The sequence below is a fragment of the Gordonia sp. AC31 genome (assembly GCF_031844505.1).
GTDB classification, from domain to species: Bacteria; Actinomycetota; Actinomycetes; order Mycobacteriales; family Mycobacteriaceae; genus Gordonia; species Gordonia hongkongensis.
This window is the reverse complement of the sequence record NZ_JAUZVK010000023.1, coordinates 1-55,446: the sequence shown is the minus strand read 5'-3', so window position 1 is coordinate 55,446 and position 55,446 is coordinate 1. Positions and strand designations below refer to the sequence as shown.

41 protein-coding genes and 4 pseudogenes are annotated in these 55,446 nt (G+C 65.2%); 22 read left to right on the top strand and 23 right to left on the bottom strand.

The window, feature by feature from the left end:
• The 3 genes and pseudogenes from Q9R39_RS20760 to Q9R39_RS20750 form a co-directional block, all read right to left on the bottom strand.
• Positions 1-151: pseudogene (locus Q9R39_RS20760) on the bottom strand (IS110 family transposase); the annotation flags it as partial.
• Between the two features lie 502 nt (positions 152-653).
• Positions 654-1,487 carry an aldo/keto reductase gene (locus Q9R39_RS20755; RefSeq protein ID WP_311278093.1) on the bottom strand — a complete coding sequence of 278 codons (834 nt, stop codon included), beginning with the start codon at positions 1,485-1,487 and terminating at the stop codon, positions 654-656.
• Between the two features lie 115 nt (positions 1,488-1,602).
• Entirely contained in the window at positions 1,603-5,043 is a 3,441-nt protein-coding gene (locus tag Q9R39_RS20750; protein ID WP_311278092.1) for a protein kinase domain-containing protein, read from the bottom strand.
• Positions 5,044-5,260: 217 nt separating this feature from the next.
• Here Q9R39_RS20750 and Q9R39_RS20745 point away from each other — a divergent pair, with 217 nt between their 5' ends.
• The 10 genes and pseudogenes from Q9R39_RS20745 (at position 5,261) to Q9R39_RS20700 (ending at position 18,237) form a co-directional block, all read left to right on the top strand.
• Positions 5,261-5,464: a cold-shock protein gene (locus Q9R39_RS20745; RefSeq protein WP_058252822.1), complete on the top strand. Its 204-nt coding sequence runs from the start codon at positions 5,261-5,263 to the stop codon at positions 5,462-5,464.
• A 201-nt stretch (positions 5,465-5,665) separates the two neighbouring features.
• Entirely contained in the window at positions 5,666-8,011 is a 2,346-nt protein-coding gene (locus Q9R39_RS20740; RefSeq protein WP_205334003.1) for a glycerol-3-phosphate 1-O-acyltransferase, read from the top strand.
• A complete protein-coding gene (locus tag Q9R39_RS20735; RefSeq protein WP_311278091.1) occupies positions 8,008-9,501 on the top strand; it encodes an HAD-IB family hydrolase in 1,494 nt (497 codons plus the stop codon). The genes Q9R39_RS20740 and Q9R39_RS20735 overlap by 4 nt, the downstream gene beginning before the upstream one ends.
• Positions 9,498-10,952, top strand: coding sequence for a wax ester/triacylglycerol synthase domain-containing protein (locus Q9R39_RS20730; RefSeq protein ID WP_226511873.1), 1,455 nt, complete (start codon positions 9,498-9,500; stop codon positions 10,950-10,952). The genes Q9R39_RS20735 and Q9R39_RS20730 overlap by 4 nt, the downstream gene beginning before the upstream one ends.
• 69 nt (positions 10,953-11,021) lie before the next feature.
• On the top strand, positions 11,022-11,255 hold the full coding sequence (locus Q9R39_RS20725) for a type II toxin-antitoxin system Phd/YefM family antitoxin (RefSeq protein ID WP_065629468.1): 234 nt from the start codon (positions 11,022-11,024) through the stop codon (positions 11,253-11,255).
• Complete coding sequence (locus Q9R39_RS20720) at positions 11,252-11,650, top strand: type II toxin-antitoxin system VapC family toxin (protein ID WP_065629469.1); 399 nt, start codon at positions 11,252-11,254, stop codon at positions 11,648-11,650. Before Q9R39_RS20725 ends, Q9R39_RS20720 begins: the two co-directional genes overlap by 4 nt.
• Before the next feature lie 37 nt (positions 11,651-11,687).
• Entirely contained in the window at positions 11,688-13,130 is a 1,443-nt protein-coding gene (locus tag Q9R39_RS20715; RefSeq protein WP_311278090.1) for a DUF3375 domain-containing protein, read from the top strand.
• A complete protein-coding gene (locus tag Q9R39_RS20710; protein ID WP_269554723.1) occupies positions 13,127-13,705 on the top strand; it encodes a DUF4194 domain-containing protein in 579 nt (192 codons plus the stop codon). Before Q9R39_RS20715 ends, Q9R39_RS20710 begins: the two co-directional genes overlap by 4 nt.
• A pseudogene (locus Q9R39_RS20705) lies at positions 13,698-17,095 on the top strand (ATP-binding protein). Before Q9R39_RS20710 ends, Q9R39_RS20705 begins: the two are co-directional and overlap by 8 nt.
• On the top strand, positions 17,092-18,237 hold the full coding sequence (locus Q9R39_RS20700) for a Wadjet anti-phage system protein JetD domain-containing protein (protein ID WP_311278089.1): 1,146 nt from the start codon (positions 17,092-17,094) through the stop codon (positions 18,235-18,237). Before Q9R39_RS20705 ends, Q9R39_RS20700 begins: the two are co-directional and overlap by 4 nt.
• Before the next feature lie 14 nt (positions 18,238-18,251).
• Here the strand turns inward: Q9R39_RS20700 and Q9R39_RS20695 are convergent, their stop codons facing one another.
• Positions 18,252-19,001, bottom strand: a complete 750-nt coding sequence (locus Q9R39_RS20695; protein ID WP_137810243.1) for a FadR/GntR family transcriptional regulator — start codon at positions 18,999-19,001, stop codon at positions 18,252-18,254.
• A gap of 235 nt (positions 19,002-19,236) precedes the next feature.
• Here Q9R39_RS20695 and Q9R39_RS20690 point away from each other — a divergent pair, with 235 nt between their 5' ends.
• The gene (locus Q9R39_RS20690; RefSeq protein ID WP_058252827.1) at positions 19,237-20,010 is read left to right on the top strand and encodes an enoyl-CoA hydratase-related protein; all 774 of its coding nucleotides are present in this window, start codon (positions 19,237-19,239) and stop codon (positions 20,008-20,010) included.
• 45 nt (positions 20,011-20,055) lie between these two features.
• Here Q9R39_RS20690 and Q9R39_RS20685 read toward each other — a convergent pair whose 3' ends face one another.
• On the bottom strand, positions 20,056-23,445 hold the full coding sequence (locus Q9R39_RS20685) for a pyruvate carboxylase (RefSeq protein WP_311278088.1): 3,390 nt from the start codon (positions 23,443-23,445) through the stop codon (positions 20,056-20,058).
• Between the two features lie 249 nt (positions 23,446-23,694).
• Between Q9R39_RS20685 and Q9R39_RS20680 the strand changes: the two genes are divergently transcribed.
• The 3 genes and pseudogenes from Q9R39_RS20680 to Q9R39_RS20670 all read left to right on the top strand — a co-directional run.
• Positions 23,695-25,449: a PEP-utilizing enzyme gene (locus Q9R39_RS20680; protein ID WP_311278087.1), complete on the top strand. Its 1,755-nt coding sequence runs from the start codon at positions 23,695-23,697 to the stop codon at positions 25,447-25,449.
• Positions 25,449-26,447, top strand: a complete 999-nt coding sequence (locus tag Q9R39_RS20675; RefSeq protein WP_223259033.1) for a TIGR03619 family F420-dependent LLM class oxidoreductase — start codon at positions 25,449-25,451, stop codon at positions 26,445-26,447. The genes Q9R39_RS20680 and Q9R39_RS20675 overlap by 1 nt, the downstream gene beginning before the upstream one ends.
• A pseudogene (locus Q9R39_RS20670) lies at positions 26,444-26,707 on the top strand (alcohol dehydrogenase catalytic domain-containing protein); the annotation flags it as partial. The gene Q9R39_RS20675 and the pseudogene Q9R39_RS20670, both read left to right, overlap by 4 nt.
• Here the strand turns inward: Q9R39_RS20670 and Q9R39_RS20665 are convergent.
• The gene (locus Q9R39_RS20665; RefSeq protein ID WP_065629475.1) at positions 26,700-26,894 is read right to left on the bottom strand and encodes a hypothetical protein; all 195 of its coding nucleotides are present in this window, start codon (positions 26,892-26,894) and stop codon (positions 26,700-26,702) included. The pseudogene Q9R39_RS20670 and the gene Q9R39_RS20665 overlap by 8 nt on opposite strands.
• Positions 26,891-28,633 (bottom strand): PEP-utilizing enzyme, encoded by a 1,743-nt coding sequence (locus Q9R39_RS20660; RefSeq protein WP_311278086.1) that lies wholly within the window; start codon positions 28,631-28,633, stop codon positions 26,891-26,893. Before Q9R39_RS20660 ends, Q9R39_RS20665 begins: the two co-directional genes overlap by 4 nt.
• Positions 28,634-28,792: 159 nt before the next feature.
• Here Q9R39_RS20660 and Q9R39_RS20655 point away from each other — a divergent pair, with 159 nt between their 5' ends.
• Positions 28,793-29,569 (top strand): SDR family NAD(P)-dependent oxidoreductase, encoded by a 777-nt coding sequence (locus Q9R39_RS20655; protein WP_311278085.1) that lies wholly within the window; start codon positions 28,793-28,795, stop codon positions 29,567-29,569.
• A 476-nt stretch (positions 29,570-30,045) separates the two neighbouring features.
• Here Q9R39_RS20655 and Q9R39_RS20650 read toward each other — a convergent pair whose 3' ends face one another.
• From Q9R39_RS20650 to Q9R39_RS20630, 5 genes are all read right to left on the bottom strand, one after another.
• Positions 30,046-30,816: a ThuA domain-containing protein gene (locus Q9R39_RS20650; RefSeq protein ID WP_311278084.1), complete on the bottom strand. Its 771-nt coding sequence runs from the start codon at positions 30,814-30,816 to the stop codon at positions 30,046-30,048.
• Positions 30,817-30,832: 16 nt separating this feature from the next.
• Entirely contained in the window at positions 30,833-32,233 is a 1,401-nt protein-coding gene (gene lpdA / locus Q9R39_RS20645) for a dihydrolipoyl dehydrogenase (RefSeq protein WP_311278083.1), read from the bottom strand.
• A gap of 1 nt (position 32,234) precedes the next feature.
• A complete protein-coding gene (locus tag Q9R39_RS20640) occupies positions 32,235-32,996 on the bottom strand; it encodes an SDR family NAD(P)-dependent oxidoreductase (protein WP_058252853.1) in 762 nt (253 codons plus the stop codon).
• Between the two features lie 62 nt (positions 32,997-33,058).
• A complete protein-coding gene (locus tag Q9R39_RS20635) occupies positions 33,059-33,766 on the bottom strand; it encodes a histidine phosphatase family protein (protein ID WP_311278082.1) in 708 nt (235 codons plus the stop codon).
• Between the two features lie 104 nt (positions 33,767-33,870).
• Entirely contained in the window at positions 33,871-34,578 is a 708-nt protein-coding gene (locus tag Q9R39_RS20630; RefSeq protein WP_223259032.1) for a TetR/AcrR family transcriptional regulator, read from the bottom strand.
• Between the two features lie 90 nt (positions 34,579-34,668).
• Between Q9R39_RS20630 and Q9R39_RS20625 the strand changes: the two genes are divergently transcribed.
• The 6 genes from Q9R39_RS20625 (at position 34,669) to Q9R39_RS20600 (ending at position 39,987) form a co-directional block, all read left to right on the top strand.
• Positions 34,669-35,538 carry a TetR/AcrR family transcriptional regulator gene (locus tag Q9R39_RS20625; RefSeq protein WP_083229472.1) on the top strand — a complete coding sequence of 290 codons (870 nt, stop codon included), beginning with the start codon at positions 34,669-34,671 and terminating at the stop codon, positions 35,536-35,538.
• 67 nt (positions 35,539-35,605) lie between these two features.
• Positions 35,606-36,352 carry a ThuA domain-containing protein gene (locus tag Q9R39_RS20620; protein ID WP_311278081.1) on the top strand — a complete coding sequence of 249 codons (747 nt, stop codon included), beginning with the start codon at positions 35,606-35,608 and terminating at the stop codon, positions 36,350-36,352.
• Positions 36,353-36,462: 110 nt separating this feature from the next.
• Entirely contained in the window at positions 36,463-36,768 is a 306-nt protein-coding gene (locus Q9R39_RS20615; RefSeq protein ID WP_058252858.1) for a hypothetical protein, read from the top strand.
• Positions 36,765-38,159, top strand: coding sequence for an aromatic ring-hydroxylating dioxygenase subunit alpha (locus tag Q9R39_RS20610; protein ID WP_311278080.1), 1,395 nt, complete (start codon positions 36,765-36,767; stop codon positions 38,157-38,159). Before Q9R39_RS20615 ends, Q9R39_RS20610 begins: the two co-directional genes overlap by 4 nt.
• A gap of 242 nt (positions 38,160-38,401) precedes the next feature.
• The gene (locus Q9R39_RS20605) at positions 38,402-38,590 is read left to right on the top strand and encodes a hypothetical protein (RefSeq protein ID WP_311278079.1); all 189 of its coding nucleotides are present in this window, start codon (positions 38,402-38,404) and stop codon (positions 38,588-38,590) included.
• A gap of 29 nt (positions 38,591-38,619) precedes the next feature.
• A complete protein-coding gene (locus tag Q9R39_RS20600) occupies positions 38,620-39,987 on the top strand; it encodes an MFS transporter (protein ID WP_311278078.1) in 1,368 nt (455 codons plus the stop codon).
• 40 nt (positions 39,988-40,027) lie between these two features.
• Here the strand turns inward: Q9R39_RS20600 and Q9R39_RS20595 are convergent, their stop codons facing one another.
• Positions 40,028-41,542 carry a class I adenylate-forming enzyme family protein gene (locus Q9R39_RS20595; RefSeq protein WP_311278077.1) on the bottom strand — a complete coding sequence of 505 codons (1,515 nt, stop codon included), beginning with the start codon at positions 41,540-41,542 and terminating at the stop codon, positions 40,028-40,030.
• Between the two features lie 17 nt (positions 41,543-41,559).
• The gene (locus Q9R39_RS20590) at positions 41,560-41,874 is read right to left on the bottom strand and encodes a hypothetical protein (protein ID WP_311278076.1); all 315 of its coding nucleotides are present in this window, start codon (positions 41,872-41,874) and stop codon (positions 41,560-41,562) included.
• 220 nt (positions 41,875-42,094) lie between these two features.
• Here Q9R39_RS20590 and Q9R39_RS20585 point away from each other — a divergent pair, with 220 nt between their 5' ends.
• Positions 42,095-42,955 carry an LLM class F420-dependent oxidoreductase gene (locus Q9R39_RS20585; RefSeq protein ID WP_311278075.1) on the top strand — a complete coding sequence of 287 codons (861 nt, stop codon included), beginning with the start codon at positions 42,095-42,097 and terminating at the stop codon, positions 42,953-42,955.
• A gap of 11 nt (positions 42,956-42,966) precedes the next feature.
• Here Q9R39_RS20585 and Q9R39_RS20580 read toward each other — a convergent pair whose 3' ends face one another.
• The 9 genes and pseudogenes from Q9R39_RS20580 to Q9R39_RS20540 all read right to left on the bottom strand — a co-directional run bounded on the left by Q9R39_RS20580 (position 42,967) and on the right by Q9R39_RS20540 (position 55,363).
• On the bottom strand, positions 42,967-44,247 hold the full coding sequence (locus Q9R39_RS20580) for an MFS transporter (protein ID WP_311278074.1): 1,281 nt from the start codon (positions 44,245-44,247) through the stop codon (positions 42,967-42,969).
• Between the two features lie 103 nt (positions 44,248-44,350).
• Positions 44,351-45,148: a helicase-associated domain-containing protein gene (locus tag Q9R39_RS20575; RefSeq protein WP_311278073.1), complete on the bottom strand. Its 798-nt coding sequence runs from the start codon at positions 45,146-45,148 to the stop codon at positions 44,351-44,353.
• A gap of 42 nt (positions 45,149-45,190) precedes the next feature.
• Positions 45,191-46,636 (bottom strand): IS1634 family transposase, encoded by a 1,446-nt coding sequence (locus tag Q9R39_RS20570; protein WP_311278072.1) that lies wholly within the window; start codon positions 46,634-46,636, stop codon positions 45,191-45,193.
• 148 nt (positions 46,637-46,784) lie between these two features.
• Positions 46,785-47,066 (bottom strand): hypothetical protein, encoded by a 282-nt coding sequence (locus Q9R39_RS20565; protein ID WP_311278071.1) that lies wholly within the window; start codon positions 47,064-47,066, stop codon positions 46,785-46,787.
• Positions 47,067-47,744: 678 nt separating this feature from the next.
• Complete coding sequence (locus Q9R39_RS20560; protein WP_311278070.1) at positions 47,745-49,202, bottom strand: hypothetical protein; 1,458 nt, start codon at positions 49,200-49,202, stop codon at positions 47,745-47,747.
• A gap of 8 nt (positions 49,203-49,210) precedes the next feature.
• Complete coding sequence (locus tag Q9R39_RS20555) at positions 49,211-50,167, bottom strand: radical SAM protein (RefSeq protein WP_311278069.1); 957 nt, start codon at positions 50,165-50,167, stop codon at positions 49,211-49,213.
• Positions 50,160-51,245 carry an AIR synthase related protein gene (locus Q9R39_RS20550; RefSeq protein WP_311278068.1) on the bottom strand — a complete coding sequence of 362 codons (1,086 nt, stop codon included), beginning with the start codon at positions 51,243-51,245 and terminating at the stop codon, positions 50,160-50,162. Before Q9R39_RS20550 ends, Q9R39_RS20555 begins: the two co-directional genes overlap by 8 nt.
• 252 nt (positions 51,246-51,497) lie before the next feature.
• Positions 51,498-51,729 (bottom strand): annotated as a pseudogene (locus Q9R39_RS20545) (DDE-type integrase/transposase/recombinase); the annotation flags it as partial.
• Positions 51,730-52,138: 409 nt separating this feature from the next.
• Positions 52,139-55,363, bottom strand: a complete 3,225-nt coding sequence (locus Q9R39_RS20540; protein ID WP_311278067.1) for a DEAD/DEAH box helicase family protein — start codon at positions 55,361-55,363, stop codon at positions 52,139-52,141.
• Positions 55,364-55,446 lie beyond the last annotated feature (83 nt).

Here is a 55,446-nt window from a genome sequence, read left to right as displayed (position 1 = left end):
AGTCCCGCAGCCGCAGAATGTCGCCGGTCATCGACGACCAGGTCGTGGTCTCCTGCAGGGTCTTTCGGCCCGGACTAGCCGCTCGGACACAGACTTTCACATCCTTTTTGGAGACATCCATCCCGGCGCATCGGGCATGCAGCACTTCCATCTCGGTCTCCTTTTCGAGTCCTCGAAAAGTGGGCTGCGGACGGGGCGAACAAAATGCAGGAGTCTAATCCGCGTGCTCGTAGCAACAATCCACGATTCCCGTGGCAGGCCCCGCGCCTCACACTGAGGTACTGGCTCTTCGGCACAAGGGAGGAATTCAAGGTCACCGCATCCCACCCCTCCACTATCAACCCCCCACGCGCCGGTGACCAGCACGAACTCTTCGACCCCCACGACGGCCGCCAGGCCGCAGATACTGAGGTGCGACGAGCGATAGCGCCGCCACCCCCCGCTCCCTGAGGTGCGAGGAGCGATAGCGACGAGCCACGAAGGGCCTGGTGAGGCACCTTGCGAGGCCCTTCGAGGCTCGCTTCGCTCGCACCTCAGGGGGCAGAAGGGTCACCGCTCGCACCTCAGGGAACAGAAGAGGTCACCGCTCGCACTTCAGGGAGCAGAAGGGTCACCGCTCGCACCTCAGGGGAGCACAGTCGAGAGGGGGTTAATCACTCCGGCACGTAGTTGAAGGTGTCCGGATCGGGACCGATGCGTTCGTCGCTGTTGAGGCGGTCGATCTGGGCGACCTCGTCGTCGGACAGTTCGAAGTCGAACAGTGCGAAGTTCTCCTCGACGCGCGAGCGGGTCACCGACTTCGGGAAGACGATGTCGCCGCGCTGGATGTGCCACCGCAGGGTGACCTGCGCGGGCGAGCGGTCCTTGGACTTGGCGATCTCGGTGATGACCGGGTCGTCGGCCACCTTGCCCTGCGCGATCGGGGACCATGCCTCGGTGGCGATACCGTGCTCGGAGTTGAACGCCCGCAACGGGTTCTGCGACAGATACGGGTGCACCTCGATTTGGTTCACCGCGGGTACGACGTCGGTCTCGTCGAAGAGACGCTGTAGATGCGCCTGCTGGAAGTTCGACACGCCGATCGCGCGCGCCTTGCCGTCGGCGTAGGCCTTCTCGAGCGCCTTCCAGGTCTGGACGTAATCGCCCACCTCCGGCAGTGGCCAGTGGATCAGGAAGAGGTCGATCTGCTCGACGCCGAGGTCGGCGAGGGTTCCGTCGAGCGCCTTCAGGGCGTCGTCGTAGTCGTGGAAGCCGTTGTTCAGCTTGCTGGTGATGAAGATGTCCTCGCGCGGAATGCCCGAATCGCGGACCGCTTCGCCGACGCCCTTCTCGTTGCCGTACATCTCCGCGGTGTCGATGTGGCGGTATCCGACCTCGAATGCGGTCAGAGTTGCTTCACGCGTGTCCTCCGGCGGAACCTGGAAGACTCCGAAACCCAACTGCGGGATGGTGATTCCGTTGTTCAGTGTGATGTTCGGGACTGCCATGAGCACTTGTCCTCTCTCTAGGGGTCGTCTACCTCTGCCCCGCACCCGCGCGGCGGGCGGTCTGGGGCCACGTTGTGGTTCAAGGCCACCGGCCCATCCGGGTATTCCCGGCCGGTCACGAACGGGTGCCGCCGGCGCCGAGCAACCGCTCGAGGAAATCCGGCGACAACGCTGCCGGCGCGGGACGGTCACCGGCACGAACACCGCGGGCGACGTCGTCGACGAGCCGGGTGAAGTCGTCGCCGCCATCCAGCGGGAACCGAACCATGCCCGACGCTGCGCACTGCGCCAGGACAGCCAGGGTCTGTGCACGTGCCTCGTCCGGCCGCCCGGCCGCGTCGAGACACATCGCCAGGAGTCGTCGCGCCCGCAGAATCGCTCGGTGGCGGCCGCTGCCGACCAACCTGTTCACCCACTCCTGCGCCCATCGACAGGCGACGTCAGGGGCTTCGGCGGACTCGCCGGCGTCGAGCATCAACCGGATCGCGGTCTCGGCATGGAGTTGCGCGACGATCGCCGCGATGCCGCGTGTCGGCACCTCGGCGTCGGCGTCGACACGCGCAGACACCCCTCGACGAGCCGGCAGGTGCCTCACCACCTGCTCGTTCTCGGCGACGGCACGCAGCCGCGGGGTGTCGAGCCGCTCGGCGATGTCCACGGCTTCGTCGAGGTAGGACCCCGCGACCGCCCGGTCACCGTGGCACAACGCCACGCGCGCCCCGACGAGATGCCGAGCCTCGATCATGTCGACGACGCCTTCGGCGGCCCCGATGAAGAAGCTCTCGTCGAGCAGCCGTTCGGCTTCGTACAGATCACCGCGCTCGTACCGGACCGCCGCGAGAAGGGCGCTGGCGAGTTGCGCACCCTGCGACTGGGTCGACGAACCCTGTTCGCGCGACAACCGCAGTCCCGTACGGAAGCATGCTTCGGCACGATCGAGGTCGAGCTGTTCGACGTAGGCGAGCCCGTCGAGTCCGTAGCCGTACATGACCGCGTACGGACCGGTGTTGCGTCGGTGTGCCGGGATCGCGCGTTGTTGCCAGCGGTGAGCCTCGTCGAAGTCGAATCGCAAGGTGGCGCCGAGGGTCCCGACATTGTGGATGGCCGACACGAGGAACGGCGGCAACCCGTCGAGGTCGTCGGCCAGGCGCGCCACCAGTTCGTCGAGCCCGTCGAGCCGGTCGGAGATGGCGCGCACGCACGCCTCGGCGATGTCGGCCTCACGGCGAATTCCCAGGGCAGCATCTGACCTCGCCAGTCGCTCGAGTGCGACCCGCGCCCGTTCGAGGGAGGCTTCGGCGAGCGCGGCGCGGTGCAGGAGGAGGTTCGCCCACGCGAGTTGCATCTGCAGGATCGGGTTGGCCGCCACCGTCACAGGCGGCAACTTCTCCATCAATGTGATCAGGGTGGTCATTCGCGAGTGTTCGATGAGTGACCGGCCGTCGGTCTCGACGAGTTCGATGGCACGGTCCGCATCACCGGCGGCGAGCGCATGGTCGACAGCCTCGGTCAGCATTCCGTGCCCCGCGAACCACTCCGACGCCCTGCGGTGCAGTTGCGGAATGAGTTGCGGTTCATCGCGTTCCAGCCTGCGCCGGAGAAACTTGGCGAACAGGGAGTGGAATCGGAACCACTGTCCGGCCTGATCGACCCGGGTGAGGAACAGGTCACGGAGCTCGATCTCCTCGAGCATGGCCTGTCCTCGCTCCTCGCCGCTCAGCGTGGTCGCGAGATCGGCGCAGATCCGTTCCGGCAGCGAGACGGTGAGCAGGAAGTGCAGGACCTCCGGTTCCAGCACGCCCAGGACGTTCTCGGCGAGGAAGTCACCGATGGCATGGTGCCGGCCGGAGATGTCACCGATCAGCTCGCCGGGACGCCCGGATCGGCGCAGCGACACACACGCCAGTTGCAGCGCCGCGACCCAACCGTCGGTCGATGACCACAGTTCGGCGACCTCGTCGCCCCGCAGGTCCAGACCGGCGACATCAAGGAGGAACCGCCCGGCTTCCGCCTCGTCGAAACACAGTGCTTCCATGTCGATCTCGATGATCTCGTCGTGGACGTGCAGGCGACTGACCGGGAGGCCCCTCCGGGTGCGGCTGGTCACGATCACCTGCAGGTGATGACAACCGTGTTCGAGTAGATAGTCCATCACTCCGATGACCGCCGGGTCCGTCACCCGGTGCCAGTCGTCGACGATGAGCGCGATGCGCCGGCCGTGCTCGTGAACCTCGTTGATCAGCGATGTCAGCACGTACTCCTCGGCACGATCGCCGTGTTCCTCGACCGCCGCCGCGAGGTCGCCGACGGCGTCCGGGGCCGCCCGGCGCAGTGCCTCGACGAGGTCGGCGAGAAACCGTGCGACGTCGTTGTCGGTGTCGTCGACCGTCAGCCACGCCACCGGCACGCCGTCGACGGCGAGTTCCTCGGCCCACTGCGCCGCGACCGTGGTCTTTCCGTAGCCGGTGGGTGCGTGGATGAGCGTGAGACGGCGCAGCTTCCCGTCGCGCAGTGTCTTCAGGAGTCGGGCCCTGGTGACCTGTGCCCGAGGCCGGACGGGTGGGCGGAATTTCGTCGACGGCATGGGCAGCGTCATCGTCGTCCGCCGCCGCGGCGTCGTCGTCGTCGTCGTCGAGGTAGCAGGTACCGTGGCCCCGTCTGGCAGCGCCATCCCGTCGAGTGGCACCCCGAGCCGCCGCTGCGCGTTCCGCAGTTCCTCGCCCAGCTCTGCCGCCGACCCGGGGCGGTCGGCGGGTTCGCGCGCCATCGCATGTTCGATGCAGCCGGACACCTCCGCGGGGAATCCGGCCGACGTGAGATCGGGGACTCCTTCGCTCGCGACGCGGAGGAAGTGCGCGACCACTTGCTCCCCGCTGCGCCTCTCGAACGCCGCGTGGCCGGTCAGCGCACAGAACAGAGTCGCGCCCAGCCCATAGACGTCGGAGGTCACTGATGGCGTCGCACCGGCGAGGAGTTCGGGCGCGGTGAAGGCGGGCGAACCGGTGACCAGATCGGCGTCGGTCTCGAAGCCGCCGGAGATACGGGCGATGCCGAAGTCGGTCAACTGGGGTTCGCCGTATTCGGTGAGCAGGATGTTCCCCGGCTTGATGTCGCGGTGCAGGGTGCCCGCCCGGTGGGCCGTCTCGAGCGCACCGGCCACCTTGATGCCGAGCCGGAGCACGTCGCGCCAGTCGAGCGGACCGTCCCTGCGGATGCGCAGATCCAACGATGCGTGGGGGTGGTATTGCATCACGATGAACGGAAAGCCCTCGGGCGTGGACCCGACCTCGAGGATGTTGACGATGTTCGGGTGCCCGGAGAGTCGTCCCATCGCACGCTGCTCACGCACGAACCGCTCGAGGTTCTGCGCGTCGAGGTGGTCGGTCAGCACCTTGACCGCGACATCGCGGTCCAATGCGGGCTGGCGGCAGCGATATACGGCACCGTAGCCACCACGACCGATCTCGACCGGATCGGCGAAACCTGCTTCCACCAGTTCACCGGCGACGTCGCGGACGGCATCGCGTTGTGTGGTCAGCGGATCGTTCTCGGCCATGACGTGCCTCGATCGCAGGTCGATCGCGTGGTGCCCTGTCCAGCCTACTCACGCAGACCCCGAACACCCGGGTTTCGTTCTCGAACGGGGTACCCGCGCAGCGGACCGCCCACAACGATTGCGCCCTGCGTTTCCCAACGGTCCTCATCTGTGACAGAGTTGACGGGCGGCCATCGGTCTTGGTGGTTGCGCACACTGAAGAAAGAAGTACAGCAGTATGGCACAGGGAACCGTCAAGTGGTTCAACGGCGAAAAGGGCTTCGGCTTCATCGCTCCCGACGACCAGGGCGCAGATGTCTTCGTCCACTACTCCTCGATCCAAGGTAGCGGCTTCCGCAACCTCGAAGAGAACCAGCGCGTCGAATTCGACGTCGAGCAGGGCGCCAAGGGCCCCCAGGCTACCAACGTCAGCGCGCTCTGAGCTCCTGACTTGCGCGAAACGCCCCGGACGGCCACTCGGTCGGATGGGGCGTTTCGTCGTCTCCGGACCGAACATCATCTGGCCGGACCGGTTACACACGAAAGTCCTCGCGGCGCGTCGGTCGTCCTGACGAAAACCACCCCCCCTCGGCGTAGTCCACGTCACAATTAGGCGGGGCCGGACCCCAGAGACGTGAGGGTGATGCAGGTGACCGATCCGGTGGTGGTGCTGACCAAAGCCCGTACGTCGTGCGAGATGCGGGCGGTACGCGAGTGGACGGCGGCGAACTATCCGGACGCGACGATCTCCCGATCGGCGGAGATCGACTTCGACGGCATGGCGCCGGAGACGTTGCTCGTGCCTGTCCGGGCGGTCTGGCTCCCGGCGGTCCGGCAAGGTGAGCGGCGGGTCACGCTGGGCGACGTCCTGGTGCTGTCCAATCCCCGGCGGCCGCTCGGAGCGGTCCAGCCGCTGATCCGGAAGAGACGTCCGGACAGTCTCCGCGTCGTTGCCGGTGCACCCGCCACGATCGAGGAACTACGCACCCGGTATGCCCATCACCAGGCGCAGGGTGCGCCGTTCGCCCAGTTCGTCCTGTTCCAGGCGTCGGTGTCGGCCGAGCGAGCCGAACGCCAGATCGTCGGTGATCGCTACAAGGTCCCCCGGCTGGTCGCCGAGCAGATCAGCAGTTCGTCGCGATTCCAGACGTCCGCGGCCAAACTCGCAGCCGAACTGGGTCGGCCCACCGATGCGGTGGTCGCCGAGGCCACCGACAAACTCTCGACCTTCGTCGCCACCCAGAGCCGGCTCATGGACGACGTGTTCTCGGCGACCTTCAACCGACTGCACGAGCGGGCCTGGAACGTCACCGTCGACGTCGAGAACCTCAACACCTTGCGCACCCTCAACAGGTCCACCGGCCTGATCTTCCTGCCCTCCCACCGGTCCTATGTCGATCCGCTGGTCCTGGCGAAAGTGCTGCGCAACAACGACTTCCCACCCAACCTCGTGCTCGGCGGGAACAATCTCTCGTTCTGGCCGGTGGGCCCGGTGGCCCGCCGCGCCGGCATGATCTTCATCCGACGCAAGTTCGGCGCGGACCCGGTCTACAAGTTCGCGATGCGCTCCTACCTCGCCTACATCGTCGAGAAGCGCTTCAACCTGGAGTGGTACATCGAGGGCGGTCGCAGCCGGACCGGCAAGCTCCGGAAGCCCAAACTGGGACTGCTCACCTACGTCGTCGACGCGGTGGGGCAGCTCGACGAGGCCGACGTGACGATCGTGCCGACCTCGATCGTGTACGACCAGCTCCAGGAGATCGGCGCGATGGCGGCCGAGGACGCCGGTGGCACGAAGAAGCCCGAGGGCGTCGGGTGGTTGTTGCGCTACGCGAAGGCGCAGCGCGCCTACCTGGGCGAGGCCCGGGTGCGATTCGGGACCCCCATCTCGCTGCGGACCGCTCTCGCCGACGCCGGCGAGGGCCGCGCGCGACTGGAGAAGGTCGCGTTCCGGGTGATGGACGAGATCAATTCCGCCACCCCGATCTCGGCGACCTCGCTGGCCGGTTTCGCCCTCCTCGGCGCGCACGACAGGGCGTATACGCTCGCGGAGATCGAGGCCATCCTGGCTCCCCTGCTCGACTACATCCGCCGGCGCGAGCTACCCGGCCCGGACCCAGCCCTGTGCCGCGGGGTCGGGCTGACCCAGACTCTCCGGGTCCTCGCCGGCAACGGCGTGGTGAGCTGCTTCGACGGCGGTTCCGAACCGGTGTGGTCCATCGTGCCGGACAACCACGCGGTCGCGGCCTACTACCGCAACGGGGCGCTCCATCACTTCGTCGACCGCGCGATCGTCGAGGTCGCCATGCTCGCCGTGGCCGACGGTGACGTCCGGGCCGACGACATCCCGCCGGACGAACACCCCGTCGGATACGACGAGACGGCCGACGGTCCGCTCGCCGACGAGGGGCTGCTCGCGGCGTCGCAACGGGAGGCCCTGCGAATCCGCGATCTGCTCAAGTTCGAGTTCTTCTTCCCGGCCAAGACCGAGTTCCTGCACCGACTCGGTCTCGAACTCGATCTGCTGGCCCCGGGCTGGCGTGCCGTGACGCCGACGCAGGAGTGGACCTACGAGATACTGCACGGCCATACCGGCGGACTCCTCGCCCGACGCACCCTGCAGCCGTTCTTCGACGCCCAACTGGTCTTCGCGACCAAACTCGTGGAACTCGGCACCGCATCGCGCGACAAGGAGGACCTGATCGTCGAATGCCTCGGTCTGGGACGCCAGCTGTCCCTGCAAGGTGTTGTGCGCAGCAAGGACTCGGTTTCCAAAGACCTCTACGACGGCTGTTATCAGCTCGCCGACAACCGCCACCTGATCCACGGCGAGGAGGTCGCGGACCTCGCGACCGCCCGCCGGGACTGGCTCGACGAGGTCGAATCGATGCGCGAGCGGCTGGCCCGGATCGCGTCGATCGAGGATCTCCAGCCTGCCGTGGGCGGAGCCGACACCATGGACACTATCTGGTCGGAGGGGACACGATGAGTGCCTTCACCGACCGGATGCGGGCCATCCGGTCGGCACCCACCGGTAAGAAGGTCGCCGCGCTGTTCGACTACGACGGCACCCTGATCGAGGGCTTCTCCGCCGCCGCCATCATGCGAGCACGCTTGCGCAGCATGGAATTCGGTTTCGGCGAACTCGCCGACTTCCTGCTCATCGGATTGCGCGGCGTCGTGTCCGAACAGGATTACGCGGAAGTGCTCGACGCCACGCGTCCCACGTTCGCCGGCAAGACCTACGCCGAGCTGATCGAGTTCGGCGAACACCTCTTCAAATACGAGACGGCGGCCAAGCTGCGGCCGCAGATGTGGCAGATCCTGCGCGCGCATCGGGAGATGGGACACACCGTCGTCATCGCGTCGTCGGCGACCCGATTCCAGATCGAACCCATCGCGCGGGAGATCGAGGCCGACTTCGCACTCGCCACCGATGTCGAGGTCGTCGACGGGGTGGTCACCGGCAACATCCGGGGACGCCCGCTCTGGGGTCCGGGAAAAGCCGCTGCGGTACGCACCCTCGCCCGTGAGCACGGCATCGACCTCGACGCCTCCTTCGCCTACAGCGACGGCAACGAGGACATCCCGTACCTGGAGTCGGTGGGCAACCCGGCGGCGGTCTCCCCGCGCCGAATACTGCGGGCGGAGGCCGAATCCCGCGGCTGGCCGATCATCGACCTGAAGAACCCCACGTACAACCGGCTCGGGATGCTGGCCCGAACCGGCGCCTTCTACGGTTCGTTTCTCGCCTCCGCCGCGGTGGGCGTCACCACCGGGCTCGTTCGACGCGATCCCGCCGCACTCGTCGAGGCCCTGCCGACCGGTACCGACGTCGGGCTGTCACTCGCCGGGATCCACGTGCAGGTCCTCGACGGAGGCGAGTACCTCACGTCGGCGCGGCCGTGCGTGTTCCTGTTCAACCACCAGTCGAAACTCGACCTGCCGGTGATGATCAACCTCGTGCGGTCCGAGGCCACGGGGGTGGCCAAGAAGGAGGTGCAACGGGTTCCGGTGGTCGGGCCGATCCTGCAGCAGGCCGGGTTGGTGTTCATCGATCGCGCCGACCCGGGCCGCGCGATCGAACAGCTGGCGCCGGCCGTCACAGCTCTGCGGGACGAGGGAATGTCGCTCGTGGTCGCGCCCGAGGGCACCCGGTCGCCCACACCACGTGTGGGCAGGTTCAAGAAGGGTCCGTTCCACATCGCGATGCAGGCGGGTGTCCCCGTCGTACCGGTGGTCCTGCGTAACACCGGCGAGTTGATGTGGCGCGGTGCGCAACTCATCCGACCGGGGACCGTCGAGGTGATGGTGCTGCCGCCGGTGGACACCAGCGACTGGTCGCCCGACGAGATCGGCGACCGCGCCGAGGAGGTCCGGCAGATGTACATCAGCGCCCTGGCCGACTGGCCGCTTGACTTCTTCGCCGACGACGACGCCCGGCCACCGGTCGAGGTACCGGAAGAGAGGCAAGTGTGAGCGAGGAACCGGACCTGACCGACGGGGTGGACCGACCGCTCGACTGGGCCAACGAGCCCCACATGAGCTCGGTGGACACCATCATGTGGCGAGGCGACACCGATCGCCGGATGCGCGGGACCATCTGCATGCTCGAGGTGTACGACTGCGCCCCGGACTGGGACCGGCTCGTGGCTGCCCACGAATGGGGAAGCCGAATGGCCCCGCGATTCCGGCAGCGCGTCGTCGACTCCCCGTTCGGCATGGGAACGCCCAGCTGGGCAGTCGACCCGGACTTCGACCTGCACTACCATCTGCGCCGAATCCGTCTGGGCGGCAACGGCAGCATGCGTGAGCTGCTCGTCACGTGCGAGCAGCTCGCGATGACCGCGCTCGATGCCGCACGGCCGCCGTGGGAGGGCACGCTGATCGAAGGGCTGCCGGACGGCAAGGCCGCATACTTCCTCAAAGCCCACCATGCGCTCACCGACGGCCTGGGCGCGATCATCGGACTCGCCCAGCTGCATTCGCCCACACGCGAACACAATCCGGGCAAACCCCAGCCGCCGAGTCCCGACCCGGTGAACATCACGCCCGTCGACCTGCTCCGCCGGCAGGTGGACGAGGAGATCCGGCGGATCCCGCATCGTGTCGACACGACCTTCCGCGGCGTCCGCGCGCTGGCACATCCCCGCCAGGCAGTGAGTTCCGTTCTCCGCTATGGTCGCTCGGTTCCACGCGTGGCGGGCCTGGTCAGTCCCCCGGGTTCCCCGTTGCTCGCGCACCGGAGCCTGTCGTGGCGTTTCAGTGCGTTCGAGGTCCCGTTCACCGACCTCAAGGCGACCGCGACGGCGACGCGGGCGTCGATCAACGACGTCTACCTCGCCGGGCTCATCGGCGGCTTCCGCCTCTATCACGAGAAGATGGGCACCCCGATCGAGACGATGCCGGTCGCGATCCCGATCTCGGTGCGGCGTCCGGAGGATCCGGCGGGTGGCAACCGGATCGCGGTGGGACGGCTCGCCGGACCGGTCGGGATCGCCGACCCCTTCGAGCGGGTCCTCACCATCCGCGAACAGGTCCGCGTCGCCCGGCACGAACCGGCCGTCGACATCTTCAACACCCTGGGCTCGGTGATGGCCTGGTTGCCCGGATCGGTGCTCATGCAGTTCAGCGGCACGACCAGCCAGAACGATCTGCAGGCCAGCAACGTGCCGGGCATTCCGTGGGACACCTACGTGGCCGGCGCCAAGGTCGAGCGGATGTTCCCGTTCGGCCCGCTGCCCGGCTGCGCGATGATGGCGACGATGATCACCCACAACGGAACGGCCTGTCTCGGAATCAATTCCGACGGCGCCGCGGTCACCGACCTCGAGTTGTTCGCCGACTGCCTCGTCGCCGGTTTCGGTGAGGTGCTGGCTCTCGCCGCCGACGACGACGTCGTGCCGGGGGTTCTGCGACGGGTGGTGTGAGGGAACTCGTGGCCCACGTTCTGTGCATTCGAACCAGTCCGAATGGTCAGAACCGAGTAGAATCGGCTCATGAGAACCCTGAGCAGCACAGAAGCCAAGGCGCGCCTCAACGCCGTGCTGGCTGAGATCGAGAGAACCGGGGAAGAGATCACTATCACCACGCATGGCCGACCCGTCGCAGTACTCAGGCCCGTGGCACCACCTCCGCGTCGATTCGGGCAGTTCCCGGCCATGGTTGTTCCCGACGACTTCGACGCACCGCTGTCCGCCGACGACCTCGAGCGCTGGGAGTCGGGTTCGTGACCGATGTCCTGCTGGACACCAACGCGGTCCTGTGGCTGGTCAGCGAACCGGACCGGCTGTCACCCACCACCTTGGACATCCTCGCGAATCCCGGCAACGCTCTCTACGTGTCGGCTGCGTCGGCCTGGGAAATCGCCATCAAGACGCGGCTGGGCAGACTCGACGGAGCGCCGCTCCTCGCCGCGTGGGAAGAAACCCTCTCGTCCATGTCAGCGACCGACCTCGCCATCGATTCCAGCGACGCGGTGACAGCAGGACAGCTCGCCTGGGAACATCGCGATCCCTTCGATCGCATGATCGTCGCTCAGGCCACCCGCCGAGGTCTGACCATCGCGACGAGCGATCAGGTCATCCAGACCGGCACGCTGACACCTGTCATCGACACTCGCCGGTGAGTCCTCGGTGTCAGTCCCCTCCCCTAGGGTGGAATTCATGGACTTTGATGCGTTCACCACTCTGTGGGAACGCCATCCCGCGTGGCGGCTCCTGCGCGCCCACCACTCCCCGCTCATCCTGACGTTTCTCGGGACATTCTTCGTCGAGGGCAACCGTGGTGCGAGTTCAGCTGGGGAACTGGCCACCGCTCTGGATGATCTGCTCTACGACCTGAACACCTCGCTACCCACCAACGACGGTTCGGTTCGATTCCCCAAAGAACCCCGCGCCTACCTCGAGGATTGGGCCGGCACCGAGGCTGGGTTCCTACGACGCTTCTACCCCTCCGGCGACGACGAGATCCATTACGAGGTGACGCCGGCTTTCGAGAAGGCGTACGCCTGGATCGTCTCTCTACAGGGCAGAGCGTTCGTCGGTACCGAGTCGCGACTGCACACCGTCGTCGAGCTTCTTCGGCAGATCGTGCACGGCACCGAGGTAGACCCCGAGGTTCGACTGGCAGAGCTGCGGCGGCGTCGCGCCGAGATCGATGCAGAAATCGCCGCCGCCGAGTGCGGCGAACTGACGTATCTGGATCAGACCGGGGTTCGAGACCGCTATCAGCAGGTGGCGTCGACCGCACGTGAACTGCTCGCCGACTTCCGAGAGGTAGAAGACAACTTCCGCCTTCTTGATCGCTCGGCCCGCGAGAAGATCGCGTCCTGGACCGGGCCCAAGGGCGAACTCCTCGCCGACCTGGTGGGCAGCCGATCCGAGATCGCCTCGTCCGATCAGGGTCGTAGCTTCGGGTCGTTCTACGAATTCTTGCTGTCCGATTCGCGCCAGACGGAACTGGCAGACTTGCTTGCGAAGGTGTCGTCGCTGGAGATGATCGACGTCGACGAGCGCATCCGCAGCATCCATCACGACTGGTCCGAGGCTGCCGACCGAACCCAGCGCATGGTCCGACAGATCTCTGAACAGCTACGCCGATTCCTCGACGATCAGGTCTGGCTGGAGAATCGCCGCGTACTCGACCTGGTCCGGTCCGTAGAGGCTAGCGCCCTCGAGATTCGTGGCAGGACACCAGATTTCGGGCTCACTGTGGATCAGACCGGTATCGAGATCGCGCTGCCGTTCGACAGGCCACTCTATCAACAACCCGCCTCTGCGACCGTCGAGAGTCGGGTCGAGGACGCGACCGAGAACCTGGACGCAGACCTGTTGTTCGCCCAGACGTTCGTCGACCAAGCCCGCCTGGCAGCCAACATCCGCAGCATCCTCCCGGAGAGATCGTCGGCACTGCTATCCGATGTGGTCACCATGTATCCGATAGAACAGGGTGCGGCCGAGATCGTCGGTTACCTCGCCCTCGACGATGACGATGTCAGCGTCGACATCGACGACACCGACGAGACCCTGCTCGAGTACGCCGACCCGAGTGACCCGAGCACGGTCAAACGTGCCCGGCTGCCGAGTGTCACTGTGAGGCGACGATGACCGACGACCACGCAATTTCGAGTGCCATAATCCGATTGATGCGGGGCGTGGTGTACCGCGAATCGGACGAGGACATCTGGGCCACACTCGAACGCTTGGGAGCCGGCGTACGCGATCACTTCACCACGATCGGCGTCGATGTCATCGTCGACGAGTCCGAGGGCTACGCCTATCTGCGCTCGCACCCGGAAGAGGAAGGCGAAGAGCCACTTCCGCGGTTGGTCCGCAGGCGGGCGCTGACCTACAACGTGAGCCTGCTGCTCGTGCTGCTACGCAAACGCCTGCTGGAGTTCGAGATCACCGGCGGTGAAGGACGACTCGTCCTGTCAACGGATCAGATCGTGGAGATGCTACAACTCTTCCAAGCCGAATCGACGAATGAGGCGCGCCTGGTCGAACAGGCCGATAACACCATCAAGAAGGCCGTCGAACTGGGCTTCCTGCGCCAGTTACGTGGGCAGACCGACCAGTGGGAGGTGCGTCGCATCATCAAGGCGTACGTGGATGCGCAAACACTGTCGGATTTCGCGGGCAAACTGCGCCAATACGCAGGAACCGCGGGCCCCGATGACTGACGGTCTGTTCTCAGCGGTCGAACTCGGGGGTGCCGGAGGCGCCGGGTTCCGATTGCAGCACGTCGAGGTGTTGAACTGGGGCACCTTCGACCGACAGGTGTGGCGGCTCACCCCCGACACAGACACCGCACTACTCACCGGCGACATCGGGTCGGGCAAGTCGACGCTGGTGGATGCGGTGACCACACTGCTGATGCCCGCACACAAGATCGCTTACAACAGGGCCGCGGGAGCTGAGGCCAAGGAACGCACGCTTCGCTCCTACGTCGAAGGCCACTACAAGTCCGAACGACAGGAAGCAACCGGCCGCTCTCGCGCCAAAGGCCTTCGGCAGGAGCGCAATACATACTCGGTCATCCTGGGCGTCTTCAGCAATCGGGGATATGACGAGACGGTCACCCTGGCGCAGGTTTTCCAGCAGCGCGACACCGCCGGACAGCCCTACCGGTTCTACGTCACCGCAACCAAACAACTCGCCATCACGACGGACTTCGCCGATTTCGGTTCAGATTTGCGCGACCTTCGTAAACGCCTACGGTCCGGCGGGGCCGAAGTGGTCGACGAGTTCCCGAAGTACTCCACTTCGCTGCGCCGATTGCTAGGCATCCGATCAGAGCAGGCGTTGGAGCTACTACATCAGACCGTGTCGATGAAGTCCGTGGGCAATCTGAACGATTTCGTGCGCAACCACATGCTCGAGCCGAGCGACGCCGGCGAACGTGTCCGCGACATCATCGACCATTTCGACAATCTCACGAAGTCGTACGACGCGGTCAAACGCGCCCGCGAACTGCTCGAGGCGCTGGATCCCATCGTGGTCGCCACAGAGAAGTACGATGCCGCACTTGCCGAGCGCGAGGCTCTCGACGTACAGCGTGCGGCCATACGCCTGTTCATAGCCGAGAATCGCTCGCGCCTGCTGGCAGACGACATCGCCACCTATACGAGCCAGGGCGAGCAGCTCCTCCGCAACCAGGATGCGGCCAGAGGACGGCTACGCGAGTTGGCCCGCGAACGCGAGTCTCTGATCGAGGAGCGGGCAAGAGCCGGCGGCGATCGAGTCGGCGAACTCGAGCGACTCGCCGCCGTTGCCCGTGACGACGTGGAGAAGCGCCGTCACGGACGATCCCTCTTCGACGCCACCGTCACGGCTGCAGGCTTCGCCCCCGTCACAACGGTTGAGCAGTTCACTGATCTTCACGGCTTCATCGCCCGCGAGCGCCCACTACTCGTCGAGGCGAAGAGATCGCTCGATGCTGCGAGCGCCGACGCCATCGGCCGAGAGAAAGAAGCGGCCCGACGTCAGGAGACCATCCGGACCGAGCTCGACGACCTGCAGAAACGCACCAGCAACCTGCCACCCGACCAGGTCCAGATACGCGAACAGCTGGCCACCGACACCGGCCTGACACCTGCCGACCTGCCCTACGCGGGTGAACTGATCGACGTCGTCGAAGAACACAGCGAGTGGCGTGGCGCTGCCGAACGTGTCTTGCGTGGCTTCGCACTGTCGCTACTGGTACCGCAGCAGCACTACGATGCCGTGACGAACTGGGTCAACTCCCGCCGACTCACGTTCCACAATCACGGCGGCCGGACTGTCGGTGCCCGGCTCGTGTACGAACGAGTGCCGATCCGTCGAGTTCCCCTGCAGAGAAATGACTCTGATCTACCGATTCTCGCTGACTGCCTCGAGATCAAGAGCGGGCCGTTCGAGGGCTATCTGCGCGACGAACTCCTCCGGCGCGCCGAACATCAGCGGGCCGCCACCATCGAGGAGTTCCGCGCTGCCAAGCGCGCCGTCACCCGCGAAGGTCAGGTGCGGTCCGGTGGCCGTCACGAGAAGGACGACCGACACCGGGTCGACGACCCACGCCGATGGGTGCTCGGATGGGCCAATGAGCGCAAGATCGCGGTCCTACGAGAGGATCTCGACGAGTCCGACCGCGAGCGCGTGTCTGCTTCGGCGGAGGTGGTGGCGCTGTCGGAGGAACGCGACGCCACCCAGAATCGCAGCGAGTCCCTGGCGCGGCTGGAAGGATTCCATTCCTGGGCCGAGCTCGACATCGAGGAAGCACAACGACGCGCGCCACCCACGAGGCCGAGCGCGCCCGGCTCGAATCGGGGTCCTCACGCCTTCGCGAGATCACCACGGCGCTGGAGCAGAACGCCGCGCTCGCGGATTCCACGGCTGCCGCGATCGACGACCTCACCGGCAAGCTCGCAACCACCGCCGCCGCGAGTCATCGGGCCGAGCAGGACAAGAAGAGCGACGACGAGTTCGTCGCGGACCACCCGGAGGCTGAACTCGACGCCGCACGAGCATGCTACGACGCTCTGGAACGTCGGCTGGACGGCGGTGTTCCGGCAAGGGCAGCAGACTGCACCACAGCTCAAACGACACTGACCGCGACGCTTCATCAACGGATCGAGCGCCTCACCCGCGAGCTCGGCGGCTTCGGACAGCGCCTGGCGCAGCACATGACCGAGGTTCTCCGCCGGTGGCCGGACCTGCGATCGGACATGGATGCCGACGTCGATGCCAGGGCGGATTTCGTGGCCCTCCGCGAACGGGTCGCGACCGACGATCTGCCGCGCTTCGAGTTCGAGTTCAAAGAACAGCTGAACAAGAACGCCATTCAAGAACTCGCCGGCTTCAACAACTGGCTCAACCGGCAGGCCGCATCCATCGACGAACGCGTGCGACGGATCAACGAAGCGCTGGGCGCCGTGCCCTACAACCCCGGTCGGTATATCCGGTTGGAGCGCGAGTCAACCACGAATCAGGATGTGGCACAGTTCCGCTCCGACCTGCGGAACCTGACGAGCGACAGTCTCGCAGTAGACGGCGATCAGTATTCGGAGCAGCGTTTCCTCGACGTCAAACGCATCATCGAGCGTTTCCGCGGACGGGACAATCACGCCGACCTCGACAAGAATTGGACGCGGCGTGTCACCGATGTGCGCAACTGGTTCGTGTTCTCCGCATCCGAACGCGATGTCGAGACGGACGTGGAGTGGGAACACTACAGCGATTCCGACGGCAAGTCAGGTGGGCAAAAAGAAAAGCTCGCCTATACGATCCTGGCCGCGTCCCTTGCCTACCAGTTCGGACTCGAGTGGGGTGTGAAGAAGTCGCGCGACTTCCGGTTCGCCGTCATCGATGAGGCATTCGGGCGCGGCTCTGACCTGTCGACCCGTTATGCGCTGGACCTGTTCGCCAAATTGGGTCTGCAGCTCCTGATCGTCACCCCTTTGCAGAAGGTGCACGTCATCGAGCCCTACGTGAAGGCGATCGGATTCGTCGACAATCCGACGGGCACTTTTTCACGCCTGCAGACGATGACGATTGAGGAATACCGGTCACGCCGTGACGGGCGTCTGCGGTGACCGATCGTTGGACCACCCCGGCCGACATCGCCATCAAAGCCAGACGCCGCTGGGACGACGGGACGCTGCTCCGGACGTTTGCGAACCGAGAACCATTCGAGCCCATCGAGATTCCGCTGCGCGGGCCCACCGCGTCGCAGATAGGAGCAGATCTCGGCGCCGCTCGCGACTGGGTCACGGCGTTGGACGGCGGACGTCGTGGCGACACCAGGTACTCCCTGGTCTGGCAAACAATCGGCGGCCGGCACGTCGGGCGTAACACGCTTCCACGACGGGCGATCATCTCCACCTATGAGCAGGCGTGGGCACTTCTGAACGTGAAGGCAGCGGTACAGCAGTTCGAGAGGCTGCTCGAGCTCGCCGCCGACGATCCCGCGGTCCACGCGTGGCTGTTCCAGAACCCGTTTCGCGCAATAGATCTGGCATCGGAGTTTCCTCGACTGATCGACGCGCACCGATGGCTCGACACGCATCGGGACTCCCGACGCTTCCTGCGTGAGATCAGCGCACCTGGGGTCGACACCAAGTTCACCGAAAGGCACCGGGGAGTCTTGGCGTCGATACTCGGAGTGTCGTCGACGGCGTCCGGTTTCGTGACCGGGCTGGGTTTGCAGACGAAACCAGAGTTCGTGAGACTGCGACCGTCACCGTCGCTGGGACTTCTCGAGCACGTTTCGGAGGTGAGCCTCCGAGCTGACGAGCTCACCCGGATCGACTTGCGTCCCTCGCGCGTCCTGGTCATCGAGAACGAGATCACCTATCTCAGCGTCGATGTTCCAGCCCACGGAGCCGTGTTCTGGGGCAAGGGATTCGAGATCGACAGAATCGGGCGCCTTCCCTGGCTGACTGACGTGCCTGTTCAATACTGGGGTGACCTCGACACACACGGCTTCGCGATTCTCGACCGGCTACGTGCCTGGCTTCCGCAGACCGAATCGATCTTGATGGATCGCGAAACATTGTTCGCGCATCGCGATCGATGGGTTACCGAGCCGAGCCCCACCACAGCCGCACTCCGCCACCTCTCACCCGCAGAACACGACCTGTACGCCGACCTCGCGGACGACTCGCTCGGTGAGCGGGTTCGGCTCGAGCAAGAACGCATCGACTGGGCGTGGGCTCTGGAGCACCTCGAAAGGTAGACGTGTGCCGACGATCAGATCTGCCACTGCACCGGCTGGGAGATGATGTCGCGGAGCCGTCGGCGGTAGTACCGGGCGGACTCCTGGTTGAAGACGTCCATCGCGGCCGCGGTCGCCTCGACATCGCGAGCGCGCATGGCGTCGAGGATGTCCTGCTGGAGTTCGAAGGCCGCGAGCCGCGTCGCGATGGGATGCTCGACGGGTTCGGCGTCGCGAACGAGCAGCCACAGCGTCTCCATCACCACCCGCAGTGCGGGATTGCCCGCCGCCTCGTACACCCCGCGCTGGAACGCGGCGTTGTTCTCCTGGAAGTTGGCGTGGTCCTCGGGATGGTCGCGCATCCGGTCCAGTGCCCGCTGCATCGACTCGATCTGCTCGTCGGTGACGTTCTGTGCCGCGGCCCGCGCGACCATCGGTTCGAGCATCAACCGGACGTCGATGACATCACTGATGTTCGCGCCGTTGATCTGGAGGAACAGCTTCATGATGTTGCCGAGCGAATCGAGTTCGGGCCGTTTGGCTATGGGCCCACCGCCGATGCCCGCCTTGATCGTCACGAGGTCTCGGCTCTCGAGGAGCCGCAGCGCCTCGCGCACCGTCGTGCGTGCCACGCCGAACTCGCTGACCATCTCCTTCTCGGTCGGCAGGCGCTGACCCTCGACGATGCCACCGCCGAGGATCTGGTCGGCCACCATGTTGGCCACCCGCGCGGACATCTTCTGTCCGCGCGGCTGCCGGGTGGCGGGCTCGTCGGCGACGGTCATGTGACTCCCGTGGTCGGCTGATCGGTCGGTGCCGACACCTTACCCGCCCGGACCTGCCCTCCAATTCGGATCGGGGTGGCAATGGTCGTCCCCGAACGATCGGCGCGGCGGCGAGACGACCCATCGTCGTAACTGTGTACATATTTTGCTCGCTCGATTACCGTGAGTCCCGTTCCGTTCGTTCGCGCCGGGGCCCCGACCGCCCGTCGGCGCAGTCCACGACAGATAGGCACCCATGCAGACCACTTCCCCGGCCTCCGGGAACCTCTCCGTCACCGTGCACCAGCCCGGTATCGCACTCGTCGAGCTCTCGCGGGGCAAGGTCAACGCCATCGACGGGCAGATGTACGAGGACATCGCGGCGACGTTCGACGCGCTGTCCGACGATCAGGACGTGCGCGTGATCGTGCTGACCGGTCAGGGCCGCATCTTCAGCGCGGGCAACGACATCAACGAGTTCCGGACGATGTCCACCGTCAGCGGCGACATCGCGATGCGGCGGGCCCGGCGGGCGCTGTTCAGCGTGCGCGAGTGTCACCTCCCCGTGGTGTCCGCGGTGAACGGCCCGGCCCTGGGAAGCGGGTTCGGACTCGTCGCGCTCTCCGACCTCGTGGTCGCGTCCGAACGCGCCACCTTCGGACTGCCCGAGATGAACGTCGGGGTCCTCGGCGGTGGTCGCTTCACCGCCCGCATGTTGCCCCAGCAGGCGATGCGCCGCATGTTCCTCACCGCCGAACCGGTCGACGCGTCGACCCTGGAGCGGTGGGGAGCACCGATCGAGGTCGTCGCCCACGACGATCTCCTGGAGATCGCGACCGCCCGCGCGCGCTCGATCGCGGAGAAGAGCAGGCACGCCATCGTGCTCGCCAAACAATCCCTGAACGGCTGCGAAGATCTCGACATCCGTCGCGGTTACGAGCTCGAGCAGTCCTTCACCGTGCGACTGTCCGAACACCCCGACTCCAAGACCGCGGTGGAGGCCCAGGTCGCCGACCTCGCACGCAAGTGACGACGTCGGGTCCGCGCCATCGGGACGCGGACCCGACGCACCGCGTCAGTCCGTCGCGATGGTCAGCAGGAGATCCCCGCCGTCGACCTCGGTCGATCCCGACACCGCGACACGCTGCACGATCCCGGTGACCGGCGCGGAGATCGAGGCTTCCATCTTCATCGCCTCGATCGTGCCGATCGGTTCACCCCGGCGGAGTTCGTCGCCCTCCTTCACCGACAGCGTCACCACACCGGCGAACGGTGCGGCGAGTTGCCCCGGGAGGGCGGGGTCGGCCTTCTCCGCGGTGCGTGTCGTCGACTCGACCGAGCGGTCGCGCACCCGAACCGGCCGCAGTTGCCCGTTGAGGATGCAGAGCACGTTGCGCATCCCGGACTCGTCCGGGTCGGAGATAGCCTCGAGCCCGATGAGCAGTTCGACGCCCTTCTCCAGCTCCACGCGATGTTCCTCGTCCTGGCGCAGGCCGTAGAAGAACTGGTTGGTGGACAGCCGAGACGTGTCGCCATAGGTCTCGCGGTGCTCGCGGAACTCACGATTCGGTCCGGGGAACAGCAACCGGTTGAGCGCATCACGACGCTCCGCCGACGTACCGGCGAGCGCCGCGAGGTCGCTCTCGGTCAGGGCGGTCACCGGGCGAGGGTCGGTGCGGCCCTCGAGGGCGCGCGTGCGGAGCGGCTCCGGCCACCCGCCCGCGGGCTCGCCCAGATCGCCCCGCAGGAAATCCACCACCGAGTCCGGGATGTCGTAGGCCGTCGGATCGTCCGCGAACTCGGCGGCGCTCGCGCCGGCGCCGACGAGTGCCAGCGCGAGATCGCCGACGACCTTCGACGACGGTGTCACCTTGATCAGTCGCCCGAGCACGGTGTCGGCGCCCGCGTAGGCCGCCTCGATGTCCTCGAACCGGTCCGCCAGCCCCAATGCCAGGGCCTGCTGCCGCAGGTTGGACAGCTGGCCGCCGGGGATCTCGTGGGCATAGACCCGGCCGGTGGGTGCCGGCAAGCCCGTGTCGAACGGCGAGTACGCCGCCCGGACCGCCTCCCAATATGGCTCGAGAGCGCAGCAGGCCGCGAGGTCGATCCCGGTGTCGCGGTCGGTGTTCGCCGTCGCGGCGACGATCGCCGACAACGGTGGCTGACTCGTCGTGCCGGCCAGCGGTGCGCTCGCCCCATCCACCGCGTCCACCCCGGCCTCCCAGGCGGCGAGGTAGGTCGCCAGCTGCCCGCCGGCGGTGTCGTGGCTGTGCAGATGGACGGGCAGGTCGAACCGCGACCGCAGGGCGCGCACCAGGGTCGACGCCGCGGCCGGGCGCAACAGGCCCGCCATGTCCTTGATCGCCAGGACGTGTGCGCCCGCGTCGACGATCCGTTCGGCCAGCTTCAGGTAGTAGTCCAGGGTGTACAGGGTCTCGCCGGGATCAGAGAGGTCGCCGGTGTAGGACATGGCCACCTCCGCCACCGCGGTCCCCGTCTCCCGCACCGCGTCGATGGCCGGCCGCATCGCGTCGATGTTGTTCAACGCGTCGAAGATCCGGAACACGTCGACGCCCGTGGCCGCCGCCTCGCGGACGAATGCGTCGTTCACCTCCACCGGGTACGGCGTGTACCCGACGGTGTTCTTGCCGCGCAACAGCATCTGCAGGCAGACGTTGGGCATCGCCGTGCGCAGGGCCGCCAGGCGTTCCCAGGGATCCTCCTTGAGGAATCGCAGTGCGACGTCGTAGGTCGCCCCACCCCACGCCTCGACCGACCACAGCTGTGGGGTCATCCGCGCGACGTGCGGTGCGACGGTCACCAGGTCGCGGCTGCGCACGCGGGTGGCGAGCAGCGACTGATGCGCGTCGCGGAAGGTGGTGTCGGTCAGCGCGAGTGCCGTCGACGCACGGAGCTCGGCGGCGAAACCGTCCGGCCCCAGCTCCCGGAGTCGATCGCGGGACCCCGGCGGCGGTGGGGACGTGAAGTCGATCGCCGGCAGTTTGTCGACCGGGTACACCGCGGACGGCCGCTCGCCGTGCGGTCGGTTCACGGTGACGTCGGCGAGATACCGCAGAATCCGGGTACCGCGGTCGGCGGAGGCGTGCTGCTCGAGCAGGTCCGGTCGGGATTCGATGAACGAGGTGGTGACCCGCCACGCGCCGAAGTCGTCGTCGGCCAGAACCGCTTGCAGGAACGGGATGTTGGTGGCGACGCCCCGGACCCGGAACTCGGCGATCGCACGACGTGCGCGCGCCCGCGCGGTCTCCAGGTCCCGGCCGCGACAGGTCAGCTTCACGAGCATCGAGTCGAAGTGGGAGCCGATCTCGGACCCCAGTCCGACGCTCCCGTCCAGACGGACACCCGAGCCACCGGGCGTGCGGTAGGCGGTGATCCGCCCGGTGTCGGGCCGGAAGCCGTCGGTCACGTCCTCGGTCGTGATGCGACATTGCACTGCCGCGCCGCGGATCTCGATCGAATCCTGGGTCAGTCCCAGCTCCCGCAGCGTCGCACCGGATGCGATCTGCATCTGGGTGGCGACGAGATCGACGTCGGTGATCTCCTCGGTGATCGTGTGTTCCACCTGGATGCGCGGGTTCATCTCGATGAACACGTGCCGACCGTCGGAACCGAGCAGGAACTCGACGGTCCCGGCGCAGGTGTACCCGATGTGCCTGACGAAAGCCACTGCATCCGAACAGATCCGATCACGGACAGCCGGGTCGAGCGCGGGTGCGGGGGCCACCTCGACGACCTTCTGGTGGCGGCGCTGGAGCGAACAGTCGCGTTCGTAGAGATGGATGACCTCGCCGGTGGCGTCCCCGAGGATCTGCACCTCGATGTGCCGGGCGTCGACCACCGCCCGCTCCAGGAAGACCGTGCCGTCGCCGAAGGCCGTCGTGGCCTCGCGCGAGGCCGCCTCGATCGCCCCGCGCAGCCGCGACGGCTCATCGACGCGACGCATGCCGCGCCCGCCACCACCGGCGACCGCCTTGACGAACAAGGGGAAACCGACCGCATCAGCCGCGGCCACGAGCTCGTCGACATCACTCGACGGGGTCGACGAGGTCAGCACCGGGAGACCGGCCTCGGCGGCGGCCGCCACGGCCCGGGACTTGTCGCCGGCGAGTTCGAGCACCTCGGCGGACGGGCCGATGAAGGTGATCTGCCGGGTCGCACACGCCCGGGCCAGCTCAGCGTTCTCGGAGAGGAAGCCGTACCCGGGGTACACCGCATCGGCTCCGGACGTCGCCGCGACGCGGACCATCTCGTCGACCGAGAGGTACGCGCGGACCGGATGCCCGCGTTCGCCGATCTCGTAGGCTTCGAACGCCTTGGCCCGATGAACGGAGTTGCGGTCCTCGTGGGGGTAGACGGCCACCGTGCTCGCGCCGAGCTCGACCGCGGCACGAAAAGCCCGTACCGCGATCTCGCCTCTGTTCGCGACCAGCACCTTCTCGAACATGGGTTTCCTTTCGTCACCGGATGCGCCGGAAGTAGCCACGCGAGAAGCGGGCGGCGCGGGAAGGATGTGACCCACATCTCTGGGCCTGACGTCAGGTTACTCTATTCGCAGTAAAGTTACTTAGCGCCGCAACTGGCGGAGTCTTTACCCTCAAACTGCTGAGAAATATCTCTGTACATGTTTCCATCTGTCGCAGGTTTCTATAGTGTGACTTGACATACAGCCTGTCACCTCGATGAGGAGGAACACATGAGTGACGAGCGGTCCGCGGGGGCGGTCGACATCGATCGCTGGATCACCGACTGGGAGTTCAGCAGCCGATACCCGGTGTACACACGCGCCAACGCCGGCGAAGTGCTGCCCGACCCGTCGAGTCCGCTGAACGTCACGATGGTCTGGAACAAGGGCCTCAACATCGGCTGGCGCCAGGGCTACGTCGACAACCTCGGCACTCACCTTGCCGAGGAGATCGACGAGGTGATGCCCGAGATCATCGGCAACTTCGGCGGCTACCACTACACGAACTTCTCGATGACCGAGCTCAACGGCGCCCGGCTTCCGGGGCTGACCGTGCCGGTGTGGAACAGCCTGTGGGTGGGCGACCACCCCGACATCCCCGAGTACGTACCCAAGCCGGGCGACGAGAACGCCGAACTGACCGCCGGTCTCGCCGAGAAGACCGCCTGGGCTCTCACGACCGATGAGTTCCCGGAAGCCGAGGAGGCCAAGCGGCGCGCCGACCGAGCACGCGACCAGCGTCCCGATCTCGCCGCGATGAGCGATACCGAACTCGTCGAGCACGCTCGCTCGCTGCTCCCCGACCTCATCTACTGCTACGCCTATCACCCGGTCACCACGACGCTGTCGACGATGGGCCCGGCCGTCGCCGGCCAGCTCCTCGAAAGCATCGGTGAGGCAGACAAACTCGGCGATCTGCTCAGCGGACTGGGCGGCGTCGACTCGGCCGCGCCGTCGTATGCGATGTGGAAGCTCGGGCGCCTCGTCGCCGGTTCGTCCGAACTGACCGGGATCTTCGACGACGGGCTCGCCTCCGCCCTCGACGCGATCACCGCGAGTGACTCCGCCGACGCCGCGAGGTTCCGAGAGGAGTTCGACGACTTCCTCTACCGCTACGGCTCGCGCGCACCGAACGAATGGGACATCCGATCGGACAGCTGGGAGACCAAACCCGTGCTGGCACTGATGGCCATCAACGGGATGCGCAACAGCCCGCCGGAGGCCGACCCCGAAGCGATCCTGCGCCGCAATCAGGACAAGCGTCTCGCCCTCACCGAGGAGCTCGCCGCCAAGATGCCCGACGCGGAGTCGGCCACGGCGTTCCGCAACGCCGCGAAGTCGATCACCAAGTTCATGCCGTGGCGGGAGCGCACGAAGACCGCGTGCGTGAAGATCATGGGTGAGATGCGGGCCGCCCTCTACGAACTCGGACACCGGATGGTCGGACGCGGGATCATGGACGACCATCACGACATCACGATGCTCGTCGACGACGAGCTCGATCGCTTTGTCGCCGAACCCGAGTCGTTCGCGGACACCATCAAGGAGCGACGCGAGCAGTATCTCGCCCTGTTCGATCTGCAACCGCCGTTCTTCCTGTTCGAACCGCTCCCCCTCTCGCAGTGGCCCCGGCGCACCGGGCAGCGGGTGGACCCCGCGGTGCCCGGTGACGTCCTCTCCGGAGTCGGCGGCGCCCCGGGCGTCGCCCGGGGACGTGCGCGAATCCTGCACGACCCGTACGAGGCCGAGCAGCTGGAGGAAGGCGACATCCTCGTCGCACCGCAGACCGATCCCGCCTGGACGCCGTTGTTCGTCTTCGCGGGCGGTGTCGTCGTGAATGTCGGCGCGACGATCACCCACTCGTCCATCGTGTGTCGTGAGCTCGGAATCCCATGCGCCGTATCGGTTCAGGACGCGACGGCCCGCATCCCGGACGGCGCGATGATCGAGGTCGACGGCAACACCGGGTCGGTGACGATCCTCTGATGGCGATGACTGACGGCGCCCGCGGCACGACGATCGGGCTCGCCCTCCCCCAGCTCGGCGAGCACGTCGATGCCGCGGCCGTCCGCGACTTCGCGGTGGCCGCCGAGGAACTCGGATTCACCGGACTGTGGGCGCAGGAACACCTCTTCTACTCCGAGCAGAACGCGTCGGTCTACGGTGGCCGGCACACCACGGCGGTGCACCCCGCCTACCGTTCGGTGCTCGGGGCCACCGAGCTCATGGCATTCGTCGCGTCGTGCACCCGGCGGGCGCTGATCGGGAGCAGCATCCTGGTTGCCGGGTACCACCGTCCGGTCGAGCTCGCACAGCGTCTGGCCACTCTCGACGTGCTCTCCGGCGGACGTCTCGTCGCCGGGCTGGGCGTCGGCTGGTCCGACGAAGAACATCGACTCATGGACGTCGACCCCCGGACGCGCGGGCGCCGGATGGACGAACTCGTCCGCGCCGTCCAGGCGTGCTGGGGACCGGATCCCGTCGAGTTCGACGGGGAGTTCTTCACCATCCCGACCTCCACCGTGCGGCCGAAGCCGGTCCAGACACCACATCCGCCGCTGCTGTCCGGGCTGCGGTCGGAACGCGGTCTCGCCCGCACCGCGGCACTGTTCGACATCTGGAATCCCAGCAGCGGCACAGCCGAGGCCCTGCAAGCCCAGCTCGACGGGATGGCCGCGCAGCGTCCCGCCGGACGGGCCCCGGTCCGGCTGTTCCTGCGGTCCTACCTCCAGCGCCCCACCGACCCGGTGGGATCCGGCGGACAGGGCATCGACGGTGTGGCCGCCGATATCGCCACCGCGAAGGCGGTCGGTGCGGAACACTTCATCATCGAATGCAATTTCTCCGACGACATCCGGTCGCCGGAGGACTGGGCCACCATGCCCGAGCGGCTGGCGCCGCTGATCCAACTCGTGCGCGACGACAGCTCCGCGGTGCCCGACTCGTCGGGCGCCGCCCGGCCCCAGAAGGAGAACGCATCATGAAAGCTGCTGTCTGGGAGGGCAGTACACCGACACTCACCGTCGAGGAGATCCCGCGCCCGACGCCCCGTCGTGGCGAGATCCTGCTCAAGGTCACCGCGTGCGGGGTCTGTCACACCGACCTGCACGTACTGAAGTCCGAGGTGAACTTCCCCGCTCCCGCGGTCCTCGGCCACGAGGTCTCCGGCGTGGTCGAGGAACTCGGCGACGGCGTCGACACCCTCGCGGTGGGCGATCGGGTCGTGTGCAGCTTCATCACTCCGAGGTACCGAGGCGCCCCCGCATGGACGGATCGACGCTCATGTAGCGGTTCTCGACGAGGATCTGATCGCCCCGCAGGGGACCGACCTCGGTCTCGCGGACCTCGAAGTTCTCCGGTCTCGGCACACCGTCGTCGGGTCGCTTTCGGAGAAATACCGTTCGTGTGGTGGTTGCCACGCCGCTGGTCATGAGTTATCCGCCGCGGCCGGCAGTTCGAGGATGGTGACGGTGCCCTTCGACCCGTCGACCTCGACCAGCGTGCCGTCGGGAATACGGCGGGTCGCGGCGGGAACGCCGGCAGCACAGGGAATACCGAGCTCGCGGCTGACGATCATCGCATGTGACCCCATGGCGCCGACGTCGGTGATGGCGGCGGAGGACACCATGAACAGCGGCGTCCAGGACGGATCGGTCTGGGGCGCCACCAGCACTTCGTCCACCTCGAAACTGTCCAGATCTTCCATCGAGGTGATGGTGCGGGTGCGTCCCCGAACCACACCGGGCGATGCCCCGGACCCCTGCAGGACCTCGCCGGAGGTCACCCCGTCCACCTCGACCTGGTCCTTGCGACGCAGACTCGACAGCGGCGGCAGCGGCTCTCGGGTGTCGAGGAAGGTCGGCAGGTCCAGCCCGAACAGGCCCTTCCACGCGCGATGCCGTTCGGCGAGGGTGTCGGTGAGGGCGGACGGTTCACTGGCCAGGAGATCCAGCTCTTCGTCGACCGCCATGAAGACGTGGTCGGCGGAAGCCAGGTGTCCCTGTTCGTGGAGCCGTCGACCGAGCTCGGCCAAGGGCACCCGCGCCTCGTGCAAGACCTTGATGCAGTTGGTCTTCGCCCGTTCACGCCAGGCCGCGAACCGACGTGCCGAGGCGAGCGCGGCGTCGAGCGTCGCCCGGGCCTCCGCGTCGTCGCCGACGATCGCGCGTGCCCGCTCGAGCGCGGCATCGGTGTCTCCCGCATGCTCGGCGAGGCGGGCGGTCGGTGAGGCGGAGTCGTCCTGCAGGCGCAGACGGTCGATGAGCCCGAGCACCAGTTCCGGCTTGGTCTCCCACGATGTCGAACCGAGGTCCCATTCGTTCGGCCCCCGGTAGCCGAACTCGGCGAGGAAGTCGGCGAACGAGGCGTCGAACATCGGATCCACCCCGGCCACCCGAGTCGCGAGGCCCTCGATTCCCTGATCGAACGCCGCGGTCAGGCGCTCGTCGGCGCGAACCATCCGTCCCAACTCCCAGAGCGCGAACGACGGCAGAGCCGAGTCGACGTCGCCCGCCGAACCCACGAGGGTGACGACGAGGTCCTGATTGTCGGGCCCGAGAAGCTGACCGAGCACCGACGGGCCGACGGCCGCACCGTTGGTCGCCGCCACTTCACCACGCCATGCGGCGCGCTCGAGCGGCATGACCGACCGGGCGCGTGCGACGAGTGCAACCGGGGTCAGACTCGACAGATCGGGGCGTTCCGTGCGCAACTTGTCGGCCAGTTCGCGGTCCTCGTCGAGTTCGGGGAAGGTCTCGGTCGACATGATCCAGGCATTCCGAGCGGCCAACCGGGCGCTGGCATCGGCATTCTCGTCATCAGGATGCCCGACGTACTCCGGGATGTTCGGATCGCCACCGTAGAACAGCTGGTCGACGAGCTCAACCGACAGGCCACCACGTATACCCACGAGCCGCGACATCGACAGATTGATGTACAGGTGTCCGTAAAAGATCCCCGACGAGGCGGCCACGTCCGGCTTCTCCACCAGCGAGTAGCTGCCGTGGAAGGCGTAGCCGGCGTTCCACCCGGGCAGGATGTTCTGAATCCACCCGAGGTCGGCGCCCAGTGGTGTGATCGGATCGGACAGCACATCGCTGGCGTTGAGCCGCGTGTAGATGGGTAGGCGGGCACTCGGTTCGGTGTCGACCAACCAGCGCTGTTCGGACATGTCGTTCTCGTCTCTCCTGGGACCGCTCGGGATAGGCGGCCATAGTTTCTTTACAGGGTATACACGTGGGCTGTGATGTGTGACACACTACCTGCAAGACTGTAGGCGTTGGCAAGTAACTCGTCTCGGTCTCTCGTTCAGGAATCAAGGAGACGTTCGATGAAGTTGCAGGACAGAGTAGTTGCCGTCACCGGCGGGACCCAGGGAATCGGCCGCGGGATCGCCGAGGCCGCCCTCGCGGAGGGCGCGAAGGTCGCCCTCAACGGCCGATCCAAGGAGAAGGGCGATAAAGCTCTGGCCGATCTCGGCGTCGGCGACCAGGCCGCGTTCTTCCAGGGCGACGTGACCGTGCAGGCCGATGTCGAGGACTTCATCGAGCAGACGGTGGCGACTTTCGGCCGCATCGACGTCCTGGTGAACAACGCCGGCGGTGCGAACGATCTGCAGCCCACCGCGCAGCTGTCCGACGAGGAGTGGAACCTCGTGCTGAACTGGAACCTGAACTCGAACTTCTGGGCGACGCGGCGCGCACTGCAGCACATGATCCCCAACTCCTACGGGCGGATCATCAACATCTCCTCGGTCGAGGGCAAGCAGGGCAAGCCGGTGTTCACCGCTTACGTCGCCGCCAAGCACGCGATCAACGGGATGACGAAATCCATTGCGCGCGAGGTGGGTACACAGGGAATCACGGTCAACGCGATCTGCCCCGGGCTCGTGATCACCGACATCATCAAGAACAACGGCCCGCAGACGGCGGCGGCGATGGGCATGAGTTTCGACGAGATGGTCGACCTGTTCTCGCAGGAATCGTCCATCAAGCGCCCCAACACCGTCGAAGAGGTCGCCGCAATGGCGATGCTGCTCGCCTCCGATGCGGGCGCCGGCATCACCGGTGCCATCCTCAGTGTCGACGGTGGTACCGCGTCGTACTGATCGAGATCGTTGCTCCCTTATCCGAAAGAGCCATACACCCCTTGGTCCCTGAGGTGCGAGGAGCGCTAGCGACGAGCCACGAAGGGCCTGGTGAGGCACCTTGCGAGGCCCTTCGTGGCTCGCTTCGCTCGCACCTCAGGGAGCATGGAGTTTTGGCGCTCACGAGCGTCTTTCGTGGTCCACGACGGCCGCCAGGCCGCGGATGCTGAGGAGCGAGCTTGCGACCGTCACGAGGGGTCTCACCACCTCGGTCGCCGGACCCTTCGTGACGCGCCCTCCGCAAGCTCCGGGCGCTCCTCAGGGAGCGGAGGGTTGGACGCGCCCTCCGCAAGCTCCGGGCGCTCCTCAGGGAGCGGAGGGTTGGTCGGGCCCGTGACCGGCAGACCTCAACTCGACCGATGGACTTCGATCGAGGTCTAGGAGTCGAGTTGAAGTCTGCCGGTCACGAAACGGGGCACTGGGGAATGCTCTGAACCTCAGAACGTCCCGCGTACCGCCCACGCCACGCAGCGGCCGAGGATGGTCCGGTACTCCGGCACCTCCCAGCTCCCCCGCTCGACCCGTCCGAGATCGTCGATACCCAGGTCTTGGACATCGAACCGGCCGCGGCAGTGCCCGAGCGTGAAGTAGCAGACGGTTCCGGCGTCATGTCTCTTGAGATAGAGCACCGGCAGCGGATCGTCGGAGGTGGTGTGTCCCTCCGCGAAACCCGTTGACTCGCCGACAAACCGGGTGTGCGCGAGAACCTCGATCGGCTCGAACAGTTCGCTCACGTAGAGCTCGTCGACGGCATCGAAGGCCTCGACACCGACGACGAGCGGATGGTCGGGGTCGCTGATCTCGACCCGGTACGGCGCGATCGGTGGATGCCCGAGGAATTGACTGCCGACGAGCTGGGGCAACACACCCATGGTGCGTGGCGTGACGTACTTGCTCGGCGACCCGGGCGGCGTCGGCTCGATAGCGGAGTTGGTGGCGTGCAACGCCAGCCATCGACCGCCGCGCGAGAGGAACTCGGTGAGCGACCGCTGCGCAGCCTCGTCCGGAATCCGGTTGCACGTGTAGGTGATCAGCAGATCCGCGTCGTCGATGGCCGGGATCGCAACCGCGTAGTCGTCGAAGACTCGCGTTCGCACCACTTCGTGATCGGCCAGCAGCGTGAGGATCTGCAGTCTCGCGTAGTCGAAGTCGTGCCATTGCCCACCGCAGATGACGACCGCGTCGAGGCGGCCGGCGGGTCCGGACATGTCGCTCCTCGAGATCTCAGGCGTGTGCGTGCAGGGGTTTGCCCGCCAGCGCGAGGTGGGCTTCGCCGAGCGCCTCGGCCTGGGTCGGATGCGCGTGCACCAGGTTCGCGACGTCGTCGGCGGTCGCCTCCCAGTTGTAGATCAGCTGTGCCTCACCGATGAGCTCACCGACCCGATCACCGACGAGATGGATTCCCACGACGGGTCCATCGGACCCGGCGCGGACGAGCTTCACCCCACCCGACGTCTGGAGGATGCGGCTCTTGCCGTTGCCACCCAGGTCGTAGACGGCGGTGGTGACGTCCCCGTGCCTGTCGACGGCTTCGGCCTCGGTCAACCCGATCGACGCAACCTCGGGGTGGGAGTAGGTGACACGTGGAATCCCACTGTCGGCGACCGGCACACAATCGAGGCCGGCCAGTTGCTCCGCCACGAAGATCCCGTTCGCGAACCCGCGATGGGCGAGCTGCGGTCCCGGCACGATGTCGCCGACCGCGTAAACGCCCGGCACAGTGGTCTGCAGCGCATCGTCGACCTCGACGAACCCGCGGTCGAGTCGGATGCCCGCCTCCTCGAGCCCGAGACCGGACGTCCGCGGACCACGCCCTACCGCCACCAGCAGGATGTCGGCGTGCAACGGTTCCGACTCGCCGGCGAGATCGACGGTGACCCCGGCATCGGTCACGCGCGCGGCGGACAGCATGGCCGCGGTCCGAATGGTGATGCCGCGCTTGCGGAACGCTCGGGTCAACTGCTTCGACGACCACTCGTCCTCGGTCGGGACCAGTCGTGGTGCCGCCTCCACGATGGTGACCTCGACGCCGAGCGACGCCCACAGACTGGCGAACTCGCAACCGATCACGCCGCCGCCCAGGACGATCGCCGACCTCGGGATCGAATCCAGCTCCAGCGCACGGTCGCTGGTCATGATCGGACCGCCGATGTCGATGCCCGGCAGGGTCCGCGACTGCGATCCGGTGGCGAGGACAAGGGCCTCACCCCGGTGTCGCGAAGTCCCCCCGTCCGCGAGATCGACTGCGACCGTTCGGTCCCCGACGACGCGGCCGTGACCACGCACCACGCGGATCGCCCGCGATGCGATCAGTCCCTCGAGGCCGCGGTACAGACCGTCGACGACCTTCTGCTTGTACGCATGCACCGCGGTGATGTCGACACCGTCGAGCGAGGCCTTGATTCCGAAATCGGCCGCAGAGTGCACGGAGTCGACGATCTCCGCGGCATGCAGCAGCGCCTTGGTGGGGATACAACCGTTGTGCAGGCAGGTACCGCCGAGCTTGCCGGACTCCACCAGGACGACCGACATGCCGAGCTGCGCGGCGCGCAGGGCACACGAGTATCCGCCCGAACCGCCGCCGAGGACGACGACGTCGGCGGTCTCGGTGGAGTCCGCGCTCATCTCAGAAGTCGAATCGGTTGGTGAAGCCGCCGTCGACGACCAGGTTGGTGCCCGTGATGTGACCGGCGGCGGGCGACGCCAGGAAGGTCACCGCGTTGGCGACATCCTGGGCGGCGGCCAGCTTGCCCAGCGCGGCGGACGACAGCGCCGCGTCATAGAGTTGCGGGCGCTGCTCCTTGATGGTGTCCCAGGGTCCGCCTTCGAAGTAGACCGGACCGGGCGACACCGCGTTGACGCGAATCCCCTTGGCTCCCAGGACACGTGCCTGCGCCGAGGAGTGCTGCAACACGGCGGCTTTGAGCGCGCCATAGCTGTTGGCGGTGGTGATCGGGCCGGCCTCGATGGCCGATGTCGTACTGATGGTGACGACCGACGCGGCCGAGCTCTTCTCCAGGTGCGGTGTCGCCGCCTCGATGAAGCCGACCAGGCTCATCAGATCGACGTTGAAGCTGTTCTCCCACGCCTCGCGCCCCTTGCCGGTCATGGCCGATGCGTTCACGATGACGATGTCGATCCCGCCGAGCGACTCGGCCGCGTCGTCGACGAAGGACGTCACAGCCGCGGAGTCGCCGACATCGACGGACTTCCAGAACACCGTGCCGGACTCGGACAGCTCGTCGGCGACGGTCTTGAGTTGGGCTTCGCCGCGGGCGCAGATGCCCACCGATGCACCCTCGGCGAGGAGGGTCTTGGCGATGGCGAGGCCGATCCCCTTGCTCGCGCCGCTGATGAGGGCGCGCTTTCCGGTGAGGTCGAGATCCATGTCGGGTCCTTCTTCTTTCGGTCGTGCTGGCGGTTCGGGGCTGGTTGTTCTGGCGGGTCGGACTAGAGGTTCATCGCGCCGACGGAGGTCTGGAAGTCGAGCACGTGTGTGAAGTCGTTGACGGACTGCACCGCACGGCGGGTGTCCGCACCGCGCAACACGTTGACCGACGTGTGGTGAACGCGGACCGGCATGTCGAAACCGCTTCCGAGCGCGTCGGCGAGCACGGCATTGATCACCCCGCTGTGGCAGGTGACCACCACGCGCTCGCCGAGGTGCGCGTCGACGATCCGGCCGATCTCGCCGAGCACCCGCGCACGGAAGGCCACCGGGTCCTCCGCGTACGGGAACGGTTCGTAGCTGCGGGTCCTGATGTGTTCGCGGAAGATCCGGGATATCTCGTCGTGCGGAAGGGTCTCGAACGGCGAGTCGTCGGCAGGGAAGGACTGCCACGGCTCGTACTCGGTCAGGGTGTCGCGGACGATCGGTTCCAGACCGTGATGGGCGGCGATGGCCCGGCCGGTGTCGAGGGCCCGGCGCAGCGGCGAACTGTAGACGGCATCGACGCTGTGGGTGGCGAGCCGGTCGGCCACGGCGCGCACCTGTCGCTGCCCGAGGCCGGACAGAGGCGGATCGACGGTCTCGGCTGCGCTGAGCTCCTTGCTCAGCGCCTGCTCGCCGTGGCGGATGAGCACGAGTTCGCACAGTCCGGCCAGCGGCGCGAACGGGTTGTCGAGGTCGATCGAGCGCGCGCGGGTCTGGTTGGGCACGGCTCCAGTGAACCACAAACTAGGTTCTCTATAAAGATACTATCGCGAACCGCCTGCTCAGGTGAACGATCAGACGTCGAAGCTATAGGTCCGAGAGTGTCACATCACACGCTGGCGATGTCGGCGGCGAGCTCACGCACTTCGTCGGAGAAGCGCCGGCGCCCCAGGTTCGCGAGGACGACGTCCTCGGTGAGCCACGACGACGCGGACACCTCGAGGAGGCTGGACAGTGCCGTTGCCGCAGCGGCCTGCTTGGCCTTGGACGTGATGCGGTCCCGCACCCGCAACTCGGCGGAGAAGATCGCGAGCATCTCCAGACGCACCTCCCGGCGCAGCGCCTCGATCGACAGACTCCATCCGGGCGACCGCACGAAGTAGACCAGCGACGCCGCCCGGTGGGCGTCGGTCCACTCGAGAACCGAGATGATCACGTCGCCGAGCGAGGCGTCGGGATCGGCGTCGATCTCCGTGCGCAGTTGGGTGAGCATCTGCTCGGCGAAGATCCGCAGTCCGCCGAGGAGTACCTCCTCCTTGGAGGGATAGTGGTAATACACTGCCGCCGAGGTCATCTGCGCCTCGGCGGCGATGTCGGCGACGGTGACGTCCTCGATCGACCGCATGGAGTACAGGTGCATCGCCGCCTCGACGACGACGTCGCGTCGAGACGGCCGGTGCGCGGCCCGCTTCGCGCCGCTGCCGCCACTCGGAGCGCTCGCCGACGCGCGCCCGGCGTTGCGTCGGCCGGAAGTGCTTCGTCCTGAGGGATTCTTGCCCGCCATGCGATAGATCATGACAGCATCGGGGGCTGCCACGGGCTGTGCCATCCTGATGGCACGCCGTGAACGGAACCGGGAGGTCTGCGCCACGGCGGATCGGGACGGGGAACACGGCGAGGAGGACGTATGGCGAGATCGAGGCGAGACAACGCCCGGCCGGCCGACGGCATGTCGGAGTCGGACGCCGACTGGCTCGGCTGGGATTCGACCCCGGCTGCCGACGACATCGCACTGGCGGCCGCGGATCCGGGGGCGGGCACCGGCCCACAGGAGGACGTCGATCCCGACGCCGCACCCGACATCTCGCCGGTGGAACACGAGGCCGGCGCCGAGGGCGCACCGCCGGACTCACCGGTCCAGAACGGGTCGGGCGCCGGCAACGGCACGACCGCGCACCGTCCGTCGCGGCGGCATCTCATCGTGAAGGCCGCGGTTCGGGTGTTCTCGCGAAAGGGGTTCGCGGAGGCCTCCATCCAGGAGATCGCCACCGAGGCGGGAATGGTCCCGACCGCGGTCTACTATCACTTCGCCAGCAAAGAGGAGCTCTTCGAGAGCGCACTCGGCTATGCGATGGACGCGAGTTCGGCCGCGGCGCAGTCGGCTCGACCGGACGATGTGTCCGCGAGCGCGGACTCGTTCAAGGACGTCGTCGCCGCGGTCTGGGACTGGACCGCCGAGCACCCCAATTCCGCCCGCATGCTGTTCCTGCAGATGGCCGGCGGCGCGACCCCCGGGACACGGCTGCTGACGAAGGAGTACGAGGAACGGCACATCCGACGTGCGTTCGACTACTTCCCGGCCGGTGAGGACCCGCCCAACCGGCGTGCGGCCACCGCACAGCACGCGGCGCGCACCCTCCGGGTCCGGACGATGATCGCGATGACCATCGCCATCCAACCCCTGCGTATCGAGGGTGGGCCGCTGTCGGACATCCCGGTCCCCAGTCTGCGCACCGCGACGACCGACGTCTGCACCAAGATGATCGAAGGCCGCTGACCCGAGCCGAGCCCGTCGAGTAACTTTAATTCCGAAACAGTTACTCCGATGCAGGTTGGACTCGAACATGCGCATCCTCGCGATCACCGGCGGCCACTCCTTCGACCGAGCCGCCTTCGCCGATCTCCTCGACGCCCTTCCCGGTGAGGTCACCTGGCGCGAACATCCCGACGCCGCGATCGGGCCCGACGACCTCGCCGACCACGACGTGTCCCTTCACTACGACATGCCGGGCACCCTGCCCGAACCGTACGACCCGCCGGAGTCGTTGCAGGACTGTCTGCGCGCGGCCCGCGAGACGGGGCACGGATACGTCGTCCTGCATCATGCGATCGCGAGCTGGGCCAACTGGGACGAGTGGGCGGAGTTCGTCGGCGGCCGCTACCTCTACCAGCCCGGAACCGTGCGCGGGACACCGCGCCCCGACTCCGGCTATCGGCATGCGGTCGAGCAGCGGATCACCGTCGAGGACAGCACCCACCCGGCGACCGCGGACCTGCCGGCACATCTCGACCTCGTCGACGAGACCTATCTCTGCGAGGTGTTCGAGGACTCCGTGACGCCGTTGCTGCGGACGAACGCACCGATGACCGACGACGTGCACTTCTCCACCGCACTGGCCATGTCCGGGCGGCGGGATGAACGGGAGGGGTGGCAGCACGCCGAAGGATCGTCGCTGGTCGGCTGGTGTCGCACCAACGGTGCATCCCGCCTGGTCTATCTCCAGCCCGGCGACACCGCGGCCACCCTCGCCCACCCGGACTACCGGTCCCTGATCGCCAACTCGCTCCGATGGGCCGCCCGCTCCCTCTGAACTTTTTTTACATCGAATACAGTTCGATGTGTTGCCGCTCACTCTCGGTGCTACAGTTAGTGAATACGCTGCCAAGTAAGAGGCGCGCCAGCCCCACCGAGGAGAACCCGATGCGTCAGATCCAGCATCCGATGAGTCGAGCCATCTACGAATTCGACGAGGACTTCAACGTCCTCGTGACCACCAAGGACGGCAAGACCGGCACCTTCGACCCCGAAGGCCGGTACCTGCACGGCGAAGTGAAATCCGTCGACCCGGAGATGGCCCGCTGGGTCGGTCTCGGTCCGCGCGAGCCCGTCCCCATCACCCAGAACCGTCGCTTCATGGGCGCTGCCAAGCTCCTGGAGAAGATGCAGGCGGACCGACTCGCCGACGAAGCCCGCAGCAATCGCCTGGCCGAAGGAGGCAAATTGTGACCGAGATCGACACACGCACCCCCGGATCGTCGGCATCCGACGACGAGCAGGCCGACTACGTCGCCAGCTACCAGCGACTGCTCGACACCGACACCCACCCGATTCCGCAGGTCCTGCGCGAGGAGACCCACGACCTCTTCGAGGACCAGAACTTCGTCCCCGTCTCGCGCTACATCAGCCGCAAGTATCACGAGCTCGAACGAGATCGTATGTGGTACAAGGTCTGGCAGATGGCGTGCCGCGAAGAGGAGATCCCCGAGCCCGGCGACACGCACGTCTACGAGATCTGCGACAAGTCGATCCTCGTCGTGCGCGGCAAGGACATGTCCATCCGCGCGTTCTACAACTCGTGCCTGCACCGCGGCCGGATGCTCCGCGAGGAGAGCGGTCCCGCGGGCAACGACCTGCGTTGCCCGTTCCACGGCTTCTGCTGGAACCTGGACGGATCGCTGAAATCCATGACGTGCGAATGGGATTTCCCCCACGTCGACAAGGATGCGATGAACCTTCCGCAGGTCAAGGTCGACACCTGGGGTGGCTTCGTCTTCATCAACATGGACCCGCAGTCGGAGTCGCTTGCCAGCTTCCTCGGCGACCTGGGCAAGCACTTCGAGGCCTGGCCGCTGGAGGATCGCTACATCCAGGCGCACGTCGCGAAGGTCATCGACGCGAACTGGAAGATCGCCCAGGAGGCGTTCTCGGAGGCCTTCCACGTCATCACCACCCACCCGCAACGTGTTGTGGGGACCGGGGATTCGAACAGCCAGTACGACTCGTGGGGCAACTTCAACCGCGGGATCACCGCCAACGGCGTGCCCAGCCCGCACATCAAATTCACCCCGAGCGAGCAGGAGATGTTCGACTCGATGGTGGATGCGCGCATCGACGAGGACCCGATGGTCACCCTGCCCGACGGTGTCACCGCGCGCGAGATGTCCGGCCTGCTCGCCCGCGAGGGGCTCCGCGACGTCATCGGTGATGTCAAGGCGGACAACATGTCCGACGCCGAGTCACTCGACAGCATCTACTACACGGTGTTCCCGAACTTCCATCCGTGGGGTGCTTACCAGCGCATCGTCTACCGGTTCCGGCCGAACGGCGACGACCACAACACCTCGATCATGGACGTCTACCTGCTGGCGCCGTTCACCGGGCCGCGCCCGCCGGCCGCGAAGGTGCAGTGGCTGACGCCCGAACAGACCTGGATCGACGCCACGGTCCTCGGCAGCTCGGCCCGCGTGTTCGACCAGGACGCGTACAACATGCCGAAGGTGCACCGCGGCCTGAAGACCACCACTCAGAAGTACCTGCCGATGGCGGCGTACCAGGAACTCAAGATCCGCCACATGCACCACCTGCTCGCGAAGTGGGTGGGCGAGGAAGTCGACTGATCCCCCCGTCGTCGATGATCTCGACTCGGCGCTGCGACTTCGGATGAAGCCGCAGCGCCGACTTCGTCAGTACCCGTCGACTGTGCACTCGCCGCTGGTTGAGCTCCCCCCACTGGTCGAGCTGCCCCCCGTTGATTGAGCCGCCCCTCGCTGGTTGAGCTCCCCCCGCTTATTGAGCTCCCCCCGCTGGTTGAGCTTGTCGAAACCACTCCCTGCTGATCGGCATGATGGTGGGTGTGTTGATGATGACGCTCGTGCTCGTTGTCGGGGCCGCGGCGGCCGGGTGCGCGATGACGGCGGCGTACGTCTACCTGCGGCCCGGTGACGACCATGTGCGCGCCGAACGGCTCGCCCGGCGGTGGCTGATCGCGACGGCGGTCCTCGGTGTCACCTCGCTCTGCCTTCGATTCGGATGGCTGCTGTTCAATTGAAGCCCGGGACGGAAGCCTCACAGCGCAGAGTGCGTGGTACCGATCGGTCGGTCCGGCGCCGGGAAGCGATGCTGCTGACCGCGACCACCTCGACGATGGTCCTGCTCGTTCTCGACTCGAGCATTCTCGGCGTCATGTTGCCCACGATGATGCGAGATCTGGACCTCAGCATGAGCCAGTCGTCGTGGCTGGTGTCGGTCTATCTGCTGATGCTCGCCGTGTTCGCCCCGGTGGGCGGACGACTCGTCGACGCCCACGGTGCCGCGACGATGTTCCGTGTCGGGATGGTCGGCTTCGTCGCGGCGTCGACGATGATCGCCGTGGTGCCGTCCTTCGAGGCGGTCGTCGCGGGTCGCGCGCTGGCCGGCGTCGCCGGCGCGGCGCTCATGCCCGCGACCCTCGCACTACTGATCCAGACCGTCGACGAGACGAGGCGGCCGGGCGCGATGGCGGTCTACACGGGTGTCGGCCAAGGATTCGCACTCATCGGGCCCGCCGTGGGCGGGGTGTGTGCTCAGTTCCTGACCTGGCAGGTGGGTTTTCTCGTCAACGTCCCCGTCGGGATCGCCTCGGTGGTTCTCAGCTATCTGGCCCGCCCGCCGGCCGGCACGCGCGCCCCGCAACCGTGGGATCTGCCCGGCCTGACGTTGCTCGTCATCGGATTGGGCGCGGTAGTCGCCGCGCTGCTGCAGGGACCCGCATGGGGGTGGCCATCGCCGGCGGTACTCGCCCTGTTCGCCGTGGGTGTCGCCGCGCTGGCGCTGTTCCCGCTGGCGACGCGACGCGCCGCGGTACCCGCGCTCGACATCGGCCTCCTGCGGAATCGGGACTTCGCAGTCCGCACAACGGCTCTCGCCGCGATCGGTTTCGCCATGACCGCCGCAACGGTCTACGGTGCGGTCGCGCTGCAGGAAGCCATGCACCTGGAGCCCGTCGAGTCGGGGCTCGCGCTCCTGCCGCTCGTGATCCCGCTGCTGGCTGCCACCCGCCTCGTCGGCGCGCGGTACGAGCGTTACGGACTGCAGCGGGTCGTGGTAGCGGGGAGCCTGTGTCTGGCCGCCGGAATGGTCACCGTGGCTGCTGGTTTCGCGGTGTCCTCGGTGACGGTCATCGCGGTCGGACTGGGCCCCGTCGGCGTCGGAATCGGTGCTCTGCTCAGTCCGCTCACCACCGCGACCGTCGCATCCGTCCCGGCCGGACAGCAAGGTCAGGCGTCCGGGGTCATCACCACCAGCCGTCAGATGGGTGCCATCCTCGGCGTCGCGGTGTTCGCGGGGCTGCTCGCGGCGTACCCGGGTCGCTTCGGGACCGCGATCGGCTTCCTTGTCACCGGCGCGTTGCTCGTCATCGTTACGATCGCCGCTGCTCTCATCTCGTCGGGCAGGGCCGCGGGGTGAGGCATTCGTGCCGGTTTCCGGTACGAAAGCCTCATTCTGCTCAGCCGTCCCCGAACAACCGGGCAGTGATGAGCGGACGGCTCGGCTTCCCCTGCTCGGTGACCGGAACCTCGTCGACGACCTCTAGCGAGATCTCGCCCGCGAGCGGGAGGGCCGTTCGCAGATTCTCGGTGAGCTCGGCGATGGTCGGCGTGGCGTCTGGATGGAGCACGACGACCGCCCCGAAAACCGCGTCGACGTCACCGGGCGCAGGCACCGCCACGGCGTAGCGAACCCCCGGCTGGGAGCACAGCGCCTCCTGGATGTCCACCGGGAAGACAGAGCCCGCGTCGGTGAGCCGACGATCGTCGGCGCGACCTCGCACGAGCAGGTAACCGTCTTCGTCGAACAACCCGACGTCGCCCGTGCTGAACCAACCGTCGTCCGTGAAACCGGAGTGTGGCGGAGTGAAGCTGTACCCGTGGGCCTGTGCCGATGTCCGGACGTGGATGATGCCCTCCTCGAGAGGTGGACAGAGTCGTCCGTCGCCCGTCCGGATCTGCACCTCTGTCGACGGCGACGGCACTGGTCGCCCCGAGGTCGCGAGATGCGGCGAGTCGACACTGTAGTCCGGCCCGGTGAGCATGCTCACCACCCCGAATTCGCTTGCACCGTATGGGTTGACGAGTATCGATCGCCCCACCCGACGCAACAGTCGGCGGCGCAGCGACGACGCCGCATCGGCGCCGACATGACTGATCCCGACGACGGAGGAGAGGTCGGCGCCGGCGAGGTCCTCGCTGTCGAGCAGCTCGACGAGGAGGGGTTCGACCAGAGCCAGGTGCGTGATCCGCTCGTCGGCGATCGCCCGCAGGACTGCCGCCGGCGCGTATCCGTCCTGGAGGAACACCTGACCACCGCCGAGAAGGACTGTGTCGACGAGGGTCTGGGCGATGTAGGCCAGCGGGGTGCAGATCAGCTGCCGCCTGCCGGGCGTCGGGCCGAGGTCGACCAGCCGACGATATTCTCCATGCGTTCGGACACTGGCCTTCGAGACACCGGTGGTCCCTCCGGTGGCGACCAGAACGCATTCGTCGTCGGACGAGACTTGTCCGGCATCCGGACCGGCGCCGTCGAGTCGGGACCGCACCTCCGTCAGGAGATCCGGCAGGCCCGGAACCCTGCCGACCGCAAGCACATTCGTGCCAATCGAACCCCCTACCGATGCGGCCGTACTCGGAAAGACGATCACCGCGTCCGCCCCGATGCGCGACAGGAACACCTGCAATCTCGCAGGTGATCCCGCGTCGGGGCAGTACACGGTGGACGCACCGAGGAGCGCCGCAGCGTAGCGGACCGCGATCGCCTCACCCGTTGCGGGCGCGACAAGTGCGACACGATGTCCCCGTCGCACACCGTGAGTGACAAGGGCGGTCGCGAGACCGTGGATGAGTTCGAGGAGTTCACCACCGGTGATGCGCTCTCTGGCGTCGGCCAGGACCACATCGCCCGAGTCGTGTCGGAGCCGTTCCTCGATGTCGTGCACGTAGGTCGAGAAGCCTTCGGTGTCGGTCACTAGGCGGTTCCCGGATGTCAGCGGATGATGCTGTGCGGGACAAGCGGTCCGATGGCGAGCGGGGGCAGCACCCGGACCCCGAGCATGATGCCATCGCACAGCAGGGCCGTCGGTGCGCCCGTGGTGCAGACGTAGTTCGAGCGTTTGTCCCAGTTGTCGCAGTAACCCTCGAAGCAGTAGGTCAACCCGTCGGCGGACTTGCTCCACGGGGGCGTCTGAGGCTTGGGCACGTTCACCGGCTCGGCTCCTGCCATGCCCGCTCCGAGAGTCGCTCCGCCCGCGGCGAGGAGGGCGATCGCGGCGGCTTTGGCGAGGGTCTTTCTCGTCTTCATCGGATGTCCTGTCTTGTGGGGATCGGTGAGACAAGCATGTCGATCCGGCCGGCCGCAGTCGTCTGCGCAATGACGTAGGTTTCGGTGCCATCCCGCATCGGACGCCCGCCCGACAAGGCGAATCGAGCGGCAGGCCAGAAGTGCGGATGCACCGCACGGCGTTGACATACGATCCTGACCAGCCGCTTTCCACGACTCGTCCCGACAGATTCGGAGCACCATGCGACTCGGACTACACGCTCTGGGCATCGGGACCGGGGCACGCCGCGACATCATCGACGCCGTGGCCCGCGAAGCCGAGGCTCGCGGTTTCCGCACACTGTGGTGCGGCGAGCATGTTGTGATGGTCGACGACCCGGCGTCGCCGTACCCGTACACCCCCGACAAGAAGATCGCGGTTCCCGCCGAAGCGGACTGGCTCGACCCGACGATCGCCCTCTCCTTCGCCGCCGCGGCCACCACCACGATCCGGCTCGCCACCGGGGTGCTGCTGCTCCCCGAACACAACCCGGTCATCATGGCCAAACAGGCGGCGTCGCTCGACCTTCTCAGCGGGGGACGACTGACCCTCGGCATCGGAATCGGTTGGTCCCGTGAGGAATTCGACGCCCTGGGGGTGCCGTTCGCTCGACGAGGTGCCCGGACCGACGCCTACGTCGACGCGATGTGCGCGCTCTGGCGAGACGAGATCGTCACACATCGCTCGGAATTCATTGCCTTCGAGAACATCCGGGTCAATCCGAAACCGACGGCGGGCCGGATTCCGCTCATCGTGGGCGGCAACAGCGATCAGGCGTTGCGCCGGGTCGTCGGCTGGGGTGACGGCTGGTACGGCTTCAACCTCGACGACGCCGACGCGGTGGCCGACCGGATCCGCACGATCGACCGGTTCTGCCAGGAGAGCGGACGCGACCGTTCTGCTCTCGATATCGCTGTCGCGCTGCGAAATCCGGCTCCCGCCGACCGCGCCGGTCTCGACGCTCTCGGCGTCGACGAACTGGTGCTGGTGGAGTCACCGCCCGCGGAGACCGACGCGGTGCCGGGATGGCTGGACGAGCTGGCGGGGCGCTGGGCGGTCTGAGGCGGACGGAACTAGCGCGACCACCGTTCCGGCTCCTCACGCAACAAACGCGCACGCCCCTTGCGGCGATAGCGGTGGATCTGGACGGCGCCCAGCCCCCAGAGCATGAACTGCGCCGACATCGCCCAGGTGAACGCCTCCGCCGGGTATCCCGCAACACCGTCCGGGGTTCGCCAATCGAGGATGAGACCGACCAGACCGGCGAGGATCAGACTCGCGAGAAAGCCCGCCTGATTGATGATCCCCGTGGCGGTACCGGCCCGTGAGTCCGGGTTGGACGTGCGGCCGAGATCGAAACCGATCGTCGACGCCGGGCCGCCCATCCCGCAGATCACCACCAGGATGACGAGCAGCCAGAACGGCGCTCCCCCGGGCCATGCCAATACCACCGCCCAGGCTGCCGCGATGCTCCCGACCACCAGCAGCACCACCGTCGACCTCTGCCACGGCCATCGAGTGATCAACCACGCGAAAATGGGCCCGAAACAGATGAAGGCGAACACCATGATCGTGAGGAGTGAACCCGCGCCGGCGGGACTCATCCCCTGGCCCTCGACGAAGAACGGGTAGCCCCACAGCAGACCCATGACGGTGGCGCTGAAATGGGTCGTGAAGTGCATCCAGAAACCCAGTCGCGTGCCGGGATGTTCCCAGGAGTCGCCGAGGTTCCGCCGGATACCGGCGAACCCGAGCATCGGACCCGACACCGACCGGACCGCCACGGAATCGCGCACGACGACCAGTGCGACCACGAGCAGGACGGCGCCGATCCCAGCGGTGGCCAGGTACGCACGACTCCACCCGAAGGTGGACAGTGCCCAGGTCATCGGTATGGCGGCCGTGACCGCGCCGAGTTGGCCGAGAACGCCGGTGAGCTGCGTCATCAGCGGGATTCGCCGCGCCGGGAACCATCTCGTCACCAGTCGCAGGACACAGACGAAGGTCATGGCGTCGCCGACCCCGACGAAGAACCGGGATGACAGGGCCCACGCGTAGTTGTCCGCGAACGCGAAGCTGATCTGGGCAAGCGTGAGGATAAGCGTTCCGCTGAGGAGTACCCGACGGGGACCGAACCGGTCGACGACGAGCCCGACCGGCACCTGCATCAGCGCGTACACCAGCAGCTGGAGCACGACGAACGTCGACAACTGCGACGCGCTGATCTCGAAACGCTCGGCCGCCAGCAGGCCGGCAACGGCCAACGACGAGCGCTGCAGCACCGCGACGAAGTAGACCGCGACGCCGACGACCCAGATGGTCATCGCCTGCCGCGAACTGAACGGCGAGGTCACCTGTGGACCCCGCTGGCGGGCCGAACCACGGATACTCTTTCGATCACCTAACTATTGTCGGGTAAGGCGCGAACAGGTCGCGAGTGCCCTCGGAACTGCGCCATCACTCCGCGGGTAGGCCGAACCCGAGCTTGAGCAGAGCGGTCCGGAACTTCGACTCATGCTCGGGTTGGACACCCAAGAATCGGTCTCCGAGCAGACCGCACAGCTGGCGAGTCCTGCGGTCAGAGGCGATGAGCATCGCTGTGGCCGGATCGGCACACTCGATCACGCGAAGATGTCCGCGGTCGATGAGTTGCGCTCCCCGCCGGCGGACATCGTCTATCAAAGTGGTGAGCGTCGAAGGCAGTTCGTGTTCGGCGCGACGATGTAGGAAGTCGGTGAACTCTGTCAGGTCGCGCCCTGCCCCGAGGGCTGCTGTCAGGGTGCTCGGCGACACGTTCCAGGTGTGGTCGGCGGTTTGGGTGGCGAAGGCGGCGAGCGTGAGTCTCTCGGTGTGAGTGATGCCGCGGAGAACCGCGATGTCGAGGTTTGGCAACACCGTCAACTGCGAGATCTCGGCGGTGTCGCCGGCCGGGCTGAAGGTGTCGACGAGGCCCAACGCATAGGCGCCGAGCGGTGTCAGCCGGATTCGTCGAAGACCGTCGTAGCGGCTGAGGGTGTCGAGGTGGTCGCTCCCCCAATTGCTGTGATAGTCCGTGCGGGCGCCGACTGGATCTCGGTAGTCGAGATCGAACAGGCCCAGCGTGCCAGCGCTGAGCACGTTGGTGCCACGCTGCCCCTTGATCGCCTCGACCCGGCTGAACTCATCGATCGCCCCGTGCGTAAGCCATCTGCGCCACACGCCGAGGATGACCTCCTCTGAAGGTTTGCGCAGCGCTGCACGACCTTTCGGTGTCACCGTGAGGCGAGTGCCGTCCAGTTTGGCCTGACTTCGGTCAGGTTAGTGCGCACCGCGGATTGCGGTGATGAGCTTCTGCAGGTCGTCGGGTAGCGGGTCGGCGGCGGTGATGGTGTGGGCGCCGGCTTTGATCTGCACGGTGCGGTAGCGGCGGGTGGTGGTGACGAACTTCTTGATCGACCAGCCAGAGCGTTCCTCGATGACGCGGGTGATCGCGAGGGCTGCGAACACGATGGTCAGGTGGGCTTCGATGGAGTCGCGCGTGTGGTGGAAGATCGGCCGGGCCGCGAGGTCAGATTTCGACATCCGGAAGCTCTTCTCGATCCGCCACAGATGATGGTAGGAGCCGATCACGAATTCCGGTGTCGGGGAATCAATGTTGGTGGCGTAGGCCTTCCAGCCGGCCAATGTGCGGGCTTTGGTTTCGAGTTCACGGTTGACGCTTTTGTCCGCGCCTTTGAGCGTGACGAATCGGTTGCGCTTGATCGGCGCTTTGCCGGCAACAGCGTTCTCAGCTTTGGCGACCTGCTCGTTGATGCCGCCCACACTGCGCCGAGCCCGGTCAGCGCTGTATTTGTAGTAGACGACGTGGTCGCGGCGCTTGTTCTTCGACCCCGCCGGAAACGGCTGGGTCAGCACCAGTCCGTCCGGAGGTGTGGAATCGGGATTGTTCTTGTGCCACTGTGCAATCAAGTACGGGATTGTTGGGATCCTCTCGCCGAGGATGAACGACAGCCCGGCGGCCTCGATGGCTTTCTTGTTGGCGTCGGAGATCATCCCGGCATCGGCGACCACGGTGATGTCGGACAGGTGGTGGGCTGCCATGAACGCCCGCAGGGTGGGCAGCATGGTGGCGGTCTCGGCCCGGTTGCCCTCGAACGCTTCGATCATCAGCGGAAACCCGGTCGCGTCGGTGAGCAGGCCGACGGTGATCTGCGGCTCAAGGCGACGTTCTTTGGAGAATCCGGGCTCGCGGAACCCGTCGGCCTTGTCGGTCTCGAAATACAGCGTGGTGACGTCATACAAGATAAGGCTCGCCGGTCCCAATCCGGCGCGCGCTGCGCATGCCGCGGCAAGCCCGCGACGGAACTCCACGGTCGCGTACTGCGAGAGTCGGCGCGTCAGACTGCGATAGGACATGGTGTCCACGCCAACTTCCTCGAGTACTCGCAGTGAATCCAGCTTGCTGGTCGGTTCAATGATCCGGGCCAGCACCAGATCCCGAAACACACTGTCTCGCTTTGCTGCTGACTCGAATCCGAGATCGACGTAGACCGCGGCCAGGGTGTCCCACAGGACCTGCATCCGCGACGACTGGATCGGCAGCGGCCCCGAAGCGGCGGCGAGACCAAGATCGAGTTCGGTCTGCCCTGCGGCCAACCGCTTGGCGGCGACCTCCTTCAACGCCGTCAGCTCGGCCTCGGTGTGCGCCGAGCCGATGTGCTCGATGTTGCGTGATCCGCGCCGGTTCGAGTGCACGATTTGCACCGCCGTCGCTCCCGACGCTGTCTTCACCGTGCGTACATACGCCACCTAGGCAGCCCACGGACCAGCCCTTAGTGCACAAATTTCGACCACGAGACACCCAAACCCGCAGGTCAGAGCTTCGTTAATCCCGCGGACCCTCCAACTTGTCCTAAGTCAGGTCTGAAGGTTTGCGCAGCGCTGCACGACCTTTCGGTGTCACCGTGAGGCGAGTGCCGTCCAGTTTGGCCAGCCCGGCGGACTGGACGAGCAACGGCCAGGCGAACGCGGCGATCGCCTCGTCGGCATAGAAGTCGCCGTTGACGAGGTGGCCGGCGACAATCTTCACCGTTGCCGCCGACGGGCGCCAGGTCTTCGCACTGCACTTGAGTTGCCCCGACGCGCAGAGCTCCAAGACCGCGCGCATGTTGGCCAGCGCGTCTTGTTCGGTCAATCGAACTCGCGTACCGACATCGGTGCTTGCATGCGCCACTTTCACACTTCTCGAATTGGATCGACGGGGCTCTTGCCGTCTTGCCGTCGGCAGCGAGCCTCAGCGAACATCCAGTCAGTTGCTCCGGGCCGCCAGTGCCTCGGCTCCATCGTCAGCGGGAACGAGGTCGTGTAGGTTCCGATCAAACTTGTCGTTCAACGTCCTCTCGACCAGCGGCTTTCCGATCGGTGTCGGAACTGGATTCCGGCCAAGTGTCGGAGTCCTTATGTACTGCGACAGATTCCGGCACCCAATTCGTCACAGTGGCGAATCGGATGCAGCACCCCCGCGGTCCTGAGATCTTGGTCGCGACGAATGCAGGTCGAGTTGCCCAACCCCAAGAAATGGCCGACAACGTTCGAACTCGTGGTGCCGATGGCCAACTGGATCTACACCCCTCCAACTCCAGTACCCCACGGCCAAGAAGAGTGGCACATATCAACCGGACCGATTCACGGGGAACACGCCAGTTGATGCAGGGCGGGTCGAACAAGGATTACATGATTCTCGGAGAAAAGAACTTCTTCTGTGCGGAAGGTCTGGGTCGACCAAGAATCAATTCAAAACTGCTTGATCGCTATTGATGGGACTGAAACCGCTCGCATCATGGCATTGGTTTCGATAGTTTATGTTGACCTACTATGCGTTGTAAGCGAGCCATACAGTGACACCAATACCAATGCAGGTTAGGACCAGAACAGCTATCGTGATCCACATACTTGCCCTGGCAACCCTCAGGCTTGACCGAGCAAGCCCACGGCTTTCCTCCGCTACTCCTAAAGCGCGGCTAGCAGTATTGCTTTCTGCGGTGATCGCGGACCGCAGCGTGACACTCGTTGTCGCATCGTCGATCCGGTCTGCAGCGTACTTGAGGAGCCTGTCGATTCCTAGCTCACTTCTAAGACCCTGCATAAAAAGGCGCGTAAAGCCGTGATCAACCAACCTGGCGGGATCAATTGATTCAGTCAGGAGTGCGACGTGACGCCGTGCAGAGATAATCCCTTGGAGCGCGTCATTTGGATCGACATTTGCAACTCCTCGGATTGTCTCATCATCTTGAAGATATCGAAGCAAAGAAGTGCTCTGTGCGAGTCTTGATAAGTAGTACTCAATAGAGAATAGGATATCGCGACGATACTCGTTTAGTGAGTTACTCTGGTCCCAGAACTTCTCATTAGCGATCAGTGATGCCTTCCTGTCAGTCAAGAAAACCTCGTCTGATCGGTAGCCTATGTTCTTTGCCCTCAACGAAGATAGATACTCGGGACGATAGAGTCTGTACCAGTCCGCAGTATTGAGCATTCCGGCTACTTCTGGAGTATCCAGGACTTGAGCAGCCGACAGAGTCGCTGACTCTTGCATTAGGTCTCCGAGGACGAGGAGCATATGAGTTCTTGCTGTGCGTTGGAAATCATCTGAGGTGCTAAGGACTGCACAATCTTCAGACACCGGTACCCCGAATATCGCTGTCAGTTCATCTTTTCGCTCGGCGGTCCATCGTGCCACCTGTATCTTACAATTATCCCAGGCGAGTTTGCCCAAGTTGTCAAGAATATCGATTACCCGATCAACGTCCAGTCCTGATGGCCAGTTGGCGGAGGTTCGACTATCTATCTCGTATTCAACCGTGTATGTCACCACGAGCTCTCGATAGAGATGGAATTCTGATGACATAAACTTACAAAGTGAGAGATTGCTACCGGGGTCGTCATCCAGTGTGGTTCTGCTGTCTGCGGCTTTTCGCCCATTGTACTCATGTGGAGCATGATCAAGAACGAAGGGCGAATCACTGGCTAGGAATGTCTCGTTCCACACTGCTTTACCGCGCTTGGCAGTGGCCTGCTCCATCCATGCCCGTACCCTGCGCGCAAACTTCTCGGTGCCTCCAAGCCGCGACACATCGTCATGCTTTGTAGGGTCAGCCTCCTGATCCGTACGAAGCCGGGCTAGGTTCTCCCACGGAATCCTCTCGCTAGCCAGGAGCGTGAGATCCACTGCGAACACGAAATAGACTCCGAGACGCGGAACCGTCCTCTGGAAGTGGGTGCCGTCAGGCACCGCTCTGGCGGCGTCGCGCTCAGCGTTCTTGCTGTCCATTTAGTTGGTTAACCTTCTTGCGTTTGGTTAGTTGGTGAAATAGCTAACCCGTAGCGGTCAGATTGACGCGAAGGGTTGAACGGGAGACGGCTGACAGTTTCGAATAGATGCGGGCTTCGAACATCTCCGACAGTAGGGTAAAAGTCTCCGTCTAGATCACCTAATGTGCCGTAGAGCGCGCCATCGGAACGCACCATGGCATAGGTTCCCTTCTTATCTTGAGATGAGATAGCACGGATATTAATTGAGCTGGCACGATTGAGTTCTGAGAATGTTTCATCGAAACTAGTGTCAGATATGTGCAAACGATCCCAGCTGACCTTCGCATCCCCAATCTGGACAAGTTCTTGTATGCCCCACTCGCCGAGGTGTGAATAGGAAGCGAGTAGCGACCTGAGCGTAGTCAACTCGGTAACGTTCTGACGGGTCACAACGGTCCTGACTCGGAAACTCACACCACGCTGCTCCAGCCAATCCATCGCATGACATACGCGCAAGAAGTTTCCCTTTCGGCCGCGGAGCGCATCGTGAGTTGATGCGAGACCATCAAGGGAAAGCGCGACGCTATCGGCGAGAAGTAAAGCCTCCTCCACCGCGTCGCTCCAAATATCTGCATTTGTTTGAATTTCGACAAAAAGCCCGCTTTCCTTGGCAGTTCGACACAAGGTTGGCAAATCTCTCCGTAGCGCGGGATCGCCACCCGCGAATACAAGATCTCGCGCACCCCCATAGGCAATCAGTTGCACCAGCTCCACCGCGTCGTCGCCGCGTAGCGGAACACTCCTGGTTCGGTAGCAGAAACTGCAACTTAAGTTACATTGGGACCAACACTCCCAATGCACTCGAACAATATCGAACCGACGAAACGAATTTACGCAGCGAGTGCAACCAGCAGCAACACATGACAAGTCTTTACCACTCAGAGCGTGGTCAATTTTTTGGCTAATAGGTAGAACGTCACTCATTATTCCCGCCTGTCATGCGCCGGTGCTTGTTAGAAAAGAGGTCTGGATTATCCTCCATTCGTCTAACAAAATGCTCGTTTATGATCGGCTTCGCGGCACGGACCTCTTGTCGAGTCTTCATCCAGACGCCAGGAGTATCTGAAATATGGCCGATTATTTCCGCTCCAGGCACCCTGTTAACAAGCCGTTCGGCCTCTTCCAGACTGTGCGACCGCAGTATGTAGAGGATTGCCCAATCGCCAACGCCGAAAGCAAGATCTGTCGGGTCGAATCGTTTTAGGCTTGCGTATTTTAGAGCAAACTGGTGAAGCGGAAGCGATGAAGAATAAATTACCGCGCCGAACTCTCCTCGGAGCACATTGGCGGCGTCGTAGAGGCCATCGCTGAGGTCCATGCCTGCCACGATACCGGGGAGACGAAGGAGGTTCGCTGCAATCTCGGTCTTTGCGTGGGGGTAAGCCAAGTAGTCGATGAGCTCCTGGTTCCCGTCGCCGGGGCGATCGATTCCCTCATCTGTCAAAAGGGAGTGCGCGCCTTCAAAACCGCCTAGTTCTCCGACAAGAACTAAGTAGTCGCCGGGTAGGCTTCCATGCCGTCCGATAGCTTGACTGCGGCTGACGACGCCAATGGCAGCTGCTACAACTTCGGCTGCTCGTCCCTCCTTGGTATCTCCCCCGACGAGTGTGATTCCGTGCTCTAAACAGGACTCTAGGCATCCGGCGACGATCATGTCGGCATCGTGCACTCGGAATGATCTCGGAAGTATGAGGGAAAGGAGAAGTGATTTTGGAGTCCCACCGACTGCGAGTATGTCACTCGCGCACGTAGTTACAGCGAGGCGGCCCCACAATTTGTAATCACACCAGCCGCGACTGGTTGCAACTGGGTGCGCGGCACGATCAATTTTCATGACCAGTACGTCGTCAGACCCAGTTTCTAAGTCGACGATGGCCGCGTCGTGTCCGAAACCGTTCAGGAGTCCGGTGCCCACGGGTAGTTGCGGCAACAGCTTCCTTAAGTAGCCCTTCTCCCCGACGTCGGCTAGCGTATCTCCGCTGGAGTTTTCGGTGTCCGACACTTGATACCCGTTGCTACGTCGACTTCGGTGTGTGGCGATGGCACGGCGGCGACTGTGGAGTGTGTCGCGTCAGCATAGAATGACACTAGTCGGTAGATTGCTCCTGCAGCAACGTGGGGCGGGAGATGTTCGAGAAACTGCGGACTGTCGCTTCGAAACTCTCGGCGAGCAAGTCAGTACCCGGCAGGAGACCGCGGCGTGGAATGTGCGGGCTGTGGGCCACCACCGCGTTGAAACCGCTGTACCGTGCGTGCCTGCCACGTCGCCGCGCCGGGCCGCCGCGTTGTTGAGTCTGGCGACCGCCAGCCGGGATTTCATGCGTGAGTCGATGCTGTAGCCAACGATCCGGCTGGAGAACACATCTTTGATCGCGCACACGTACAGCTTGCCCTCGGTGCTCGGTGCTATCGCTGAGCCACAACTGATTCGGCATCTCGGCTGCGAACTCACGCTGGACGAGGTCATCATGCACCGGCGGTGCGGGTACGGCTGGGCACAGCGACTCCTTCCAGGCCCACCCCACGGCAAGCCAGATCAAGATGTCACCTCCACGTGCGGCAGTCTCTTCTACAATGCTGGAGGCACACGGCAATGGCAATGATCTCGCTCATCGACTTCGAGACCACCTCATCGGCAAGTCAGGCCACACAGTACGGGATGGTAGCCGGAGCCAAGCGGTTGGTCGTCACAGCATGCCGCTCTTTGCAGTGGACCTTGTCGGCAGCCGAGCACGCTTTGACCCGCTGTCTCGCATCGTCGGAAAGCCTCGCGTCTTCCCATGATGATCGTGGAACGCATCAGCGCCACCCGCTCGTCGCTACCGATAGAAGACGCGCGCCGATAGCGGAGCTTCATCCCCTTGTGGTCGCATTTGGGTGCGGCTGCATCGTCTGTCATTGCGAACACCACACCTTGAGGGGCGCATTGATGGTGGTTCTGACGTAAGTCTCGACCGCGGCAAGGAGATCGGATTGCTGTTGGCTCAATTGCGACGAGCTTAGTCCGGGTTGAACAATCACTATCTCCATTCGCCTTCGATGGACCTGCGCTTGGGCCTGAAGCTGAAGCAGACGAGCTGCATCCCCGGCTTCAAACGGGCTGACTCCCGTGCGCTGGTGCTTTGCTTGAGCGCGACGCGCGAGCTGCTTGAAGAACGGGCCGAGATCGCTGCGCCTCCATGCCACCGACTTCTGAGCCTGGCCGCAGACTTCATATAGGTCGGCCACTCGCGCGCCTGGCGTGACATCACTTGAGTACTTGCAGTGGAGGAGACGGACGAGTAGGCCCTCGTCGTCTAGCCTCATTGCGACGATGTCCGCGATCTCTCCTGGACCATCGTCGTCGATCACTACGTCCCATCCGTCAGCGTCGGCAAGCGTGTCTCTGATCGCTCGATATTGAATCGAGTGGCCGAGTTTATTGGCTTGCTGCGATTCGACTTTGATGTCCGTGCCGGACCAGTCGACCACAACGAGATTGTTGGAATCGAATGGTGCACGGTCCCCCCGCGGCCGGTAGAGAAGCCCACCTTCGACGATCCAGTCGTTATTGAGCAAGAAGACTAGGCCGGCCCGGTTCAGCCAGGTGCTGAGCGGCAATTCCGAACGCGGTCGAATCACTTGAATGTCCTCTGCGCTGGTGCAGGAGTACGTCACGTCGCCTTCCATGCTCACTGCCGCTTCGTAGGACACAGTCCACGCGCGGTTGGAAATCGCGAACTTGAATGGTCCCGTTGTGCTCGACGTGTCTGGAATGAGGTCGCAATAGACCGCCTCGATGGTCTTGTCTTCGTAGGTGAGCTTCATACTCTCCGCGTTCTGGGTGTGAAGCTCCCACGGCCACTCGACGCCGAGAAGTACTCCCTCTGGCCGGCCGTCCAGTGGTTCGGGGAGTATGAAGTTTCCGATGACATGGTCGATGGTGAGTGTGTCGTCGAGGAGCTTTGTGCCGATGGCATCGCACCAGTCGCACCATTGCTTCAGACTCGTCGCCGTTGAGTGCGACCAGATTCGACCCTTCTGGGACGCACTGATGTTGACGCGCTCTCCCTCGCGGAAACCCGATCCAGAGATGTTGGTCTGGGTCTTAGTACCGGCCTCGGCGGCGGTGAAACTCTCGGTGACGTCGGAGCCGACGTGCATCGAGAATCGACGAAACTGACTTCGAGCATCGAGAACGCCGACGTTCGTGGGCACAAGGCGCTGGACGTCACCCATTACGCGGTAGACCTGACTTCCGTTGAAGCGCATAGCTCCTGGGCCAAGAACAGCCTCCGCGAGCTCTTCGAAGACCCCGTCGTTGGCCGAGTTGTTGACGTAGAACAGCCTGCGCTCGCTATCGAAGTACAAGACATACAGCTCGTAACCAATCTCGTCGAGCGTCTTGAGATCGCCCCAGCGGACCGGGATTCGACGCTCGACAACGCACCAAGCGACACCAGCCTGTGCGTTCAGGCCAATTGGATTGGTGAGCAGCGACTCCTCGCCGAAGTAGCCAACGATTGCGTCAGTGTTCCACTGTGATGTCGGCGCTCTGTAGACGACAGCACTCATCTTCGGGAGCAGGCTTCGGAGCGCGACCTCGTCCGGCAGGCTTCCGAATCCGGCCTCAAAATCGCTGACGTCCTGCTGTTCATCGACGGCAGCCTCGGAGATGTCTCGGAGTAGGAGGTTCCAATCCGCGTCCTCGGCGTAGAGGCTTCGCAAGCGCACATCGGGCTCAAGTTCTGTTCGAGCGACGAACATTGCGGCGGCGCCGAACTCGCCACCAGAAGACGTTCGCGCAAAGCGGCCGATGAACTGCAGGGTGACGCCCAGACTCTTATGCGAGTCATGGACAGCGGCGACTTTCAACGCGGGGAGGTCGAATCCCTCGCCGAGCATGTCGACGCAAACTACTATGCGGGACTCTCTAGTCTTCAATGCGTCGACAGCTGCGCTGCGGCTTCTCGCCTTGAGGGTGCTGTAGATGACTACTGGTTTGAGGTCAGATGCCGCTTCTGCATAGAGGGCCCGGATCGCCACCGCACGCGGAATGCTCTTGACCCGCGCCATCAAGATGTGGTCTTTGCCTTCTCCGAGATCTGCCCGCAGTCTTGTGACAGCTTCGGCAGCCAATGCCCCATCTGGGTTCTCGAAGTCAACGACCGACTTGAAGTCGATCTCCGAGAAGTACCCCTGCGCTTGGGCTTCGCGGAGTGGGAAGGAGTAGATGATCCGGCCTTGCAGGTGTTTGCCGTCCTCACGGAAGGGTGTAGCCGTGAATTGAATCACGGGTTTGCCGGCGAAGGCTGACCGGATGTCAGTCCAGGTCGAGGCGGCAACGTGGTGGGCTTCGTCTACGAACAGATGGCTGAACTGGGCGAGAAATGCCGCTCGCACCTCTGAAGTTGATGAGTGAAGAGCAGAAGGGGTGCTCACGACGACGTTGCAAGCCTGAGCAAATGCAACAGCGTCGCCTTCTGCGGAGAACTGATGGCCGACGCGACCAACGACCGGGCGGATTGCGCGAGACGCGACGATGCCGAGTTCCTGGAGCACTCCAAGCCGGTCGAACTTACCCGCGATCTGTTCTCGCAGCGCGTCTGACGGAACAAGCACAAGCAGACGTCTGGGGCGTGCTGTCACAAGGAGGCCGAGCATGGTCTCGGTCTTCCCGGTGCCCGTCGGCATCACGACGGTCGCGGGTTCGGGCCGTTTCGTGGTCCAGTACCCCAGCACCGCGTGGATCGCTCCCAACTGGGGCGAACGAAGACCTACCTCGCCCTCACTAGGGTCCTCCAGCCGCAGTGCACCACGGTAACTATCGAGGACCTCGGCTGAATAGTTGCGCGGTAGCGGGCCAGGCCTGTTCCAGGTCGCGCCTCGCACGCGGTCGCCAGCCTTCGTCCCGACCGACAACCTGAGCCACAGATCGTCGGCCGCGAGTGGCTTGTCTACCGTCGAGGCGGGCCAGGTACCGAACACATTTGACACCTCCAGGGCGCCTGCGGTTTCCGAAACGCTTGTGAAGGTCGAAGCCGGTACCAGGAGTTGGCGGGCAATGTTGTCGTCAACAATTAGCGGGGCCGACCATTGATCGGCACTGCGCCACACCTTGGCGTTCTGCCCTTGCTCCATCCCCGCTCAGCTCTCGTCAGAACATGGCCGCCGCTCGCCACGCGGTCAGAACCCACGCCTCATCGAAACGTACAGGTCAGGAT

Excerpts from the sequence above, each read along its gene's own strand:
- Q9R39_RS20640 (WP_058252853.1), bottom strand. The coding sequence starts at position 32,996 with ATGGATCTCGACCTCACCGGAAAGCGCGCCCTCATCAGCGGCGCGAGC.
- Q9R39_RS20685 (WP_311278088.1), bottom strand. The coding sequence starts at position 23,445 with ATGTTCGAGAAGGTGCTGGTCGCGAACAGAGGCGAGATCGCGGTACGG.
- Q9R39_RS20560 (WP_311278070.1), bottom strand. The coding sequence starts at position 49,202 with ATGGACAGCAAGAACGCTGAGCGCGACGCCGCCAGAGCGGTGCCTGAC.
- Q9R39_RS20555 (WP_311278069.1), bottom strand. The coding sequence starts at position 50,167 with ATGAGTGACGTTCTACCTATTAGCCAAAAAATTGACCACGCTCTGAGT.
- Q9R39_RS20675 (WP_223259033.1), top strand. The coding sequence starts at position 25,449 with ATGGCGATGACTGACGGCGCCCGCGGCACGACGATCGGGCTCGCCCTC.
- Q9R39_RS20540 (WP_311278067.1), bottom strand. The coding sequence starts at position 55,363 with ATGGAGCAAGGGCAGAACGCCAAGGTGTGGCGCAGTGCCGATCAATGG.
- Q9R39_RS20650 (WP_311278084.1), bottom strand. The coding sequence starts at position 30,816 with ATGTCCGGACCCGCCGGCCGCCTCGACGCGGTCGTCATCTGCGGTGGG.
- Q9R39_RS20740 (WP_205334003.1), top strand. The coding sequence starts at position 5,666 with ATGCAGGTGACCGATCCGGTGGTGGTGCTGACCAAAGCCCGTACGTCG.
- Q9R39_RS20585 (WP_311278075.1), top strand. The coding sequence starts at position 42,095 with ATGCGACTCGGACTACACGCTCTGGGCATCGGGACCGGGGCACGCCGC.
- lpdA (WP_311278083.1), bottom strand. The coding sequence starts at position 32,233 with ATGAGCGCGGACTCCACCGAGACCGCCGACGTCGTCGTCCTCGGCGGC.
- Q9R39_RS20755 (WP_311278093.1), bottom strand. The coding sequence starts at position 1,487 with ATGGCAGTCCCGAACATCACACTGAACAACGGAATCACCATCCCGCAG.
- Q9R39_RS20655 (WP_311278085.1), top strand. The coding sequence starts at position 28,793 with ATGAAGTTGCAGGACAGAGTAGTTGCCGTCACCGGCGGGACCCAGGGA.
- Q9R39_RS20615 (WP_058252858.1), top strand. The coding sequence starts at position 36,463 with ATGCGTCAGATCCAGCATCCGATGAGTCGAGCCATCTACGAATTCGAC.
- Q9R39_RS20725 (WP_065629468.1), top strand. The coding sequence starts at position 11,022 with ATGAGAACCCTGAGCAGCACAGAAGCCAAGGCGCGCCTCAACGCCGTG.
- Q9R39_RS20690 (WP_058252827.1), top strand. The coding sequence starts at position 19,237 with ATGCAGACCACTTCCCCGGCCTCCGGGAACCTCTCCGTCACCGTGCAC.
- Q9R39_RS20695 (WP_137810243.1), bottom strand. The coding sequence starts at position 19,001 with ATGACCGTCGCCGACGAGCCCGCCACCCGGCAGCCGCGCGGACAGAAG.
- Q9R39_RS20660 (WP_311278086.1), bottom strand. The coding sequence starts at position 28,633 with ATGTCCGAACAGCGCTGGTTGGTCGACACCGAACCGAGTGCCCGCCTA.
- Q9R39_RS20665 (WP_065629475.1), bottom strand. The coding sequence starts at position 26,894 with ATGACCAGCGGCGTGGCAACCACCACACGAACGGTATTTCTCCGAAAG.
- Q9R39_RS20620 (WP_311278081.1), top strand. The coding sequence starts at position 35,606 with ATGCGCATCCTCGCGATCACCGGCGGCCACTCCTTCGACCGAGCCGCC.
- Q9R39_RS20605 (WP_311278079.1), top strand. The coding sequence starts at position 38,402 with ATGATGACGCTCGTGCTCGTTGTCGGGGCCGCGGCGGCCGGGTGCGCG.
- Q9R39_RS20710 (WP_269554723.1), top strand. The coding sequence starts at position 13,127 with ATGACCGACGACCACGCAATTTCGAGTGCCATAATCCGATTGATGCGG.
- Q9R39_RS20735 (WP_311278091.1), top strand. The coding sequence starts at position 8,008 with ATGAGTGCCTTCACCGACCGGATGCGGGCCATCCGGTCGGCACCCACC.
- Q9R39_RS20715 (WP_311278090.1), top strand. The coding sequence starts at position 11,688 with ATGGACTTTGATGCGTTCACCACTCTGTGGGAACGCCATCCCGCGTGG.
- Q9R39_RS20680 (WP_311278087.1), top strand. The coding sequence starts at position 23,695 with ATGAGTGACGAGCGGTCCGCGGGGGCGGTCGACATCGATCGCTGGATC.
- Q9R39_RS20745 (WP_058252822.1), top strand. The coding sequence starts at position 5,261 with ATGGCACAGGGAACCGTCAAGTGGTTCAACGGCGAAAAGGGCTTCGGC.
- Q9R39_RS20590 (WP_311278076.1), bottom strand. The coding sequence starts at position 41,874 with ATGAAGACGAGAAAGACCCTCGCCAAAGCCGCCGCGATCGCCCTCCTC.
- Q9R39_RS20750 (WP_311278092.1), bottom strand. The coding sequence starts at position 5,043 with ATGGCCGAGAACGATCCGCTGACCACACAACGCGATGCCGTCCGCGAC.
- Q9R39_RS20625 (WP_083229472.1), top strand. The coding sequence starts at position 34,669 with ATGGCGAGATCGAGGCGAGACAACGCCCGGCCGGCCGACGGCATGTCG.